At 62.6% G+C, this 57671-nt stretch carries 43 protein-coding genes and 1 pseudogene (1 of these 44 running past the window's edge); 25 read left to right on the forward strand and 19 right to left on the reverse strand.

Features of this window, described 5'->3' with window-relative positions; translation table 11 throughout:
* Window positions 1-1733: aspartate--tRNA ligase (gene aspS, locus ACOVRJ_RS12690; RefSeq protein ID WP_422044214.1), on the forward strand; the 1733-nt coding region annotated here is incomplete at its 5' end.
* A gap of 98 nt (window positions 1734-1831) precedes the next feature.
* Here the strand turns inward: aspS and ACOVRJ_RS12695 are convergent.
* A complete protein-coding gene (locus ACOVRJ_RS12695; protein WP_422044215.1) occupies window positions 1832-4531 on the reverse strand; it encodes an ATP-binding protein in 2700 nt (899 codons plus the stop codon).
* Between the two features lie 158 nt (window positions 4532-4689).
* On the opposite strand from ACOVRJ_RS12695, the gene nudB reads away from it, so the two are divergent.
* Genes nudB through clsB form a run of 3 tightly spaced genes read left to right on the forward strand, consistent with a single transcriptional unit; the run spans window position 4690 to window position 7282 of the window.
* The gene (gene nudB, locus ACOVRJ_RS12700) at window positions 4690-5148 is read left to right on the forward strand and encodes a dihydroneopterin triphosphate diphosphatase (protein ID WP_422044216.1); all 459 of its coding nucleotides are present in this window, start codon (window positions 4690-4692) and stop codon (window positions 5146-5148) included.
* Window positions 5149-5150: 2 nt separating this feature from the next.
* Window positions 5151-5963 (forward strand): endonuclease/exonuclease/phosphatase family protein, encoded by an 813-nt coding sequence (locus ACOVRJ_RS12705; RefSeq protein ID WP_422044217.1) that lies wholly within the window; start codon window positions 5151-5153, stop codon window positions 5961-5963.
* A gap of 11 nt (window positions 5964-5974) precedes the next feature.
* The gene (gene clsB / locus ACOVRJ_RS12710; RefSeq protein WP_422044218.1) at window positions 5975-7282 is read left to right on the forward strand and encodes a cardiolipin synthase ClsB; all 1308 of its coding nucleotides are present in this window, start codon (window positions 5975-5977) and stop codon (window positions 7280-7282) included.
* 88 nt (window positions 7283-7370) lie between these two features.
* On the opposite strand, the gene hutH is transcribed toward clsB, so the two are convergent.
* Window positions 7371-8915 (reverse strand): histidine ammonia-lyase, encoded by a 1545-nt coding sequence (hutH, locus tag ACOVRJ_RS12715; RefSeq protein ID WP_422044219.1) that lies wholly within the window; start codon window positions 8913-8915, stop codon window positions 7371-7373.
* A gap of 32 nt (window positions 8916-8947) precedes the next feature.
* Window positions 8948-10639, reverse strand: a complete 1692-nt coding sequence (gene hutU / locus ACOVRJ_RS12720; protein ID WP_422044220.1) for a urocanate hydratase — start codon at window positions 10637-10639, stop codon at window positions 8948-8950.
* A 121-nt stretch (window positions 10640-10760) separates the two neighbouring features.
* On the opposite strand from hutU, the gene hutC reads away from it, so the two are divergent.
* The 7 genes from hutC (at window position 10761) to ACOVRJ_RS12755 (ending at window position 18193) form a co-directional block, all read left to right on the forward strand.
* Entirely contained in the window at window positions 10761-11483 is a 723-nt protein-coding gene (gene hutC / locus ACOVRJ_RS12725; protein ID WP_339596478.1) for a histidine utilization repressor, read from the forward strand.
* A 73-nt stretch (window positions 11484-11556) separates the two neighbouring features.
* The gene (locus tag ACOVRJ_RS12730) at window positions 11557-12120 is read left to right on the forward strand and encodes a HutD family protein (RefSeq protein ID WP_422044221.1); all 564 of its coding nucleotides are present in this window, start codon (window positions 11557-11559) and stop codon (window positions 12118-12120) included.
* A 4-nt stretch (window positions 12121-12124) separates the two neighbouring features.
* On the forward strand, window positions 12125-13336 hold the full coding sequence (gene hutI / locus ACOVRJ_RS12735) for an imidazolonepropionase (protein ID WP_422044222.1): 1212 nt from the start codon (window positions 12125-12127) through the stop codon (window positions 13334-13336).
* A 40-nt stretch (window positions 13337-13376) separates the two neighbouring features.
* Entirely contained in the window at window positions 13377-14183 is an 807-nt protein-coding gene (gene hutG, locus ACOVRJ_RS12740) for an N-formylglutamate deformylase (RefSeq protein WP_422044223.1), read from the forward strand.
* On the forward strand, window positions 14180-15559 hold the full coding sequence (gene hutF, locus ACOVRJ_RS12745; protein ID WP_422044224.1) for a formimidoylglutamate deiminase: 1380 nt from the start codon (window positions 14180-14182) through the stop codon (window positions 15557-15559). The genes hutG and hutF overlap by 4 nt, the downstream gene beginning before the upstream one ends.
* 131 nt (window positions 15560-15690) lie before the next feature.
* A complete protein-coding gene (locus ACOVRJ_RS12750) occupies window positions 15691-17244 on the forward strand; it encodes a methyl-accepting chemotaxis protein (protein ID WP_422044225.1) in 1554 nt (517 codons plus the stop codon).
* A 112-nt stretch (window positions 17245-17356) separates the two neighbouring features.
* On the forward strand, window positions 17357-18193 hold the full coding sequence (locus ACOVRJ_RS12755) for a GGDEF domain-containing protein (RefSeq protein ID WP_422044226.1): 837 nt from the start codon (window positions 17357-17359) through the stop codon (window positions 18191-18193).
* 256 nt (window positions 18194-18449) lie between these two features.
* Here ACOVRJ_RS12755 and ACOVRJ_RS12760 read toward each other — a convergent pair.
* Window positions 18450-19433, reverse strand: a pseudogene (locus ACOVRJ_RS12760) (methyl-accepting chemotaxis protein); the annotation flags it as partial.
* 500 nt (window positions 19434-19933) lie between these two features.
* Between ACOVRJ_RS12760 and ACOVRJ_RS12765 the strand changes: the two are divergent.
* Together ACOVRJ_RS12765 and ACOVRJ_RS12770 are read left to right on the forward strand one after the other, a co-directional pair.
* Entirely contained in the window at window positions 19934-21475 is a 1542-nt protein-coding gene (locus tag ACOVRJ_RS12765) for a methyl-accepting chemotaxis protein (RefSeq protein ID WP_422044227.1), read from the forward strand.
* Between the two features lie 341 nt (window positions 21476-21816).
* Entirely contained in the window at window positions 21817-21972 is a 156-nt protein-coding gene (locus ACOVRJ_RS12770; RefSeq protein WP_422044228.1) for a hypothetical protein, read from the forward strand.
* Between the two features lie 233 nt (window positions 21973-22205).
* Here the strand turns inward: ACOVRJ_RS12770 and ACOVRJ_RS12775 are convergent, their stop codons facing one another.
* The 3 genes from ACOVRJ_RS12775 to ACOVRJ_RS12785 all read right to left on the reverse strand — a co-directional run bounded on the left by ACOVRJ_RS12775 (window position 22206) and on the right by ACOVRJ_RS12785 (window position 26328).
* Window positions 22206-23162, reverse strand: coding sequence for a PAS domain-containing protein (locus tag ACOVRJ_RS12775; RefSeq protein WP_422044229.1), 957 nt, complete (start codon window positions 23160-23162; stop codon window positions 22206-22208).
* Window positions 23163-23310: 148 nt separating this feature from the next.
* On the reverse strand, window positions 23311-24537 hold the full coding sequence (locus tag ACOVRJ_RS12780) for an NAD(P)/FAD-dependent oxidoreductase (RefSeq protein WP_422044230.1): 1227 nt from the start codon (window positions 24535-24537) through the stop codon (window positions 23311-23313).
* Between the two features lie 297 nt (window positions 24538-24834).
* Window positions 24835-26328 carry a S10 family peptidase gene (locus ACOVRJ_RS12785; RefSeq protein ID WP_422044231.1) on the reverse strand — a complete coding sequence of 498 codons (1494 nt, stop codon included), beginning with the start codon at window positions 26326-26328 and terminating at the stop codon, window positions 24835-24837.
* Window positions 26329-26402: 74 nt separating this feature from the next.
* Between ACOVRJ_RS12785 and ACOVRJ_RS12790 the strand changes: the two genes are divergently transcribed.
* Window positions 26403-27209 carry a DUF429 domain-containing protein gene (locus tag ACOVRJ_RS12790; RefSeq protein ID WP_422044232.1) on the forward strand — a complete coding sequence of 269 codons (807 nt, stop codon included), beginning with the start codon at window positions 26403-26405 and terminating at the stop codon, window positions 27207-27209.
* Between the two features lie 28 nt (window positions 27210-27237).
* Here the strand turns inward: ACOVRJ_RS12790 and rocF are convergent, their stop codons facing one another.
* The 5 genes from rocF to ACOVRJ_RS12815 all read right to left on the reverse strand — a co-directional run bounded on the left by rocF (window position 27238) and on the right by ACOVRJ_RS12815 (window position 32844).
* Window positions 27238-28158, reverse strand: a complete 921-nt coding sequence (gene rocF / locus ACOVRJ_RS12795) for an arginase (protein WP_422044233.1) — start codon at window positions 28156-28158, stop codon at window positions 27238-27240.
* Window positions 28159-28189: 31 nt separating this feature from the next.
* The gene (locus ACOVRJ_RS12800) at window positions 28190-29077 is read right to left on the reverse strand and encodes a TIGR00730 family Rossman fold protein (protein ID WP_422044234.1); all 888 of its coding nucleotides are present in this window, start codon (window positions 29075-29077) and stop codon (window positions 28190-28192) included.
* Between the two features lie 125 nt (window positions 29078-29202).
* Window positions 29203-29967 carry a HesA/MoeB/ThiF family protein gene (locus ACOVRJ_RS12805; protein WP_422044235.1) on the reverse strand — a complete coding sequence of 255 codons (765 nt, stop codon included), beginning with the start codon at window positions 29965-29967 and terminating at the stop codon, window positions 29203-29205.
* A gap of 92 nt (window positions 29968-30059) precedes the next feature.
* The gene (locus tag ACOVRJ_RS12810; protein WP_422044236.1) at window positions 30060-31493 is read right to left on the reverse strand and encodes a S41 family peptidase; all 1434 of its coding nucleotides are present in this window, start codon (window positions 31491-31493) and stop codon (window positions 30060-30062) included.
* Window positions 31494-31695: 202 nt separating this feature from the next.
* Window positions 31696-32844 carry an ABC transporter ATP-binding protein gene (locus ACOVRJ_RS12815; RefSeq protein ID WP_422044237.1) on the reverse strand — a complete coding sequence of 383 codons (1149 nt, stop codon included), beginning with the start codon at window positions 32842-32844 and terminating at the stop codon, window positions 31696-31698.
* A 72-nt stretch (window positions 32845-32916) separates the two neighbouring features.
* Here ACOVRJ_RS12815 and ACOVRJ_RS12820 point away from each other — a divergent pair, with 72 nt between their 5' ends.
* Entirely contained in the window at window positions 32917-34524 is a 1608-nt protein-coding gene (locus ACOVRJ_RS12820; RefSeq protein ID WP_422044238.1) for an ABC transporter permease, read from the forward strand.
* Between the two features lie 340 nt (window positions 34525-34864).
* Here ACOVRJ_RS12820 and ACOVRJ_RS12825 read toward each other — a convergent pair whose 3' ends face one another.
* Window positions 34865-35809 (reverse strand): LysR substrate-binding domain-containing protein, encoded by a 945-nt coding sequence (locus ACOVRJ_RS12825; RefSeq protein WP_422044239.1) that lies wholly within the window; start codon window positions 35807-35809, stop codon window positions 34865-34867.
* 83 nt (window positions 35810-35892) lie between these two features.
* Between ACOVRJ_RS12825 and ACOVRJ_RS12830 the strand changes: the two genes are divergently transcribed.
* The 4 genes from ACOVRJ_RS12830 to ACOVRJ_RS12845 are packed head-to-tail and all read left to right on the forward strand — an operon-like array spanning window position 35893 to window position 38506.
* Window positions 35893-36399: an ester cyclase gene (locus ACOVRJ_RS12830; RefSeq protein WP_422044240.1), complete on the forward strand. Its 507-nt coding sequence runs from the start codon at window positions 35893-35895 to the stop codon at window positions 36397-36399.
* A gap of 50 nt (window positions 36400-36449) precedes the next feature.
* Window positions 36450-37127, forward strand: a complete 678-nt coding sequence (locus ACOVRJ_RS12835) for a hypothetical protein (RefSeq protein ID WP_422044241.1) — start codon at window positions 36450-36452, stop codon at window positions 37125-37127.
* A gap of 14 nt (window positions 37128-37141) precedes the next feature.
* Window positions 37142-37483, forward strand: a complete 342-nt coding sequence (locus tag ACOVRJ_RS12840) for a DUF4405 domain-containing protein (protein ID WP_422044242.1) — start codon at window positions 37142-37144, stop codon at window positions 37481-37483.
* Between the two features lie 9 nt (window positions 37484-37492).
* Complete coding sequence (locus ACOVRJ_RS12845) at window positions 37493-38506, forward strand: NADP-dependent oxidoreductase (RefSeq protein ID WP_422044243.1); 1014 nt, start codon at window positions 37493-37495, stop codon at window positions 38504-38506.
* A 594-nt stretch (window positions 38507-39100) separates the two neighbouring features.
* Here the strand turns inward: ACOVRJ_RS12845 and ACOVRJ_RS12850 are convergent.
* Genes ACOVRJ_RS12850 through ACOVRJ_RS12860 form a run of 3 tightly spaced genes read right to left on the reverse strand, consistent with a single transcriptional unit; the run spans window position 39101 to window position 46802 of the window.
* A complete protein-coding gene (locus ACOVRJ_RS12850) occupies window positions 39101-43651 on the reverse strand; it encodes a translocation/assembly module TamB domain-containing protein (protein ID WP_422044244.1) in 4551 nt (1516 codons plus the stop codon).
* Entirely contained in the window at window positions 43651-45612 is a 1962-nt protein-coding gene (locus ACOVRJ_RS12855; RefSeq protein WP_422044245.1) for an autotransporter assembly complex protein TamA, read from the reverse strand. The genes ACOVRJ_RS12850 and ACOVRJ_RS12855 overlap by 1 nt, the downstream gene beginning before the upstream one ends.
* Window positions 45613-45620: 8 nt before the next feature.
* On the reverse strand, window positions 45621-46802 hold the full coding sequence (locus ACOVRJ_RS12860) for a vWA domain-containing protein (RefSeq protein WP_422044246.1): 1182 nt from the start codon (window positions 46800-46802) through the stop codon (window positions 45621-45623).
* Window positions 46803-47092: 290 nt separating this feature from the next.
* On the opposite strand from ACOVRJ_RS12860, the gene ACOVRJ_RS12865 reads away from it, so the two are divergent.
* A complete protein-coding gene (locus tag ACOVRJ_RS12865; protein WP_422044247.1) occupies window positions 47093-48373 on the forward strand; it encodes a sensor domain-containing phosphodiesterase in 1281 nt (426 codons plus the stop codon).
* 22 nt (window positions 48374-48395) lie between these two features.
* Here the strand turns inward: ACOVRJ_RS12865 and ACOVRJ_RS12870 are convergent, their stop codons facing one another.
* Genes ACOVRJ_RS12870 through ACOVRJ_RS12880 form a run of 3 tightly spaced genes read right to left on the reverse strand, consistent with a single transcriptional unit; the run spans window position 48396 to window position 51542 of the window.
* Entirely contained in the window at window positions 48396-50432 is a 2037-nt protein-coding gene (locus tag ACOVRJ_RS12870; RefSeq protein ID WP_422044248.1) for a S9 family peptidase, read from the reverse strand.
* Window positions 50433-50464: 32 nt separating this feature from the next.
* The gene (locus ACOVRJ_RS12875) at window positions 50465-50677 is read right to left on the reverse strand and encodes a hypothetical protein (RefSeq protein WP_422044249.1); all 213 of its coding nucleotides are present in this window, start codon (window positions 50675-50677) and stop codon (window positions 50465-50467) included.
* 10 nt (window positions 50678-50687) lie between these two features.
* Window positions 50688-51542 carry an AAA family ATPase gene (locus ACOVRJ_RS12880; protein ID WP_422044250.1) on the reverse strand — a complete coding sequence of 285 codons (855 nt, stop codon included), beginning with the start codon at window positions 51540-51542 and terminating at the stop codon, window positions 50688-50690.
* A gap of 86 nt (window positions 51543-51628) precedes the next feature.
* On the opposite strand from ACOVRJ_RS12880, the gene ACOVRJ_RS12885 reads away from it, so the two are divergent.
* The 5 genes from ACOVRJ_RS12885 to ACOVRJ_RS12905 form a co-directional block, all read left to right on the forward strand.
* Entirely contained in the window at window positions 51629-52288 is a 660-nt protein-coding gene (locus ACOVRJ_RS12885; RefSeq protein WP_422044251.1) for a c-type cytochrome, read from the forward strand.
* Between the two features lie 143 nt (window positions 52289-52431).
* A complete protein-coding gene (locus ACOVRJ_RS12890; protein WP_422044252.1) occupies window positions 52432-53691 on the forward strand; it encodes an HD-GYP domain-containing protein in 1260 nt (419 codons plus the stop codon).
* A 130-nt stretch (window positions 53692-53821) separates the two neighbouring features.
* A complete protein-coding gene (locus tag ACOVRJ_RS12895) occupies window positions 53822-55060 on the forward strand; it encodes an HD-GYP domain-containing protein (RefSeq protein ID WP_422044253.1) in 1239 nt (412 codons plus the stop codon).
* 108 nt (window positions 55061-55168) lie between these two features.
* Window positions 55169-56770, forward strand: a complete 1602-nt coding sequence (locus tag ACOVRJ_RS12900; RefSeq protein ID WP_422044254.1) for an ABC transporter substrate-binding protein — start codon at window positions 55169-55171, stop codon at window positions 56768-56770.
* Window positions 56771-57083: 313 nt separating this feature from the next.
* A protein-coding gene (locus ACOVRJ_RS12905; protein ID WP_422044255.1) for a lectin crosses the window boundary here: on the forward strand, window positions 57084-57671 show its 5' portion. It continues 249 nt past the right edge of the window; the window shows 588 of its 837 coding nt (coding positions 1-588); it begins with the start codon at window positions 57084-57086; its stop codon lies beyond the right edge, outside the window.

Here is a 57671-nt window from a genome sequence, read left to right on the forward strand (position 1 = left end):
GCTGGGCCCATCGTCGCCGCGACCACGGCGGCGTCATCTTCATCGACCTGCGCGATCGCGAAGGCCTGGTGCAAGTCGTCTGTGACCCCGATCGCGCCGATATGTTCAAGGTGGCCGAAGAGGTGCGCAACGAGTTCTGCCTCAAGGTCGTGGGCAAGGTGCGCCTGCGCCCCGCCGGCACCGAGAACAACAACCTGACCAGCGGCAAGATCGAAGTGCTGTGTCATGAGCTGGAAGTGCTGAACCCCTCGGTGACGCCGCCGTTCCAGATCGACGACGAGAACCTGTCGGAAACCACGCGCCTCACACATCGCGTGCTGGACCTGCGTCGCCCCTATATGCAGAACAACCTGATGCTGCGCTACCGCGTGGCGATGGAAGCGCGCAAGTTCCTGGACGAGCATGGCTTCATCGACATCGAAACGCCGATGCTCACCAAGAGCACGCCCGAAGGCGCGCGCGACTACCTGGTGCCCAGCCGCGTGCACGACGGCATGTTCTTCGCGCTGCCGCAATCGCCCCAGCTGTTCAAGCAGTTGCTGATGGTGGCCGGCTACGACCGCTACTACCAGATCACCAAGTGCTTCCGCGACGAAGACCTGCGTGCCGATCGCCAGCCCGAATTCACCCAGATCGATATTGAAACGAGCTTCCTGAGCGAACAGGAAATCCGTGACATGTTCGAAGGCATGATCCGCCACGTCTTCATGAAGGCGCTGAATGTGGATCTGGGCACCTACCCGGTGATGAAGTACGCCGATGCCATGCATCTCTACGGCTCGGACAAGCCCGACCTGCGCGTCAAGCTGCAGTTCACCGAGCTGACCGATGTGATGGGCGATGTGGACTTCAAGGTCTTCTCGACCCCCGCCACCACCAAGGGCGGCCGTGTCGTTGCTCTGCGCGTGCCCGGTGGCGCCTCGATCAGCCGCGGCGAGATCGATGCCTACACCGAGTTCGTCAAGATCTACGGCGCCAAAGGTCTGGCCTGGATCAAGGTCAATGAAGTGGCCAAGGGCCGCGAAGGCCTGCAAAGCCCTATCGTCAAGAACCTGCACGACAAGGCCGTGGCCGACATCCTGGCCCGCACCGGCGCGCAAGATGGCGACCTGATCTTCTTCGGCGCCGACAAGGCCAAGGTGGTGAACGACGCCATCGGCGCGCTGCGCCTGAAGGTGGGTCACAGCGAATTCGGCAAGGCCAATGGCCTGTTCGAAGACCGCTGGGCACCGCTGTGGGTGGTGGACTTCCCGATGTTCGAGCACGACGAAGAGAACGATCGCTGGGCGGCCGTGCACCACCCCTTCACCGCGCCCAAGGATGGCCATGAGGACCTGATGGTCACCGACCCCGGTGCCTGTATCGCCAAGGCCTACGACATGGTGCTGAACGGCTGGGAACTCGGCGGCGGCTCCATCCGTATCCACCGCGCCGAGGTGCAGAGCAAGGTTTTCGACGCGCTCAAGATCCGCAAGGAAGACGCCCAGGTCAAGTTCGGCTTCCTGCTGGACGCGCTGCAGTACGGCGCCCCGCCGCACGGTGGCCTGGCCTTCGGTCTGGACCGCATCGTCACCATGATGACCAAGGCCGAGTCCATCCGCGACGTGATCGCCTTCCCCAAGACCCAGCGCGCCCAGTGCCTGCTGACCGGCGCACCGAGCAATGTGGACGACAAGCAACTGCGCGAACTGCACATCCGCTTGCGTAACGCGGTGGCCACGCCATCGGCTTGATGCGGCAGTAAAAGCAAGCCTGAGTCTGGCGGCAGCCGGGCTTGGCTTGTGTAAGGACAGGGGCGGCTTCGGCTGCCCTTGTTTTTTGGGGTCGCAGCCTAGGCCTCGGGTTGATCTGGGCTGGGGTCGATCAAGGGGGCTTGGAGCGGCAGTTCGATGCTCAGCTTGGTGCCTTGTCCCGGTGAGCTGTCGATGCTGATCTGTCCGCCCAAGAGCCCGGTGACCAAGTTGTAGACGATGTGCAGCCCCAAGCCCGAGCCGCCTTGGCCCAGCTTGGTGGTGAAGAAGGGATCAAAGGCCCGCGCCAAATGTTCAGCGGGCATGCCTTGTCCGTTGTCGCTCAACTCGATCCGCACGCGTGCCTCGGGACGAGCTTCTGCCTTGATATCGATGCGTCCCGGCTTTCCTGCGGGAAACGCATGCAGAACCGCGTTGTTGATGATGTTCATCAGCACTTGGATCAAGGGGCCGGGATAGCTGTTCATGCGCAGCCCTGCGGGGACATCTTCCTGCAGGCGCACGCCGCTGCGCCGCAAACTGGGCCCGAGGCTGAGCACGGTTTCGTGCAGCACCTCCTTGAGGTCAAACTCGCGCAACTGGTAGCTGGATTGATCAACGGCCACTTGTTTGAAGCTGCTGATCAACTCGGCCGCGCGGCCCAGACTGGCCTCCAGCATGCTGCTGGCTTCGCGCAAGGCCTCCAAGAAGGCCTGCAGCGATGAGCGTCTCAGGCCCGTACTCAAGGCCGCTTCAAAGTCCTTTTGCCGGGCAGCCAAGGTGGTGGCCATCAGCATCGCGTTGCCGATGGGAGTGTTCAGCTCGTGAGCGATGCCGGCCACCAAATTCCCCAAAGAGGCGAGCTTTTCTGCGCGTACCAATTCGGTTTGCGCATGTTGCAAGGTCTGTAGCGTTTCATCCAACTCCCGGTTGCGCGCCTCCAGTTGCGCCGTGCGCTCGGTCACGCGGCCTTCGAGTTGACTGTTCAGCGCACTGAGTTGGGCCGAGACGCGCTTGCGCTCGGTGACGTCGAGATAACTGGTCAGCACCGTGCGCTCGCCATGCATATCGATGTAGCGACCTGAGACCTCGCACAGCCGGGTGCTGCCGTCTGCATGGCGAAGCAAAGCCTCGCGGCTGAGCGCCATATCGTTCTTGATCAAATCTTGAAAGAAGCGGCCCCGTGCATCCTTGTCGAGCCAGAAGTCGAACGCCTTGCCGGGACGGCCTTCGCAACTGCCGGGTGGATAGCCAAAGACCTGATACCAGGCTTGATTCCAATAGGTGGGTGAATCGCTGCCCGCGGTCATCGAGGTTCGCGCCATTGGCAGAGGGGCCGAGTCGAACAGGGCCATGAAGCTCTGTTCACTCTGGCGCAACTGCATCTCGACCTGTTTCAAGGCCGTGATGTCGGTGGAAACGGCCAGCACCAGCTGTTCCTTCTCCAAGGCAAGCAGGCGGCTGGTGTAGATCAACCAAACCGGCTGGCCGTCGGCATTTTGGCGCTGCACCTGCTGAACAGGCAGTTGGCCGCTTGCAGCCAGCTCGCGGCCCATGGCGCGCATCTTCTCTTGGCTCTCGATAATGCCGAAGTCCACCGGCGTCCGGCCAATCGCGTCGGCGCGTGAGATGCCCAGCATTGCTGTGAACGCTGGATTGACATCGACATAGACCCCGTCGCTTAAACGTGCCAGGGTGATCGGATAGGGGAAGGCTTCCACCGTGAGCCGAAACCGTTGATCCGTGGCGGCCAGGGTTTCGGCCATCCGGTTGAAGGAGCGGGCCAGTTCGCTGATCTCGTCATCGCCCATGATGGCAGCGCGGGCTTGGGGGTCGCCGTTTTGCAGCCGTCCATGGGCCTGGGCCAGCTCTCCAAGCGGGCGAAGCACGATGAAGCGGAGCAGTACCGCACCGAGCAGCGCCAACAGGGCACATGCGGCAAGGGCGAGCATGCCGCGCAGGCGCAGCCGCTCTGCGCGTGCGAACAAGCTGGCTTCGGGTAGGGCGTAGACCAGCGTCCATTCCCACTCGTTGGGCCGGCCGGCCTCGGCGTACCAGGTCTGGCCCGCCGCTGCGATCGCGATCAAGCCGCTGCGCTGGCCGCTTTCCTGCGCGCGTCGCAGCACCGACAAGACCTCGGTGGTTTGGGGCTGACTCGCTGCAGAAGGCACGCCCAGTGCCTCGCCTTCTTCGCCCAGACCGCCCGCCATCAAGCGACCCTGGCGGTCCAGCACCATGGTGCGCGCCTCCTCTTGCGTGATGTTGCCCACAGCAAAGGACAGCAAGGGAGCTAGCTTCAAATTGCCGATCAGCGCGCCCACTTGGCGGCCGCGCGGATCAAAAACAGGCTGGGCCATGCTCAGCAAGAGTTCGCCGGAGTCCGGATTGATGAAGGGCGCTGACAGGGTCTCGCGACCCTGCGCCAAGTCTTTCAGCAGGGGATCAAAGGACGCCGGCAATGCCGCTTGCCCGTTGGCATGCAGGCCCTGCTTCTCGTCCAGGAAGTAGAAGGCCTCGAAACGCTGAGACATGCCATTCCAACGCCGCAGTGCAGCCAGCCATTGGGTCTGGTTGCCGCCGGGCAAGGGTTCGCTGCTGGCTAAGACGCGCAGGGTGTCGCGCGCGTCCTCCATGCCTTGCTGCAGGTGCTCGGCGTTCTTTGCCAGCACCGCTTGAGCCCGCCCTTTGTGCTCGGCCAATAAAGACTCGCGCATCATCTGACCACTGAAGTAGAGCGTCAGCCCGGCCAGCACCAGCATCGGAGCGATCACACTGAGAGCGATGCGGGGCAGCAACTTCATGGGATGTGCTTGGGCATGGTCGGGGTGGGTGGGCTCGAGGCGCTGGTGAGTAAGCTCGCGCGCGTTGGCTCACTATAGGGCCACTGGCCGGCGTCATCATCAGTGGGTCGACTCTCCGCTATGCTTTGCGCATGAGTGTTCGAGCCCTAGCGACCCCGATGAATCGTGCTTACAAGATCCCCGAATCCGTGCTGGTTGTCATTCACACGGCCGACCTGCAGGTCTTGATGCTGGAGCGCGCCGATCGACCCGGTTTTTGGCAAAGCGTGACCGGCTCCAAGGACGCGCCCGACGAGGCCTTGCGAGAGACCGCCCGGCGCGAAGTGCTGGAGGAAACCGGCATCGTGGCGCAAGAGGGCGACTTGGTCGATTGGGGTTTGGCCAATCGATATGAAATCTATCCGGTATGGCGCCATCGCTATGCCTCCGGCGTGACGCACAACACCGAGCATGTCTTCGGCCTGCAGGTGCCAGCCGGCACTTTGGTGCGCTTGGCGCCACGTGAGCATCTGCAGTTCCGCTGGCTGCCCTGGCGTGAGGCTGCGGATTTGTGCTTCTCCCCCTCGAATGCAGAAGCCGTCTTGCATCTGCCCCAGCAACTGATCGCGCAGGCTTGACGATGAATGCTGGAAACGCCTTCAGCCATTCGGTGCTGCCCTCCAACAGTCATTTCAGCCGGCCTCATTTGCGTGTCGCCACCTACAACATCCACAAAGGTGTGCGCGGCCTGGGGCCGCAAAAACGCCTGGAGATCCATAACCTCAGCATGGGGGTGGAGGCTTTGAAGGCCGACCTGGTCTTCTTGCAAGAGGTGCGGCACTTTCATCACCGGGAGGCCAAGGAGTTTCAGCGCACCTGGTTTGGCTGGCCCGAGCAAGGGCAGGCGGAGTTTTTGGCGCCAGACGGCTACGAGGTGGCTTACCGTACCAATGCCGTCACCAAGCATGGCGAACATGGCAACGCCTTGTTGTCGCGTTTTCCGCTGGGCGACGTGGGGCACCATGATGTGTCGGACCATCGTTTCGAGCAACGCGGCCTCTTGCATGTGCCGGTGCAGTGGCAGGGCGTGGAGGTGCACACGGTGGTCGCGCATCTGGGCCTGATGCACAGCGGCCGGGTGCGCCAAGTGCAGCGCTTGGGCGAGTTCATCGCCAACCATGTGCCGGCCAATGCCTTGCTTTTGGTGGCGGGTGACTTCAACGATTGGGGCGAGCGCTTGGATGCGCCGATGCGTGAGTCGGGCTTGCAGCGCGCGGTGCCACCGATGGGTCGCGGGCGCCATGCGACCTTCCCTTCGCGGCTGCCGTTTTTCTCGCTGGACCGCATCTATACGCGGGGCTTACGCTGCGTCTCCATGCAAGTGCCCAAGGGCCCGGTCTGGGCTCGGATGTCGGACCATCTGCCGCTGCTGGCTGAGCTGGAGCTTGAATAGGTGCCGCGCACTTGAGTACCCCGGCTGAGTCTGACGCCCTGCTGTCTTGGCACAAGATGCCGCTGGCCGATTGGGTCGGCGGCAACGAGCTACAGCTCTTGCGTGGCGGTGACGAGCTATTTCCTGCCCAGGAGGAGGCCATTGGCGCGGCCACCCATGAGGTTTGGCTGGCAACCTACATCTTCCACTTCGACGCCGCGGGTGCTGCTTTGGCGGCACAGCTGGTGGCCACGGCCCGGCGCGGCGTACGGGTTCGTGTGGTCGTGGACGGCTTTGGTTCGCGTGCCAGCTTGCCCTGGCTGCAAGAGCAGTTTGCAGACAGCGGCGTGGCGCTGGCGGTGTTTCGCCCCATCGACCGTTGGTACAGCTGGCTGCAGCCTGGGCAGTTGCGTCGCCTGCATCAAAAGCTTTGTGTCGTCGATGGCGATCACGCCTTTGTTGGCGGTATCAACATCATTGGCGACCGGGTGGATCTCAACCATGGTGATACCGATCAACCCCGGCTGGACTTTGCCGTCGGTCTGCGCGGCCCGCTGGTGCAGTCGGTGGCGCAAGCGGTGCGGGCCGTCTGGACCCGTGCCTGGCTAGGTCGCGATTTTGGTGAGGAGTTGTTGGCGCTGGTTCGCAGCACGGAGCCGGGTGCCCGCCTGCGTCGCTTGGTGCAAGGTTTGCGTCTGCCTCGCCTGGGGCGCGGGGCGCTTGCGGGTCAGGGCGTGGCGGCGGTCGAGCCGTGTTTGCCGCCCGTCTGTGCCGCTTTTGTCTTGCGCGACAACCTGCGTCGTCGCCGCACCATCGAACGCGCCTATATCGAGGCGATCCGTTCAGCGCAGCAGCGTGTCGACCTCGTCACGCCTTACTTTTATCCCGGCCATGCCTTTCGCAAGGCCTTGCGCGATGCCTCGCGGCGCGGTGTGCAGGTGCGTTTGCTGCTGCAAGGCAAGCTGGACTACCGCATTGCCGGCATGGCCGCGCAAGCCTTGTATGCCGAGCTGCTGGGCCATGGTGTGGCCATCTATGAGTACACGCCGGCCTATCTGCATGCCAAGGTCTGCGTGGTCGATGAGAGTTGGGCCACGGTGGGCAGCTCCAATATCGACCCGCTCTCGCTGCTGCTCAATCTGGAGGCCAATGTGATCGTGCAGGATGCCGGCTTCTCGCGCCATTTGGCGGCCGAGTTTGAGCGGGCGGTGCAGGTTTCTCGGCGTGTCGATATGGCGTCCTTGGGCGGCGCGGGTTGGCGCGGCGTGCTGCGCCGAGCCCTGGTGGCCTGGGCCGCCTATGTCTACCTGCGCGTGGCCGGGGCCACCGGGCGCTACTGAGGGGTAGTCCCGGGAGCAGGCACAAAAAAAGGCGGGAACGGACCACTCAAGTCCATTCCCGCCCTTTCATGGCTGGTTTGCGAAAGGTTTAGCGCAGCACCACCAAGCCGCCCACGTCTTGCGTCAGCTGGGTCAGCTTGCCGCTGCTGACCAAGTCAAACGCATGCTCGATATCGGGCGCCAGATAGTGGTCGGTCGGCATCGGCGGGCATTGCTCGCGCACCAAGGCGTAAACCTTCTCCAAGGCGGAGGAGCTTTGCAGCGGACGCAGGAACTCGAAGCCTTGGGCGGCGGCCAACAACTCGATGCCGATGATGTGGCCGGTGTTGTCTAGCATCTGACCCAGACGGCGCGCGCCGAAGGTGGCCATGGAGACATGGTCTTCCTGGTTGGCGCTGGTGGGCAGGCTGTCCACGCTGGCCGGGTGGGCCAGGCTCTTGTTCTCGCTGGCCAGGGCGGCGGCGGTCACATGCGCAATCATGAAGCCCGAGTTCAGGCCCGCGTTGGCGGTCAAGAAGGGTGGCAGGCGCGAGACGCCGGCGTCGATCAACATGGCGATGCGGCGCTCGGCAATTGCGCCGACTTCGGCGATGGCGCAGGCCAGCGCGTCGGCGGCCAGGGCCACCGGCTCGGCATGGAAGTTGCCGCCGCTGACCATGGCGCTGCTGCCGTCGGCATTTGCAAATACCAGCGGGTTGTCGGTGACGGCATTGGCTTCGCGCAAGAGCACGTCGCGCACATAACGCGCTTGGTCCAGGCATGCGCCCATCACCTGCGGTTGGCAGCGCAGGCAATAGGGGTCTTGCACCCGCTCGTCGCCTTCTTGGTGCGAGGCACGGATGGCGCTGCCGGCCAGGATCTGGCGATAGGCGGCCGCAGCCTCGATCTGGCCGGGCTGGCCGCGCACCTCGTGGATGCGGGCATCGAAGGGGCCGTCGCTGCCGCGCGCCGCGTCCAGGCTGAGTGCCCCGCTGACGATGGCAGCGGCATAGACCACTTCAAAGCGCAACAGGCCTTCCAGCGCCAGGGCGGTGCTGGTCTGGGTGCCGTTGATCAGGGCCAGGCCTTCCTTGGCCTGCAGCACCAGCGGCGCAATGCCGTGCTTTTGCAGCTCGGGCAGGGCCGGCACGCGCTGGCCGTCGACCAACATCTCGCCTTCGCCCAGCAGGGCCAGGGTCATGTGCGAGAGCGGTGCCAGGTCGCCCGAGGCGCCCACCGAGCCTTGCGCGGGCACATAGGGGATCAGGCCGGCGTTGAAGACCGCCAGCAGGCTGTTCACCACTTCTTCGCGCACGCCGGAATGGCCGCGCGCCAGCGAGGCTGCCTTGGTGGCCAGCATCAGGCGCACCACCGAAGGCTGCAAGGGCGCACCGACGCCGACGCAGTGCGAGCGGATCAGGTTGAACTGCAGCGTGGCCAGGTCGGCCTTGCTGATGCGGGTGGAGGCCAGCTTGCCGAAGCCGGTGTTGACGCCGTAGACCGGAGCATCTCCCGCGGCGGCGGCCTGCACCACGGCGGCGCTGCGGCGAATGATGTCGGTGGCGCTGGTATGCAGGCTCAGGCGGGCATCGCCGTTGCGGATCTGGCGCAGCTGGTCCAGCGTGATGTGGCCGGGGGTGATTTCGATGTTCATGGGTCAGCTCTTTGTTTGAGTTATGAGGTGGCTTATTGATCCAACATGGGCATGTTCAGGCCGCGTTCGCGAGCCGTGGTCTTGGCGATTTCGTAGCCGGCATCGGCATGGCGCATCACGCCGGTGCCGGGGTCGTTGTAGAGCACGCGTGAGAGGCGCTGGGCGGCAGCATCGGTGCCGTCGGCCACGATCACCACGCCGCTGTGCTGGGAAAAGCCCATGCCCACGCCGCCGCCATGGTGCAAGCTCACCCAGGTGGCGCCGCCGGCGGTGTTCAGCAAGGCGTTCAGCAGCGGCCAGTCGGACACAGCGTCCGAGCCGTCTTGCATGCTTTCGGTTTCGCGATTCGGGCTGGCCACCGAGCCGCTGTCCAGGTGGTCACGGCCGATGACGATAGGCGCCTTCAGCTCTCCGTTCTTGACCATCTCATTGAAGGCCAGGCCGGCGATGTGGCGCTCGCCCAGGCCCAGCCAGCAGATGCGTGCCGGTAGGCCTTGGAAGGCGATGCGTTCCTTGGCCATGTCCAGCCAGCGGTGCACATGGGCGTGGTGCGGGAACAGTTCCTTGATCTTGGCGTCGGTCTTGTAGATGTCTTCCGGGTCGCCAGACAGCGCCACCCAGCGGAAGGGGCCGCGGCCTTCGCAGAACTGCGGGCGCACATAGGCGGGCACAAAGCCGGGGAAGTCAAAGGCGTTCTTCACGCCTTGCTCCAGCGCGACCTGGCGGATGTTGTTGCCGTAGTCCACGGTCGGGATGCCCATGGCCTGGAACAGCAGCATGGCCTTCACATGCTCGGCGCAGCTGGCGGCGGCGGCGGCCTTCAGCTCGGCGTGCTGGGTCGGGTCGGCGGCGGCAGCCTTCCATTGTTCGACGCTCCAGCCGGCCGGCAGATAGCCGTTGATCAGGTCATGGGCGCTGGTTTGGTCGGTCACCAGATCGGGCTTGACGCTGGGGTCGGTCTTGCAGCGTTCGGCCAGCGCGGGCAGGATGCGAGCCGCATTGCCCAGCAGCGCGATGGAGATGGCCTTGCCCTCGGCGGTGTACTTCTTGATGCGGGCCAGCGCGTCGTCCAGGTCGGTGGCTTGCTCATCGACATAGCGGGTCTTCAGGCGGAAGTCGATGCGCGATTGCTGGCACTCGATGTTCAGCGAGCAAGCGCCGGCAAAGGTGGCGGCCAGCGGCTGGGCGCCGCCCATGCCGCCCAGGCCTGCGGTTAGCACCCAGCGGCCCTTCAGCGAGCCTCCATAGTGCTGGCGGCCGGCTTCGGCAAAGGTTTCATAGGTGCCTTGCACGATGCCTTGGGTGCCGATATAGATCCAGCTGCCGGCTGTCATCTGGCCGTACATCATCAAGCCCTTGCGGTCCAACTCGTTGAAGTGCTCCCAGTTGGCCCAGTGCGGCACCAAGTTGGAGTTGGCGATCAACACGCGCGGTGCGTCGGCGTGGGTCTTGAACACGCCCACCGGCTTGCCCGACTGCACCAGCAGGGTTTCGTCGGCTTCGAGCTTCTTGAGCGACTCAAGAATGGCCTCGAAGCAGTCCCAGTTGCGCGCCGCCTTGCCGATGCCGCCATAGACCACCAAGTCGTTCGGGTTCTCGGCCACCACCGGGTCCAAGTTGTTTTGGATCATGCGGTAAGCGGCTTCGGTCAGCCAGCTCTTGCAGCTGAGTTGGGTGCCGGTGGGGGCGCGAACGACGCGAGCCTGGGCGGGAGTCTTGGACATGGGCTTCTCCAAAAACATGTGAAATGGAAGTCGCGACCGGCGTTGAAGGGACCGAGGCGATGCTTTGAAAGTGTGCGAACTCTACTTGTCTATACAAGTACAGTCAAGTACGATCCAGCCCATGGTCAGAAAATCTCCCGCCGGCCCCGAGCCGCAGTACCAGAAGGTGCAAAACCATTTGCGCGAGCGCATCGCCAGCGGCCATTGGGTGGCCGGCGACCTGCTGCCCTCGGAGGCTGAACTGGTGCAGACCTTCGGCGTCAGCCGCATGACGGTGAACCGGGCGCTGCGCGAGTTGCATCAAGAAGGCTTGATTGAGCGGGTGCAGGGCGTGGGGACTTTTGTGGCGCAGTTGCACCGCATCTCCTCCACATTGACGGTGCGCGATGTGCATGACGAGATCGCTGAGCGAGGCCATCGGCATGAGGCTCAGGTGCATGAGTTGAAGCAGGTGTCGGCGAACGCCGAGCAGGCCCGGCTGTTTGAAGTGGCTGAAGGCGCGCCGCTGTTCCACAGCTTGATCGTGCACCTGGAAAACGGTGTTGCCATTCAGTGTGAAGACCGCCTGGTCAATCCGGCCAGCGCGCCGGACTATCTGAGCCTCGATTTCACCCACACCACGCCCACCCATTACCTGCTTGAGCTTGCGCCCTTGAGCGAAGCGCGTTACACCATCGAGTCCAAATTACCCAGCGCCCAGGAAGCCAAGCTGCTGGGCATTGACCGCCGCGACCCCTGTTTGGTGCTTTTGCGCACCACCTACAGCCGGGGCCGCACGGTGACCACGGTGCGACTGACCCACCCGGGCTCGCGCTATTTGTTGCAGGGGAGTTTTCAGGCATGAGCCCAATGCATGGCCGCCCAAAATTGGGCTCACACCCGCTTGGCGGGTCGGAACGAAGTGACGGGGTGCCCCAATGAGTTGGAGTGTGATCAGTGCTGAAGATGTTGCTGCACAGGCTTGGAAGAATGGCGGCGGCCAGACCCGCGAGTTGCTGGCTTGGCCGCATCTCAGCGATTGGATTGTTCGCATCAGCGTGGCGGACATTGAACGCGACGGCCCGTTCTCGGCCTTTGACGGTATCGAGCGCTGGTTCGCGGTGCTGCAAGGCGAGGGCGTGCGGCTTGGTGATCAGGACTTGCGTGCGGGCGACGGTCTGCATCAATTTGACGGCGCGCTGGCGCCGGACTGCAGCCTGCTTGGCGGCCTGACCCGCGACTTCAATCTGATGCACCGGCGCAGCCGCGGCCAGATGCAGGTGAAAGCCGCCACGCAAGACCTGACCCCAGTTGCCGGCCAAGCGCAGTGGGTGGGACTGTTTAGCGCCGAAGGTGGTCGCCTGATTCACGGCGGTCGGGCGATGGCGCTCAAGCCGCTGAGCTTGGCCTGGTGTGAGAGCCCGGTTGCGCAGGTCTGCCATTTCGATGGCTCAGGCGCGGCTTGGTGGATGGTCTGGAGCGAATCCTCTTCAGGAGCTTGAAGCGATGAGACGTACCAAACTCTGGCGTAATGCCAAACTGGTGACCCTGGCTGGCGATCAGCCCTGGGGCATGTTGGAGCAGGGCGCTTTTGCCTCGCAGGGCGAGCATCTGCAATGGGTCGGGCCCTTGGCGGAGTTGCCCGAGGACTTGCGCGCCTCGGTCGTCAGCGAGGTGGACTTGGGCGGTGCGGTGGTCACGCCGGGTCTGATCGACTGCCACACCCATCTGGTCTATGGCGGCCAGCGCGCCCATGAGTTCGAGATGCGCTTGAACGGCGCCAGCTACGAAGAGATTGCGCGCGCCGGCGGTGGCATTCGCTCCACCGTGGCCGCCACCCGCAATGCCACCGAACACCAGCTTTATGCGCAAGCGGCGCACCGGGTTTTGAAGCTGCTGGCTGAGGGCGTGACCACGCTGGAGGTGAAGTCTGGCTACGGCCTGAGTCAGGCGGCCGAGACCAAGATGCTGCGCGTGGCGCGGCGCCTTTCGGGTCTGGGCGTTGATGTGCGCACCACCTATTTGGGCGCCCATGCTGTGCCGGCCGAGTTCGAGGGCAGGCAAGACGAGTATGTGCAGGCGGTGTGCGACTGGCTGCCGGCGCTGCGCCGCGACGGCCTGGTCGACGCAGTGGATGCGTTTTGCGAAGGCATCGGCTTCAGCCCGGCGCAAACGCGCAAGGTCTTTGAGGCGGCCCGCGCCTTAGGCTTGCCGGTCAAGCTGCATGCCGAGCAGTTGAGCGATCAGGGCGGCACGCAGTTGGCGGCCGAATTCAAGGCCCTGTCTTGCGATCACTTGGAATACCTGAGCGACGCTGGTGTTCAAGCCATGGCCGCCAGCGGAATGGTGGCAACGCTGCTGCCCGGCGCCTACTACTTCCTGCGCGAAACCAAGCTGCCGCCGGTGCAGGCGCTGCGCGATGCCGGCGTGCCGATTGCGATTTCCACCGACCACAACCCCGGCACCTCGCCGACGCTGTCCTTGCTGTTGATGCTGAACATGGCCTGCACCCTGTTCCGCTTGACGCCGGAAGAAGCGCTGCGCGGCGTGACCATCCATGCCGCCAAGGCCTTGGGTCTGGCCGACCGGGGCCAACTGGTGGCGGGCCAGCGCGCCGACTTCTGCGTCTGGGACATCGAGCACCCGAACGAGCTGTCCTACTACTTTGGCCGCAATCCGCTGCGCCAGGTGGCGCGCGGCGGGGCCGAGCGAAAGTAAGTTTGTCTGTCCGTCTGTCTGTAGCGATAAGCCAAGAACCATGAGCGACCATCCCGTCTTTCAACTCAGCCAGGGCCGTACGCCCTTGCTGATCAGCATGCCCCATGTGGGCACCGCCATTCCCGCCGATCAGGTCTCGCGTTATCAGCCGCGCGCCTTGGCCTCCGAAGACACCGACTGGCATTTGGAGCGGCTCTACCGCCCGATCGCTGAGAGCTTGGGCGCCAGCCTGATCGTCCCGCATTACTCGCGCTTCTTGATCGACCTGAATCGCCCGCCCGAAGACACGCCGATGTATCCGGGCGCCAGCAATACCGAGCTGTGCCCCACGCGCTTCTTCAGCGGCGAGCCGCTCTACCTGCCGGGCCAGGAGCCCGACGAGGCCGAGAAGCTGCGCCGCCGCCAGCTCTACTGGCTGCCCTACCACCGGGCCTTGAACGCCGAGCTGCAGCGCCTGAAAAACCTGTTTGGCTATGCGCTGCTGTTTGATGCACACAGCATCCGCTCCGAGCTGCCCTGGTTGTTTGAGGGCCGTCTGCCCGATCTGAACCTGGGCACGGTGGAGGGGCGCTCCTGTGACCCTGCCATCACGCAAGCTTTGGGCGCGGTGCTGGCCGGTCAGGGTGACTACACGCAGGTGGTGAACGGCCGTTTCAAGGGTGGCTACATCACCCGACATTACGGCCAACCCGAGCAGCAGCAACACGCGGTGCAGCTGGAAATGTGCTGGCGCTGCTATATGGAAGAAGCTTCGCCATACGCTTATGAAGAAGCCCATGCGGCCCAGGTGCGCCCCTTGCTGAACACGCTGCTGACCGAGTATTTGAAGTGGAAGCCCCAGGCATGAGTGAGCGTTTCTTTTGGGCCGAGCAGGCCTGGGTCGAGGGCCGTTGGCAGCGCGATGTGGCGCTCACGATCGGTGCTAACGGTCACTGGCAGCAGATCGAAGCCGGCCGGCCTTTCGCCGAGGGCATGCAGCGCTTGTCCGGGCCGGTGATTCCCAGCTTGGTCGACACCCACAGCCACGCTTTTCAACGCGCTTTCGCCGGCCTGGCCGAGCGCCGCGAAGCCGGGGATGATGATTTCTGGTCCTGGCGCGACCGCATGTATGGGTTGGCGCTGAAGCTCAGCCCCGAGCAGCTGCGCGATGTGGCGGCGCAGCTTTACCAGGAGTTGCTGACCGGTGGCTACACCCAGGTCTGTGAGTTCCACTACCTGCAGCACGCGCCGGACGGCCAAGCCTATGCCGATGAGCTGGCCATGAGCTGGGCCTTGGCCGATGCGGCCGCCGAGGTCGGCATTGGCTTGACGATGCTGCCGGTGCTGTATGCCCGCTCGGGCTTTGGCCAGCCGGGCTTGCGCGAGGATCAGCGCCGCTTCAAGACCGATGCAGCCTGGGTCTGGGCCGCCAGCCAGCGCATCAATGCGGCCCAGCGGCCCTTGTTGAATGCTGGCGTGGCCCTGCATTCCTTGCGCGCAGCCAATAGCGACGATATCGAGGCCTTGCAGGCCTTGGTCGGCGAGGCCGACATTCCCATCCACATCCACATCAGCGAGCAGCAGCAAGAAGTGCGCGACTGCTTGGCCGCCACCGGCCAGCGGCCGATGCAATGGCTGTGCAATCAGTTCAAGCCCGACGCGCGCTGGCATTTGGTGCATGCCACCCACAGCACCCGAGACGAGATCGCTCAAGTGGCCGCCTCGGGTGCCAGCGTGGTGATCTGCCCCGGCACCGAGGGCAATTTGGGTGACGGTCTGATCGACCTGCCGGGCTGGTTGGCGGCTGGGGTGCCGATCAGCATCGGTTCGGACAGCCATGTCACCCGCAACTGGGTGGAAGAGCTGCGTTGGCTGGAGTACGGCCAGCGCCTTGGCCTGCAGCAGCGCAATGTGGCCGCCGCGCCAGGGCGCCAGCCCAGCACCGCGGCGCGTCTGTTTGAAGCGACGCGCCAGGGCAGCGCGGCTCCGGCCGGGTTCAAGCAATGGGGCCTGGAGCAGGGGGGGCGGGCTGATTTTCTGGTCCTGGACCCGCTGGCCAGCGGCGTGGCCGGCCTGCCGGCCGAGTCGGCGCTGGATGGCCTGGTCTTTGCCTCCCAGGGTCAGGTCTTGCGTGAAGTCTATGTGGCGGGCTGCCTGCGCTGGCAACCGGCGCAGGCCTTGGCTCACACTGCCCAGAACGCCGTGACCGAACGATTCATCCGCACCATGCAGGCGCTCGTCTAGGCCTGCACAACCCCCCGGGCTCCTGAGTCTGTTGCAATTTGGCAGGCATCGCCGCGCTTTATCTCTTTTGTGCGAACAGCGTATCGCATATATTGAGCAACCATGAGGGCTTGTCGCCCCAGGAGCCGACGATGTTGAATCTGCAGGATTTCACGGTACGCGCCCGCTTGTATGCCTTGGCCGCGGTTTCCATACTGATGTTGCTGCTTGTCGGGGGCATGGGCTTGTTGAGCCTGAATCAGTCGGCGCGGTCTTTTGGGCATTTTGTCGAAAACGACAACCAGTCTCTGATCTACGTGTCGGTGTTGCGCGCCGAGTCTGGCAATTTGCGCCGTTACGAAAAAGACATGGTGATCAATCTCGAGGACAGCGCGGCCATCGAGAAATACCGGGTCGATTGGGCCAAGTCGTACGACAAGTTTCTCAAGGCGGAGCAAGATCTCTCTAGGCTCGATGTTGCGCCCGAAGCGAAGCAACTGATCGCGGCGATTGAAGACGGCCTGAAGAAGTACAAGGCCGAGATGGAACCCTTCATGGGCCAGGTCGCCGCCAAGGCCTTTGCCGACCCCGCTGCTGCCAATAAAGCGCTTGCCGAGGCCAAGAAGGCCGTCCGGCCCCTGGAACAGAAGCTGGCCGAATTGGTCGTCGTCATCGACAAAGATGCCGATCTGGGGGTGGCGGAGATTGCGGTGCAGGAAAAGCGTATTCGCATGAGCTTGGTGCTGATTCTGGTGGGTTCGCTGTCGCTGATCGCCATCTACACGGTCTTCAATATCCGCTCGATATTGCAGCCCTTGGCGGCGGTCCAGCAGTCGACGGAACGTATCGCTGGCCAGGATTTGAGTGAGGCTATCGTGCCGCATGGCAAAAGCGAGACCGGCGACTTGATGCGCGGCGTCAAGGCCATGCAAGATTCTTTGCGTGAGGTGGTCAGCAATGTACGCAGCGCCACCGACAGCATTGCAATCGCTTCAGCCGAGGTGGCGGCTGGCGGCCATGATTTGAGCCATCGCACCGAGCAGGCGGCATCCAATCTGGAGCAAACCGCTTCGGCGATGGAGGAACTGACGGCGAGCGTCAAACATAACGCCGATTCGGCCCGGCAGGCGAATCAGCTCGCCACCGAGGCCGCCGGTGTGGCCCAGCGGGGCGGTGAAGTGGTGGGCGAGGTGGTCAGCACCATGAGCCGCATCAGCGCCTCGTCCAACAAGATCAGCGACATCATTTCCACCATCGACGGCATCGCTTTCCAGACCAATATCTTGGCGCTGAATGCCGCCGTGGAAGCGGCCCGCGCCGGCGAACAAGGGCGCGGTTTTGCGGTGGTGGCCAGCGAGGTGCGCTCCTTGGCGCAACGTTCGGCCGAGGCCGCCAAAGAGATCAAGGGCTTGATCACCGCCAGCAGCGAGAGCGTGGAGGCCGGGGCGGCCCTGGTCGAGCGTGCCGGCGGCACCATGCAGGAGGTGATTGCCTCGATCGGACGGGTGGGCAATATCGTGGCTGAAATCAGCCATGCCACCGCCGAGCAAAGCACCGGCATCGGGCAGATCGGCCAAGCCATCAGCCAACTCGACACCATGACACAGCAAAACGCCGCCCTGGTGGAAGAATCGGCCGCTGCCGCGCAAAGCCTGCAGACTCAGGCGGATGAGTTGGCCAAGTCGGTGGCGGTGTTCAAGCTTTGAGCGTGCCTTGGCGAGCCAGGGATGCACTGACCCTCGATCAGGGGTGATCCGTCGCCCCCCGCTCGTCCGCCGTGACTTTCTCTGTCTGCGCTGTTGCGGGAGTTGATCTCAGATGACGCATTGGTCGATTGGCTTTTGGCTCTTCCTGTTGATCGGTGTGCGGGCCTTGTTGCATCTTCTGCAGGTGCCTGGAGCCCATGACGCATATGGCTTGATCGTCATCGGGGCGGTGCTTGTATTCACTTGGGCCCGCTTGGGAATGCGCAAGCAGCTGAGGCCTTTCTTTTTGGGTGTGACCCTGTTTCTGCTTGGCAGCGTCTTGGATTGGGTAGACGAGTTGCTGGCCCAAAGCAATCAATGGCGCCCATGGCTGGAAGCGACCGATGACGTCTTGTTCGCCAGTGGTTTTTTCCTGATGGCGCTGGCCTTTATTCGCTTGATGCTGGAGCGAGACCGTCTGGAAGCCAAGCTTTACAGCCAAGCCTACCGGGACGAGTTGACTGGCCTGGGCAATCGGCGTGCCTTGTTCGAGCAGTTGGAGGGCTTGCTACAAAGTGCCTCGGGCACACTGCTCTATGTCGACGTTGACCATTTCAAGAGTGTCAACGACAGGTTTGGCCATGATGTGGGCGACCAAGTACTGAAGGGATGCGGGCAAGTCTTGAGTGCCGTCGCTGGGGCGCAAGGCTTTCGTCTGGGGGGCGATGAGTTTGTCTTGCTGCTGGGCAGTGAGGATTCGGTAGAGATCGACGCACATATTGTGGCCCTGCATGCCGGTACCCGGGGTTTGAGCGAGCAATACGGCATCGCCCTCAGCATTGGTGTGACTCGCTTCAGCCCCGGCTCGGTGCCTGACCCCGACACCGCACTCAAACTGGCCGATCAGCAGATGTATGAGGCCAAGCGCAAGAGCCGCACGGGCCGGCAGAACCGCCAAACAACGCGTTGATCGAGCCAGACGCTGGCTACTCGGGCGCGGCTTCGCTCGGGTTCACGAGAGGCACGGAGCTTGGCCTTCTTTCTTGCCGCAAGGGCAGCCAGTGGCTTGAGAAAACGAAACCCTGATGTTGGGTTCGGTGGCTGCGCTCCGGTTGAGGCTCCCTGCTCGAGGGGTTGAGGCGCGACCGGGCGCTATTTGCACGGGTTATTGATCGACTATTCACGCGAGTGCCGCACCGGGTTCTTGCCCGTGGAAGGCCGTGACGCTATCTTTCAGCGGCGGTTTCAAAGACGGACACGGACTCCACGAGTCCCTGCGCTTGTGTCTTGAGGCTGCTTGCCGCGGCGGCCATTTCCTCGACCAAGGCCGCGTTTTGCTGCGTGAAACGGTCCATCTCGGTGATGGCGGCGCCAATTTGAGCCACGCCGGTGCTTTGCTCGGTACTGGCGGCGCTGATCTCGCCCATGATGTTGGTGACACGCCGGATGGCGCTGACCACTTCAATCATCGTGGCGCCTGCCTTGTCCACCAAGGCGCTGCCTTGTTCGACCCGATCCACGCTGACGCTGATCAGGCTCTTGATTTCCTTGGCCGCGTCGGCGCTGCGCCCGGCAAGGCTGCGCACTTCGCTGGCGACCACCGCAAAACCGCGACCCTGTTCGCCGGCGCGAGCGGCCTCAACGGCGGCATTGAGCGCCAGGATATTGGTCTGAAACGCAATGCCGTCGATCACGCTGATGATGTCGGCAATCTTGCGGGAGGATTCGTTGATGCCCTGCATGGTGCTGACGACTTGGCTCACGACATCGCCGCCTTCGGTCGCGATGCTGGAGGCGCGCATGGCGAGTTGATTGGCTTCACGTGCGCTTTCGGCGTTCTTCACCATGGCCGAGCTCAGGTCTTCCATCGATGAGGAGGTTTCTTCCAAGGCGCTGGCCTGGTGTTCGGTCCGTGAGGAAAGATCGTGGTTCCCGAGGGCAATTTCGGAGCATGCGGTCGCAACGCCTTCAGAGCCTTGTCGCACCGTGGCCACCACCTTGACCAGGCCCTTCTGCATCGCACCGAGCGCGCGCATCAGTTCCGAGAGCTCGTCCGTTCCTGTGCTGGGGATGGACTGATTCAGATTTCCGGCCGCCACAGCATTGGCAATCTTGACCGCACGGCCCAGCGGTACGGTGATGCCGCGCATCAAGTTGAAGCCTAGAAAAGCGGCCGCAGCCAGCCCGATCACGATCGAGGCCATGGAGACGCGGCTGATGATTCGATTGCGTGCCAGCGAGGACTGTGCTCATAGTTCGGGTCGATGGCTACCTTCAGGTCTTTGCTTTGCGCGCCGGCCACGGCGCAAAGAGAGGTCATCGCAATCGCTAAGAAAAGCTACTTCATGGATTGATCCTTGGTGTGACCACGGGTGACCCCGTGCGTTGATGAAAGGGCCGTTTTTGATGCTACGCAGTTCAGGGCGGCTTGGGGCGACAAAGGAATAGGCAAGACATGACTCTGAATACAGCAAGAAGCTATGCCCATGTTTAGAGCATGCTGCCGACATGGCGCTTAAGCCGGCCGGTCAGCGGACCTATGGATAGCAGCGGCAGAAGCTGCAAACAGCGAGGTGATTCAGCGCCTGCTCCGAAGTTGAGCACCTTGCATGGCCTTGAGAATCAGCGGCTTGTCCGGCGAGACTTTCCCCGGGCTGGCTCGCCGCAAGGCGATTTGAGTTTTTGTGAATTGCTTCGGGGGAATCGGAACGTGTCCATTCAAAACATGAAGCTGCGCTCACGCGTGCTGGCCGGCTTTGCCGTGGTGATGGTCTTGCTCTTGGCAGGCTCGGTGGTGGGCATGCTGCGGGTGCAGCAACTCAATGCCAGCATTGAGCAATTGGTCGATGTGGACTCACAGGGCTTGGCGCTGGCGCGGCAGTGGGCGGGTATGTCGGAGGCGAATATTCAACGACGCATCGTCACGTTTGTGATTGACGATGAAGACTTCGCCAAGGCCTTCACCCGGAAGTCCAAGGAAACCTCGGCCCGAATCGACAAGACCCAAGCGGCCTTGGACAAGCTCAGCAAGACCCCCGAGAGCGATCGTTTGAGCGACAAGATTGCTCAGACCCGCAAGCAATACCAGGCGATACGGGATGAATTGGTCAAGTCCAAAAAAGAAGGCGTTGATATTCGTGCCCGCGTGGCAGCGGAGTTGATTCCTTCGATGGATACCTATATCGATGCCATCGAGGACTATGCGGAGCACAAGAGCCAGCGCCTGCAAGCCGCCCGCCAAGAGGCAAGCGAAAAAGCCAGCGCCACCGTGACCTTGGCGCTGGTCTTGGCGGGCGCGGCCACTGTGATCGGCATCGGCATTGCGCTGGCCATCACGCGTTCGGTGACCGAGCCGGTTGAGCGGGCGCAGGCCTTGACCGAGCGCATTGCCGACGGTGATTTGACGCAAGAGGTCGAGGTGGTCGGCCGCGACGAGATGGCCGACTTGACGCAGTCTTTGCAGCAGATGCAGCGGCAGCTGTCGGGCACCATCTCCGGCGTGCGCAGCGCGGCCGAACAGGTGCGTATCGCCTCGGCCGAAATTGCCACCGGCAATATGGATCTGTCCAACCGCACCGAGCAGGCCGCCAGCAGTCTGGAGCAAACGGGCGCGGCGATGCAGCAGCTCAGCGAGGGCGTACGTAGCAATGCAGAAGCGGCGCGGCAAGCCGATGGCTTGGCGCAAACGGCCTCGGCCGTGGCCGACCGGGGTGGCGCGATGGTCAGCCGGGTGGTGGAGACGATGAGTGAGATTCAGGCTTCGTCCAACAAGATCTCCGACATCATCGGCGTGATCGATGGCATTGCGTTTCAGACGAATATCCTGGCGCTGAACGCGGCGGTGGAAGCGGCACGAGCCGGCGAGCAAGGGCGTGGCTTCGCGGTCGTGGCCAGCGAGGTGCGCTCCCTGGCGCAGCGCAGCGCGCAGGCGGCGCGTGAAATCAAGACCCTGATCTCCACCTCGGTGGACAAGGTTGAGAGCGGTGCCAAGCTGGTGCAAGACACCGGCGACACGATTGGCGAAGTGGTGCAAAGCGTGCAGCGGGTAACTCAAATCGTGGCCGAAATCTCCAGCTCCACGTCGGCGCAGGCCCTGACCCTGGGGGAAATCGGGCAGGCGGTCAATGAGCTGGACAAGATGACGCAGCAGAACGCGGCGCTGGTGGAAGAATCCGCGGCGGCTGCACAAAGCCTGCGTGAGCAGGCCTCGCAGATGGTGGACTCGGTGGCGGCATTCAAGTTGGCGCGTTGAACCGGACACCCCTCGCCGTCGCCCTCGTTTCGTAAGCCGCCAAACTGATGGCGACCCGCCCCAGGAGTTTGCAAGCGGCCACTGCGCTGCCGACAAAGCAGTCGGCGCGCTGACTTTGGCGACCGCTTTCTACGGGGTCAGCGCCGGTCATTCAGTCGCCCAGCGTGACAGGCGGCAAGGTGCCCGGAGCGGAAGTCCCTCTTGCGGGATTGCTGGATGCGAAGCAGTCTTGGTCGCTGCAGTGTCGGCGGAATGCGTGCCTGCCCTACTTGCAGCAGGTGAGCGCTGATGGCCAAGGCCAAAGTCGTACGGGGCAACCTCGAATGAAAGGTCTTGCCCGCATGGGCCCAAACAGCGCCGACCTCGGCAGCGCCACCCACCGCGTTCTGCTCAAGGCCACGCCCAACTTGCTACTTTGGGCCCTGTCTGGCGGGCTCGGCGCCGTGGCGAAAATCGCGACCGCGCAAGCACTGCAGACCGGAGTGGTGCGCAATTGAGTTCTGAGCGGGACCCAAGCTGCTACAAACAAGCTCCTCTCCTTCATGCTTTTCGGACGCTAAGTCCAACTGCTTCACGAGTGACTTGGCACCAATGAATCGACCTCGCCGGCGGCAGTTTGCAGTCCATTTCTGCGGCAGTTACTGTCGTGCAGTTGCTGCGCACTGCTGGCCGCATGCGTCCGGCGCCTTGCCTCCACTCTTTGTGCCGGAGCTGGGCGGCGGCGCCTCAGTCAGCGCCGACCATCGCCAAGTTGGAGGCGCAGGCGATCAATCTCGGCGCTGGCACCCACTTGAGTCGTGACGTCGTACTGAACGCCCAAGTAGTAGATGAGCAGGCCGTTGCGATCAAGCAGTGGCCGAATGGACAGCCTGTTGAGGAACATCTGCCCCGATTTACGATAGTTGCGCAGCGTGACCTCGATGCCTTGATGATCTTTTAGCGCCGCGCGGATCTCATCAAGCTCGGGCTGATCGCGGTCGCTGCCTTGCAAAAAACGGCAATTGCGTCCGATGATTTCGGACCTCGGATAGCCCGATATCCGCTCGAAGGCAGAGTTAGCATAGATGATGGGCGAGTCGGGCTGATCCGGGTCCGACAAGGTGACGCCATTGACGCAGGTATCGAGAATTTGCGAGAGCACAAAGGGGATCAGTCCATCGTCTTTGGATGCCAGAAAGTCCATGGTCTGCCTCGGTAGGGGTGGTGTCTGCACAGGCGCAAGCAAGGGCTGTGGCGGCGCCGGGAGCTGAACCTGCGCTTCGAGCAGCCGCGCGAGATTGGTGACCACGCCGCGTGCTCCGTCCTCGACCGCCACCCGAATCAGCTTTTCGAACGGCCGCATGAAGAAATCGACCTTCAACAACTCGAAGGCAAAGCTGATCTTCGTGCTTGACCCGTCGGCCTCCAACTCGAAGCTCAGCTGGAAGGGCTGGGAGATGCCGGCGATATGCAAACGGCAGTCGCGGTCACAGGCCGTGACACGAAAAGTTGAGGTTGATCGCCGACCTTGATCGACCCGCGTTTGCTCGGCCACAAAGCCGACCCGCAAGCCGCCCTCACTCAGTGGCCGCAGCGATTGCACCTCCGGTGACCAGCGCGGGTAGTTCGTCAGGAAATCGTCAACGATGAAGCTGTACACCGTTGCCGCCGGCTGCCGGATCGTCGCACTCGCTTTGCCTCGAATCATGCATTCACCCTGCGTCGGCCAAGTCCTGCAGCGGGCTCGCTGGCACCCGCCATGACGCCAAGTCTACACGGCCCGCCGCGCCAACTGCGCCAGTAAAGGCCCATGCAAGGGGCCGTCAAAACGACAGGCATAGACGCCACGCTAGCCGCTAGAGCACCCTGAGCAATCGCCGCTCGGCCAAGGTGCTGAGGTCGGCCAGTGAGCGCAGTTGCGGCCATGCAAGCTCGCGCAAGCTTTGCAACAGGCGATCGCCTGCGGCCGGCAGATTGTGCAAGACGCAGCGCGGAGACATCTGCGACATGAAGAGCTGAAACACGCCCTCTTTGGCCCCGGCCAGCGCCTGGCTGGCGAGCACGGTTTCACCGCTAACCAAGTAGGTGTCGAGGTCGCCAAAGGCGATCAGCAACGGCTTGCTGGAGGCTTGGTAGGGCTTGAGTGCTGCGCCTGCCAACCAGCGAGTGACGTTGATGGCAGCCAGCTCACCCATATCAATCGCGTTGAAGGCCTGCTTGGCAACCGCCTGCGGCAGCTGCGCGCAATCGCCGACCACAAAGATGTTGCTGGCATGTTGACTCTGCAGGGTCGGATGCACGTCGGCCCAGACTTGCTCAGCCTGGGTCAGGCCCGCTTGGGCGAGCAGCGCAGGCGCCGCCAACCCCGCGGTCCACAAGGTGAGCTCAGAAGGCAGGCGCGTGCCGTCGCTCAAGTGAACCCCATTGGTGGACACACTGGCGATGGCGGTACCGGTGTGAAAACGCACGGCGTGAGGCTGACACAAGCGCCGCAGATCGGCGTCGAGTACAGCGGGCAGGCCGGGCAGCAGTCGCTCGCCGGCCTCGACCACGTTGATCGACAGTCCAGGCGCGGCACGGTAGCGGCGCAGGATCTCACCGAGCGCCTCAATGCCTGAAATGCCGCCACCGACGATCACGATGTGCAGAGGCTTTCCCTGCTGCACCACTGTGCTCAGCCTTTGTTCGATCGCCAAAGCGTCGGCGATGCTGCGACACGGCAGCGCGTGGCGCGCCGCGCCGGGAACGCCGTGGTTGTTCCAAAGTGCGCCTGCGGCGACGATGCAGGCGTCGAAGCTGAGTTCCTGGCCGTCGGCGGTGAGCAGCCGGCTCTGGTCCGGATGGAGTTCGGTCACCCGGTCCTGCAAGAAGCGATGCCCCGCTTGTTCGACGATGGCCGCTCGGTCCAAGCGCAGGCTTTGAGCGGTCTTCACGTTCGACAGCAGTTCGTGAATATTGGGCATCCACTCGAAGTGCGCCGACGGGTCGATCACCGTGACGGCGTGCCGGCTCGACAGCCTGACGGCGGCGGTCAAACCGGCGAAGTTGCCGCCGATGATGGCGATGTGTTGGCGCGGATGCATCATGAGTTCCTCGGGCAATCGGCCGGTGCCGCTCATTATGTTCGACGCGCTCATCTTGGAGCTGTACCCGCACCTCTTGCGGCCGAAGCGGTGATCGGTTCGCCAGACTCACGATCGACGCCCGAGTAGCATCGGCAAGGCAAACTGCGGTCGGCCAGCGATGGTTCGCAGCGGTCTGCTCGGTGTGATGGTGTTCTTGCCCCAAGCCTGAGCAGCTACTTTGGCACCTTGCCCGGTTGAAAAGGCCTTGCTCGCGCTTTCGTCTCAGGGTGAGACCTTGAGACTACTCTCGCTTGGTCAAGCCACTTGCCCAACAAAGGCTCTCAGCTCCGCCGCCATGCGGGCCAGCGAAGGCGGGTGGATGTACATCATGTGGCCCGCTTCAAAGTAGCTCACGCTGATCTTGCTTTGCAAGCTGTCGCGCAGGCCCAAGTGGCTGAGGGTGTAGTCACCCGCCGCATGCGGTGTGGCCAGGTCGAAATAGCCGCTGGCCACATAGATGCGCATGCTGGGGTTGGCATGCATGGCGCGGCGCAGGCTGTCGCCGACGTTCACATACTTGTTCTCAAAGCCCTTCCAACTCCAGGTATTCCACAGCGGTGCCATCACCAAATAGGGCGCATCGCTGTCGAACTTCAAGGTCTCGTGCAGCAGGCGGTTGATGCCGACCGCATAGGCCCCCACCAGATTGTTCATGCCAGCGTCTTCTTCCGGGTGCTCGCCAGCGTCATCGCGGTCCAGGCCGAGGAAGCGGCTGTCCAGGCGACCGACGGTTTGGCCGCGCTCGCGCAGCAACTCCTTGAAGAAGCGGAACTCGGTCGGTCGCAAATCACAACGCAGCAGATACGCAGTGCTCAGCCCGCTGTACAGCGAGAGCTTCTCGGCAATCTCTTGGCGCTGCTCGGCGCTCAGGCGTGATCCCTGCATCAGCGCGACCCAGTAGTCGCCATTGGCAAAAGCCTCGGCCTCGGCCACCACCTCGGCGACAGGCTTCTTCTGCAGCGCTGGCTTCAAGGCCTTGTGGTACCAGGCGGTGGCGGCATAAGTGGGCAGGTAGAGCGGGTAGGGCAGCTCATTGCCGTGATCAAAGCTCAGCGTCTGGAAGTCCACCGCCATCGACACCAGCATCAGGCCGTTCAGATGGATGTTGTGCTTCTCTTGCAGATGGCGCGACAGGCCGGCGGCGCGGGTGGTGCCGTAGCTCTCGCCGATCAAGTATTTGGGCGAGGACCAGCGGCCATTGCGGCTCAGGTAAAGGCGGATGAACTCGCCGACCGCATCCAGATCACGCTGGTACTCGTGGTACTCGGCTACTTTTTCACCTTCGGCCACACGCGAGTGTCCGGTGCCCACCGGGTCGATGAAGACCAGGTCAGACTCGGTCAGTAGCGTGAACTCGTTAGTGCACAAGTCGTAAGGCGGCTGGCCGCATTGGCCCATCTCATCGGTGGGCACCCGTTGCGGCCCGAGCAGCCCCAGATGCAGCCAGACGCTGCTGGAGCCCGGCCCACCGTTGAAGCTGAAGGTCAGCGGGCGGCGCTCGGTTTTCTGCTTGCTCTTCAAGGTGTAGGCGATGAAGAACACCGAAGCACGCGTTTTCTTGCCTTTGTGTTCGCCATCCTTGGCGTCCACCTCACGCAGCAGCAAAGTGCCGCAGGTGGCTGTGTATTCGAAGGTCTTTTTGCCGATTTGAATCTTGTGATCGGTACTGACCAAGCGCTCCACCGTGGGGTCGGTGCTCTCGCTGCGGCTGTTCTTGTCGGCGTCGGGCTTGGATTCGGCTTCTGCCATGGTCGGTCTCCGGTTTGTTCAAGGCTACATTGGCGAGCATGCACTCTAGCCCGACAAAACACAGCCCACCGCTTATGGGGGTGGACTTCAGCAGCGCGCCGAGCCAGCGCAAGCCCATTGTGGCTGCATTGGGCGAATTTCAGGGCACGCAGGGTCAGGTCTTGCGTTTGGATCAAATCAAGAACTTTGCGAGCCTGGATGAGTTCGCGGTGTTTCTGGTCGAACCGGGAGCCTGGATCGGCGGTTTCGATCTCCCCTTCGGTCTGCCCAGAGAGTTGGTGGAGCATCTGGGCTGGCCGCAGCAGTGGGAGTCCCTGATGCAGCATTACACCCAACTGCCTCGCGATGAGATTCGTCGCTTGTTCGCCGCCTTTTGCGCCGGCCGGCCGGTCGGTGCCAAGTTCGCGCATCGCGCCTGTGATGGGCCGGCAGGTTCATCCCCGAGCATGAAGTGGGTCAATCCGCCGGTGGCCTTTATGCTGCACGCCGGTGTGCCGCTCTTGTTGCAGGCGGGCGCCACATTGCCCGGTCTGCATCAGGGCAAAGAGCCAAACAAACTCGCCTTGGAAGCCTACCCGGGTCTCTTGGCTCGAGAGATCTTGGGACGACGCAGCTACAAGAGCGATGACAAGGCCAAGCAAACGCCAGAGCGCTTGATCGCCCGCAAAGACCTGATCGATGCGCTAGAGCAGGGCCGCAGCCGCCTGGGCCTGCGCCTGAAGCTCAGTCATGCCCAGCGTGAGCTCTTGATTGATGATGCGCGTGGAGACCGCTTGGATGCAGTCTTGTGCCTGATGCAGGCCGCCTGGGCCAGCAGGCAGCCGAACTTCGGCTTGCCTGCGGCCATCGATCCTTTGGAGGGATGGATCGTGAGTGCTTGAGTTGCCCTCTGCCGCAGGCAGGGCAAGCTTACTTTCTCATCAAGGTGCTCTTGCCAAACAAAGACTCAATCAAATCCACCGCCACCTTGGCCGTCTTGTTTTGCAAGTCGAGCGCCGGGTTCAGTTCCATCACGTCGAGCGACGCCAGATAGCCGGTGTCGGCGATCATTTCCATGCAGAGCTGAGCTTCGCGGTAGGTAGGGCCGCCGGGCACGGTGGTGCCCACGCCGGGGGCGATATCGGGGTCCAGGAAGTCCACGTCAAAGCTGACATGCAGATGGGTGTTGGCATCCAGCGTGGCCAGGGCTAACTCCATCGTGTGACGCATGCCCATCTCGTCGATGTAGCGCATGTCAAAGACTTCCAGCTCCTGCTCGTTGACGAAGCGCTTTTCGCCCGCGTCAACGCTGCGGATGCCAATCTGGCGCACCCATTTGGGGCTGATGGCGGGTACCTTGCCGCCGATTTCAATCAACTGCTGCGGGCCAAAGCCGCACAGGCAGGCCACCGGCATGCCGTGGATATTGCCGCTGGGGGTGAGGGCGCTGGTGTTGAAGTCGGCATGGGCGTCCAGCCACAGCACGCGCAGCTTTTTGCCAGTGTCACGGCAATGTCGGGCCACGGCGCTGATCGAGCCCAGGCCCAGGCAATGGTCGCCACCCAACAAGATGGGCATGCGGCCGGTCTTCAGTTCGGCGTAAACCGCGTCGTGCACCGACTGGTTCCAAGCGGTGACTTCGTTCAGATGACGGTAGCCATCGACCGGCGGCAGCCAGGGGTTGGCGGGGCCGCTCAGATTGCCGCGGTCCAGCACATCCACGCCATGGCCTTGCAGGGCGGCCGCCAAGTCGGCCACGCGTAGCGCTTCGGGGCCCATGCTGGCGCCGCGCGCGCCGGCGCCAATGTCGGTGGGGGCGCCGATCAGGGAAACTTGTCTCAATGCGGTCATGGCCGTCGTCCTTTGTTGTTGCTTTGATTCGTTATTCAGCGCTGTTCGCGCCGGGGTTCATGTCGTATTCGGATTCGAGCAGGGCCCAAGCCTCTTCGGACGTGTCGACGAAATGGAACAGCTTCTCATCGCCGGGGCTGATCATGCCGGTCTCGACCAGCAGCTCGAAATTGACCAGACGGCTCCAGAAGTCGCGTCCGAACATCAGGATCGGCCGACGCCGGCATTTGCCGGTCTGAATCAGCGTCATGGTTTCAAACAGTTCATCCAGGGTGCCGAAGCCGCCCGGGAAGCAGACCAGTGCCACCGAGCGCATCAGGAAATGCATCTTGCGCAGCGCAAAGTAGTGGAAGCGGAAGCACAGCTCCGGCGTGATGTAGGGGTTGGGATGCTGCTCAAACGGCAGCACGATGTTCAGGCCAATGCTCTTGCCGCCGACTTCATAGGCGCCGCGATTGCCGGCCTCCATGATGCCGGGGCCGCCGCCGGTGACCACATAGATCGGATTCTCTCGCTCGCTGGAGACGCGGGTGACGATGGCGGCGAAGCGACGCGCCTCTTCGTAATAGTGGCTCATCGCCAGTTGCATCTCGGCGCGCTTCAAGGCTTCGGCATCGCTGCCGAGGCGGGCTTGTTCGAGCACTTGCTGCGCTTGCTCGTGGGAAAGAATGCGGGCGCTGCCGAACATCACGATGGTGGCGTTGATGCCTTGCTCTTGTTGCATCAACTCGGGCTTCAGCAGTTCCAGCTGCATGCGTACCGGCCGCAACTCCTCGCGCAGCAAGAATTCGTTGTCGTCAAAAGCCAGGCGGTAGGCGCTGCCGGGCTGGTCGTAGTTGGGCTGCGGCGCCAAAGCCTTGGATTCCTCTTTGGCACTTGGGAAATTGCGTGCGGTCAGCTGTTTGCGCTTTTGGCTCATGGTGTGTCGTCAGTGCCCGGGGCCATTCGGTCGGGAGACTGTGCAGAAAAGAAAAGGTCGACGGGGCGCAGCTTACGGGAGCCTGCGGAGAATTCTGTGCGTCATTTTCGCCCTCGGACGAGATTTCATTCGGGCAAGCTGGGCCGTGCTTGGCAAACGCTGCAGTGAGGGTCGCGCTGCGCGCCAATTTCGCGCCATTCCATGCTTTTGGCATCGAGCATTTGCAGGCGCCCGGCCAAGCTGGTGGGCAGGCCGATCAAGAGCTTCAGCGCCTCGGCGGCCTGCATGCTGCCAATGATGCCCACCAAGGGGGCGAACACGCCCATGGTGGCGCAGCGCACCTCATCCATCTGGCTATCCGGCGGGAACAGGCAGGCGTAGCAGGGGGCCGTGGTTTGGCGGCTGTCGTAGACACTGATTTGCCCATCGAAGCCGATCGCCGCGCCGGCCACCAAGGGCTTGGCATGCTGCACGCAGGCGCGGTTGATAGCCTGCCGGGTGTCGAAGTTGTCGCTGCAATCCAGCACCACATCGGCCAGAGCCACCAATTGGTCGAGCAAGGCCGCGTCGGCTCGGGCCTGCACACAAGTCAGGCTCAGTTCGGGGTTGATGGCGCGCATGGCTTGCGCGGCTGATTCGACCTTGGGCTGATCGATGCGAGCTTCGGTGTGGGCAATCTGGCGTTGCAGATTACTCAGATCAACGTGGTCGTTATCGACCAAGGTGATGTGGCCCACCCCGGCGGTGCCGAGGAAGAGGGCCGCCGGTGAGCCGAGGCCGCCTGCGCCGATGATCAGCGCCCGTGATTGCAGCAAACGCTGCTGGCCTTCGATGCCGATGTCGTCCAACAAAATATGGCGCGAGTAGCGCAACAACTGCATGTCATTCATGGTCGGCAGCATAGCGCGCCGCCCAAGAAAAACAGCCCGCCGGGAGGGACGGGCTGCTTCTGAAGCTTGATTAACTCAAGCTCTTTGCGGTCTTACTCGGTCTTGGCTTCGGCCTTGCGTTCGGTCACTGTTTTGGAGACCAGCACCGGCTTGCCCTTCAATTGGTTGAGGGCTTGGGTCAGTGGGAAGTCCTCGCTGCTGCCGAACTCCGGCAAGGGCTTGGGCGGCTCATTGCGTTTGGCAAACTCGGCCTCAAGCTTTTGGCGCGCTTCCTCACGGGCCTTCTCGCGGGCTTCGTCCTTGACCTCGTCCTTGCCGCCCAGGTGTTTTTCCAGATCGGCCTCGCGCATGCGCAGGGCAGCAAAGACATTGCCTTCGGCCGTTTCGTCCAACATGATGTCGGGCACGATGCCGGTGGCCTGGATGGAGCGGCCGCTCGGTGTGTAGTAACGCGCGGTGGTGATCTTCAGCGCGGTGTCAGGGCCGAGTTGGCGCACGGTTTGCACCGAGCCCTTGCCAAAGGTCTGGGCGCCCATGATGGTGGCGCGCTTGTGGTCTTGCAGAGCGCCGGCGACGATCTCGCTGGCCGAGGCCGAGCCTTCGTTCACCAACACGATCAGCGGCACCTTCTTCACGGCAGCCGGCAGCTTCTTCAAGGGGTCGTTGCCGCCGCGGCGCAGATAGTAGTCAGGGCTGGCCTTGAAGCTGGCCTTGGAGTCGGCGATCTGGCCATTGGTGCTGACCACTTCGAGGTCTTTGGGCAAGAAGGCGGCCGAGATGGCCACCGAGGCCTCCAGCAAGCCACCCGGGTCATTGCGCAGGTCCAGCACCAAGCCCTTCAGATTGGGCTCTTGCTTGTAGATTTCTTCCAGCTTCTTGGCGAAGTCTTCCACCGTGCTGTCTTGGAACTGGCTGACGCGCAACCAGGCATAGCCGGGCTCCAGCACCTTGCCGCGCACGCTGCGGTTGTGGATTTCCTCGCGCACGATGGTCACGGGGAAGGTGCGGTTCTCGCTCTTGCGGTAGATGGTCAGCTGAACCTTGGTGTTCAACTCACCGCGCATGCGCTTGACGGCTTGGTCCAGGCCGAGGCCGCGCACCAGGGTGTCGTCGATTTTGCTGATCAGGTCGCCGCTCTTGAGGCCAGCGCGGAAGGCAGGCGAGCCCTCAATCGGCGACACGATCTTGACCAGACCGTCTTCCATGCCGATTTCGATGCCCACGCCGACAAACTTGCCGGTCGTGCCTTCACGGAATTCTTTGAAGTTCTTCTTGTCGAAGAACTGTGAGTGCGGATCCAGCCCCGAGACCATGCCAGCGATGGCATCGTTGATCAGCTTCTTTTCGTCCACCGGCTCGACATAGTCGGACTTGACCATGCCGAAGACCGCGGCGAGTTGCTGCAGCTCTTCAAGCGGCAGGGGTGACAAGCTGCTGCGGGCGTTCGCTTGCAATTGCATCGTGGTCAGCGCGCCGGCCACGGCACCCAGGGCCAACCAGCCTGCAACTTTCAATTTGGCACTCATGATGCTTGCCTGTCCTATCGGTCGGAAAAAATCAGCTGTCTCCAGCATTTGCGCGGCTTTCAGCCCGTTTGCGGGACGGAAAATCGCGGGTCCAGTATAAGCGCGCCCATGGCACGCAAAGTGAGTAGACACCCCCATTTGGCGCCCCAAATCCTTGGATTCAAGTGCACAAAGAGACGAAAGCGCCGTCTTTACCCTGGCTTTACTTTGGGCTGACCGACATCGCGGGCTCGGCAGGTTTTTGCGGAAAGGTCACCACATGGTCCACATGGGCCCGTATGCCTATCCATTCGCCGACATGGTGGTCGTGGTGTGAGGGGACATGGGCCATCAGCCGCTCGCCCGTTCCTAAGCGCAAGGTGTAGAGAAAGTCCGCGCCGCGAAACACCTTGCGTTCGATCTGCGCCTTCACCGGCGCGAGGTCGTCGTGAATGATGTCATCGGCCCGCAAGAGCACATCGCAGCGTCCCTCGGGGTAGGCGCTGGCCAGTGCGCAAGCCTCGGCGTCGATCAGACTGCCCACGGGTGTTTGCACCTCAGGCCCCTCACTGCCCTGCACGATGCGAGCCGGCGCAAACACGCCGTGGCCGATGAAGTCCGCCACGAATCGCGTCGCGGGGCGGTGGTAGACGGTGTAAGCCGCGTCCCATTGCTCCAGCCGGCCCTGGTGCATCACGCCCACCACATCGCCAATGGCAAAGGCCTCGGCCTGGTCGTGGGTGACGAACAAGGCGGTGGTGCCGCTGTCTTTCAAAATGGCGCGCAACTCTTGCGACAGGTGCTCGCGCAGGTCCACATCGAGGCTGGAGAAGGGCTCGTCCAACAAGAGCAGACGCGGTGTCGGCGCCAAGGCGCGCGCCAGGGCGACACGCTGCTGCTGCCCGCCCGAGAGTTGATGCGGTGCGCGCTTGGCGGCATGGGCCAAGCCAACCAGGTCCAAGACCTCGGTGATGCGCGCCTCGCGTGCCTGCCGGTTCAGGTGGCGCAGGCCGAAGCCAACGTTGTCTGCCACCGAGAGGTGCGGAAACAGGGCGTAGTCTTGGAACACCATGCCGATGCGGCGTGCCTCCGGGCTCAGATGCAAGCCATGGGCGGCGTCGGCCAGGGATTCACCAGCGATTTGAATGCGACCGCTGTGCAGGCGCTCCAGCCCGGCGATACAGCGCAGCAAAGAGGTTTTGCCGCAGCCAGACGGGCCAATCAAGACGCCAATCTGGCCACGCGAGAGGCTCAGGCTGACATGGTCTACCGCGCCGCTGCGCTTATTGGGCACCGAGCCCGCGGTGCCCGCCGCGCTTGCAACAGGGCTGCCGGGGTAGCGCAGCCCGATCTGGTCGAGTGCAAGAAACATGGCCCGTATGATAGCGAGTTAGCCTTGGCGGCCCGCTGCAGGCGTCTTGAATTCCTCACCCCTTTCTCTCGCATGCTGCGTCTGATCACCGTTGTTTGCCTGCTTTTGGCCGTGCCGGTGGCCGGCGTGCTCGGTTCCTGGTTGGCCCTGGATGCACAGGCGCTGGCCATCTTGCAGCATCAGTGGGCGACGGTTTTGCCCGAGTACGCCTGGAGTTCCTTGCTGCTGGCGCTGAGTGTGGCCATCGGTGTTGCCTTGCTGGGCGGCGCCACCGCGGCGGCCGTCAGTCTGTTTGACTTCCCGGGGCGGTCTTGGTTTGAGTGGGCCTTGCTCTTGCCCATGGCCATGCCGGCCTATGTGGCTGCCTATGCCTACACCGATGCCTTGCAATACAGCGGCGCGCTGCAGACCTGGCTACGTGCCGTTACCGGGGCGAGTGGGCCGCTGTGGTCCGATGTGCGCAGCCTGCCGGGCGCGGTGCTGCTCTTTGTGCTCTGCTTGTACCCCTACGTCTATTTGCTCACTCGCACGGCTTTGCTGGAGCGCGGCGTCACCCTGATGGAGACCGCACGCATTCTCGGCGCAGGCACGCTACGTCGGGTGCGCGAGGTGGCGCTGCCCTTGGCGCGCCCTGCGCTGGCGGCGGGCGTGGCCTTGGCGCTGATGGAGACACTGGCCGACTACGGCGTGGGCTCTTACTTCGGCTTGGCGACCCTGACCACCGGGATCTACAAGGCCTGGTTGGTGATGAACGACCGCCTCGCCGCCGCACAACTGGCCTCCGTTTTGCTGCTGGCCGTGGCGGGCTTGCTTTGGCTGGAGCGGCGCGCCCAGGCCAAGCTGCGCTTCACCAGCAGCCGCGCTGGCGCGGTGCACGCAGCCGAAGCCCGACCGTTGCGCTTGCAGGGTTGGGCCGCCGCTGCAGCCATCGTGCTTTGCGCTTTGCCGGTCTTGTTGGGCTTTGTGCTGCCCCTGGTGGCACTGGTCAAGCTGATGATTTTGGAAGCCCGCTATGGCGAGTTCGGCCTGCCTCTGGCGCGCTTTGCCCAATGGGCTTGGACCAGTCTGCAACTGGCCGGTATTTCAGCCCTGCTGGCGGTGGCGCTGGCGATGGCGCTGGCCTATGCGGCACGCATGGGCAGTGGCGGGCCGCTCTTGAAGTCGGCGCTGCGCATCGTGTCCTTGGGCTATGCGGTGCCCGGCGCGGTCATTGCCGTGGGCATCTTGATGCCGCTGGGTTGGCTGCAGCAGCATGCGCCTCAGCTGGGCCTGACGTCCATCGTCACCGGCACCATTGCCGGCCTGATTTATGCCTATCTGGTGCGCTTCTCGGGCGTGGCCCTGCAGTCGGTGGAAGCTGGCTATGCCCGCATCTCGCCCACCGTGGACGAAACCGCACGCCTGCTCGGCGCTTCGCGCGGCCGCTTGTTCCGAGTCTTGCATGCGCCGCTGCTGGCGCGATCGGCCATCGCGGCAGCGCTGCTGGTGTTCGTGGATGTGATGAAGGAGTTGCCCGCGACCCTGGTGCTGCGCCCCTTCAACAGCGACACGCTGGCGGTGGTGGCCTACCAGCTGGCGCGCGACGAGCGGCTCGGCGAAGCGGCCTTGCCGTCGCTGGCCATTGTCTTGGTGGGTTTGGTGCCGGTGCTGATGCTCTCAAGGGCGATGCGGCAGCGCTGAAATTCGCCAATGATGGGCCTGGAGCCCACTGGGCCACAGGCCCATCATTGGTCCCTCCGACAGGAATCGAACCTGTATTTGCCGCTTAGGAGGCACACGTCAATCGTTGGTAAGTTATTGATGCAAAAAAGGAAAGTAGAACGCCCGGTGTAGATGGGACAAAAATGGGACACCGTCAGAAATGGCCCTCAGATCAAGCATTTGCATGAACGTGAAGTGATTCCTCGGGTGTCTCGGTGCAATCAGCTGCGTGTTGAGTAGCCCCGCCAACTGCCGACGCAACAGCTTTCGTCAATGAACGGGATGACCAAGACCAAGATGCCCATGGCGCTCTTTGCATTCATGTCAGATGGTCAAGCAATTTGGCGGCTCCTCCCATTTGCCCCACAACGACCTCGCCAAGACAGTCCCTGAGCCAAAGGCACGCTGGGTCGTTGGTGAGGCGCGCGCTCCAAGCGAGCACATGCCGCATGGCAGGTACTTTGAACGGCACTCTGCGGGCAGTAAGGCCGAAACTCTGCATCGCGTCGGCCAGCACTAGGGTCGGCAGCGTCGCGATCATGTCGCTGTGCGCCAGCAAGGGTGCGACCGCGCCGAAGGTGGGCACGGTCAGGCCGATCCGGCGCTTCAAGCCCGCTTCTTGCGCCGCCGAACCCACCGGACTGCGCATTTGATCGCCGGTGCCCACCACCACATGCGGCCAAGCAGCCCAAGACGCTGCGCCCCACGCGCTCAAGGAGGGGTGATCCTCGCGCATGAAGCACGCCCATTCGAACTGGCCGATCACCTCGGCAGCAACGCCTTCCGGGCGCTTAACGGACTCGGGCAGTAATGCCGCATCCACCTGCCCTTCGGCCACATCCAGCAGGGTTTGTGATCTAGGGGTCTCCCACTGCAGCACGACTTGCGGGGCGTCCCGCTGAATTCGCGAGATCAGCCGTGGAAACAAGCCCATGGCCAGGTCGGGCACCGCCAGACGAAACTCCCTGTCAGAGGTGTGCGGCTCGAACGCTTCGCGTGGGCTGAGCACACGCTCGATGCTGCGCAAGATGGGACGCACCTCTTGCACCAGGTCCAGCGCGTAGGGACTGGGCTGCATGCGCCCTCCCACCTTGACCAACAGCGGGTCGCCCAACTGCTGGCGCAAGCGCCCCAGCGCGTGACTGACCGCTGACTGCGTGCGGCCCAGTTGCTCAGCGGTCTTGGAGACGCTGCCCTGCTGCATCAGCACCTCGAACAGCAGCAATAGGTTCAGGTCAATCCGACGTAAATCAATCTTGTGCATGAGGCATGAAGATTATCTGTTTGCGTCACATCTAAATTCATCATAAATTCTATCCAACATCAACAACGTTCATGAGGATTCCGATGCTTATCCGACTCGGATGGTGGGCTCCAGGCGCTGCGGCACTTCTGTTCAGCGCTGGCGGACTGTCGCCCGCTCAGGCGCAAAACTTGACCCTTGATCAGGCCCGCGCTGCCATCGCACCGTTTTATGACGCGCTCAATGCCGCCCCTGGCAAAGATGCCGCGGCTCTGGTGATGCAAGCCACCGGGCCGACCTGGGTGTCTTGCAGCGGGCAGGACGAGTGCAAGCCACGCGACAAGGTCGCTCCGATGATCGCGGGCTTTGGCAAAGCCATCCCTGATCTGAAGTGGGAGATCAAGGAAGTGCTGGTCAGCGGCGATCGCGTGGTGGTGCGTGGCGAGGCTTCAGGCACCCCCGCCGGCGCCTTCATGGGCGTGCCCCACGGCGGCAAGAGCTTCCGCATCATGTCCATCGACATTCACACCGTCGAAGGCGGCAAGCTCACCCGCGCGTATCACATCGAGGACTGGATGAGTGCGGTTCGACAACTCGCAGCCAAGCAATAGTCCTTCAACCTCCGCTGCCGCCCACTGACCCTCATCCAAGGATACACATCATGAAGTCAACCACTCGCCACATCCTGACCGCTACAGCCGTCGCCCTGACCGGTATCTCAGCTGCCTACGGGCAAGGCGCCTCCGATAAAGATGCGCTGCGACTACAAGGTGAAATGAAGGGCCGCTGGAAGAGCATTGCCTGTGAGCTTCGTCCCCAATCGGGGAAGCCTGGCGAACCCGTTCAAGCTTCCTGGGTGACCCGAGACTTCACGTTCGATGGCACTGGAAAATTCAAGGCCACCATCGTGACTTTTGCTGATCAATTCTGCGAAGCGCCGATGAACGAATTCAACTTCAGTGGACATGCGGAAATTGGCGGAACCAGTCGGGCAGCGCCGGGCGCCCGCGAAATCACCTATGTTCTGGATGAGTCGCTCAGCATCACACCGCGCGCACAAATGGTCGTGGACATGATGGCGCAAGTACCCCCGAAAGCCTGCGGCGACGAGCCCTACAAGCTGAACACTCCGCAGAGCATTCTCAGAAAGTCGTGCGTCTTGCTGAACAACATCGACTCGGGCCAAGTGGTGAAGGACCATGACCTGATCTATCTGTATGGCCAAGGCCGGTACCAGATGCTGTTTATGGGTGCGAAACATGTGGATGGCTCTGGCTTCTACAAGCCCGAGAACCGCCCCAAGAGCGGACTGCAAGTTCCCATGGCGCGTGCCCGATAAGCCGGACTTCCACCATGTGGCGTCGCCTCACCGCCATGGGATTGCTGATTTCCTTTGTGGCCATGGCCACATCGGGAATGATGATGTTTGTCGTGGAGAAACCCTCGTTCACCATAGCCATGCATCCCGTGCACAAACTGTTCGGCCTGCTGATGGTGGTGTGCGCGTGCAGCCACATATGGCTGAACCGCCGAGCCATTGGTCAACACATCCGCCAGCGCAGCGGGGCCATGGTCGTCGTGATGCTCACGGTGTTGCTGACCGTGCTGTATGGCGTGGTTATCAACACGGACCGCAACGGTGACACAGCGCGGGAATTGGACAGGCTAGGCCAGAAATTTGAACACCAGCGATAAATCGAACCAATGAAAGCCCTCACCCTCACCCAATATCAAAAGGTTGGCTTTGATGCCGTCCGACTGCAAGACCTTCCTTCACCCAAGCCGTTGCCCTCCCAAGTCCGCGTGCGCATGAGGGCGGCAGCGCTCAACCCGGCGGACCTGCACATCATCAGCGGCGAGATGAAGGGCATGTCGCCTGTGAAACCGCCCTTCGCGGTCGGCGTCGATGGCGCGGGCGTGGTGGAGGCCGTGGGTCGCGAGGTGCACAACGTCAAGGTGGGCGACGAAGTGTTCTTCTACACCGGCCTGGTGCATTGCGGCACCGTGGCCGAATACGCCGTGGTAGAAGCAGCATGGGTTGCCAAAAAGCCCGCAGCCTGGAGCTTTGAACAAGCCGCCGCCGCAGCGCTGGCGCTGCTGTGCGCCAATCTTTCCTTGCAGCGCGCTCGCGTCAAGAGCGGTCAGCGTGTGCTCATTCACGGTGGTGGCGGCGCCGTTGGCGCGGCAGCCATCGTTCTGGCGCGTGCCATGGGCGCACAGGTTGACACTACCGCCAACAGTGCCGATGCCCATTATCTGAAGGCGCTGGGCGCACAGGACGTGTTTGACTACAGAACCCAGCCCCTCAGCACCCTGAGTCCGGCGTGCTATGACATGGTGCTCGACGGCATGGGCGGCGAGACGTTCTTGAACTCCATTCCGTTGATAAAAACGGGCGGGGTCATTGCATCGCTCAAGGTCATGACCGGGGTGGACGACATGCTGCGCCAGGGCATGAAGCCGCCCTTCATCGTGAAATGGGTGCTGCCGCTCATCTTTGGCAAATACATCAAGGCCGCCAAGAATGCGGGCGTGCGCCTAGAAGGCGTAGCCACCTTTGGTGATGGCGCAACGCTCACCGCCATGGGCGAGCGCGCTGTGCTGCTGGGCTACCAGCCGCGCATTGCGCAGACCTTTGCCCTGAGCCAAGCCAAGCAAGCGCTCGACTCTTTCGCCCAAAGCAAGCCACGCGGCAAGGTCGTCGTGCTTATGGACTGATCTGCGCTGATCCGGCCGGATCGGTTCAACGCAGCCGCACGACCATACGTGGTCCCCCCGACAGGAATCGAACCTGTATCTAGCGCTTCGTACCACTTCGGCTTTCGCCGCCGCATGACGCGTTCGTGGTCTGGACTATGCCTTTGCCGTGGGCGTTGTGCGCCGGTAGGCAGGAGCCGTCTAGTCTCTACACCTTCCCGATGCTTCGGGCTTGGCTCGGCGTTGCCACGGCGCGGGGCGCGCCAGAGGGTTCACCGACTTTGACTCCATTCAGCCGGTGCTTTCGCGTCCGACTGCCCATTGAAAGGAGGCGCTCGTTCTATCCATTGAACTACGGGGAGCTGATCTGATGCGTCGCGTCGCCTTGGTCAGTCACTTTCGCCGGGACAAATTTGGGACAGTGACGTGAACGGATGGGACAGGACGCGAGGGGAGTGTAGGGGCGTTGATCCTTTGAAAATCAATGACTTGCAGTCTTATGTTGGCCGCCAGAAACGCTTAGGAGGCGGCCGTTCTATCCATTGAACTACGGAGAGATGCCCGGGTTCAGGGCGGGCCGAATTCTCGCACGACTTCGCCACGCCCGGCCCCAGCTCACTCCCACTTCCACTGCCAGATCAGGTCCAGCGCATTGTCGTCACCCGACTGGGCGCGCAGCGTGAAGCGCTGGGCCAGGCGGTAGACCAATTGCCAGCTGCCGGTGGTGGCATTCAAACCACGCTCGTAGCCAACATACCAGCGCTTGGATAACTGTTTACCCAGACGCACCACGGTGCCTTGCGCTTCCACACCGCTGTCGCTGAAGGACAACTCGTCCAGCCCGACCGACTTGATCAGCTTGGAGGTCTTGCTTTCTCCTTGTCCGTTCAGCAAGGCCAGGGCCGCGCTGCTCAAGAGCGCGCTGTCCTGTGTTCCCAGTTCCGAAGGTGCGCGGCCCAGCAGCAACCAGGACAAGGTGCTGCGCTCATCCAAGGCCGGCTCGGAGTAGAGCTTCACGCGCGGTTTTTGCGCGGTGCCGGTGATGGTGACACCGACGCGTTGGTCTTCTTGGCTGGGGCGCAGGGCCAGCACATCCAGCCTCGGGTTGTCCATCACACCGCTGAAGCTGATATTGCCTTTCTCGATCACCAGCTTCTGACCGTAGGCGTCAAAGGTGCCGCTTTCGGTGCTGATGCGCCCATGCAGGGCCGGGCCGTTGGCGGCCTGCGTCAGTTGCAGATTGCCGGCCAACAAGGTGTCCAAGCCATAGCCCTTGACCCGCAGCTTCTTGCCCAGATCAATATCGACCTTGACCTTGACCTTGGCGCGGCGCTTGCCTGCGGCGGCAGCTTTGTGATCGGCCTCGGCCGAGGCGGCTTCCGGTCGGCGCACCGTGACGTCGTCGCCGAGTTCGGGTGCGTTGCCGCGCGAGAAGTCAAACAAACCTTCGTGCACATCCAGCTGCCCCTGCACATCCACCAGATCGGCATCCAGCGCAATATCCACCCGACCATTGACCGCCAGGCGTTGGTCCACTCGGCGCAACACGCCAAACTTGTCGGCTTGCAAATGCAGGTCCACGCGCGGCTTGGCGCCGAACTGGATCTCGCCCCGGGCGCTCAAATCCCCATCGCCGGCATAGGCCTTGAACTGCTCCAGCTTGGCCTGCCCGCCATCCAAGCTGAGCGCGAATTCGCCGCGTTGCAGGTCCACGCCCAGCAGGGGGTTGCGCAGCACTAAGCCGGAGCCGCCGGCGCGTCCCTTGATTTCAGGGGCCTTCACTTGGCCCGAGAAGCTGGCGCTGGCGAACACACTGCCGCCGGTTCGCCAGCCGGCTGGAACCCAGGCGCCCCAGGTGCTTAGATTGGCCACGCGAGCCTCTAGAACGCCTTCAAGCTTGGACTCTTTGTTGGGCCAAATCTGGTGGGGGTTCTCATTGCGCGCGGTGACCGCCCCGCCCAAGACACCGACATTGCGGCCGGCCAAGGCCTGCGTCAAATGCCAAAGCCCTGGGCTGCCGACCAATCCGAATCGCAGCTCACTCAAATCGAGCTTTTGCACGCCGTTGTCGTCGCTGACGATCAGATCGCCGCTGCTGCGTTCCACCGCGATATCCACATGCAGGCCCGGCGCGCTGCGGACCCGGGCGTGCCCCGCCAGGACCAAGTCGCCACTCCAGCCGAACTCGGGTTGCCAGCGCGCCAACAAGGGCGCGACGGCCAAGGGCTCCAAGCGCAGGTCCAGATTGAAACGACCCACCGAATTCGGCGCCGGGCCGACACTTGGGTTGGCCTCGGCGGCCTGCCATTGCAGTTCCTGCCAACTCAGACCCGCGCCAAGCAATTCCAGTCGGCCGGGCGCCACTTGCAATTGCTTGAGTTGCAGTTCCGGCGACCAAGCCAGATCCATCCGCAGGTTTTGAGCCTTCAGCCAGGCGCTGCTGGGCGCTGCGGCCTTGCCCGCCGTTGGCTTGGCGGATGCGAGCAAGGGCGGCGCGGGCGCTGGTGCAGCGGCTTGCCCTTGCGGCTGCGCCAAGAACATGAGCTCGCGGGCCTGCCATTCGGCGCCCTCCAGCCAGGCTTGCGTGGGAGGCTTGCTCAGGCCGGCGTTCAGACTCAGGGTCACAGGCCCGCGCAGGCGTTGATCGCTCGCTTCGCCGGGGGCAATCAGCGCGGCCGGCATCTTGCCATCGGCCATGGCTTGCAGCTCGACGCGGTGTTGCGCCCAAGTGCCCTGCACCGTGGCGCTGGCGCTAGGCAGGTTGATGCCGTCGAGACTCAGTTGTTCCAGCTTGGCGCGCAGGTCCAGCGGCGCTTGATGGGAGCTGTCGATCGCCCACTGCAAGTCAGCCGCCGCTAAACGCAGGGTAGCGAAATCAGGCAGCCCCGTCACTTGAAGGGCGCGAGCCTGCAACTCGGATTTGCTGCGCCAAGTCCAGCGGTTCGCGGTCGACCCCGGCTTGTCGGGCCGGCCCGAGCTCATCGGGCCCACAGCGGCGATCAACTGAAGCTTCCCTTGCAAACTGCCTTGCAAATCGGCTCGCAGGGGGAGGGGGCTCGTGCCGGTCTTGGCGGTCGCTTTTGCGGCTGGCGCGCGGAAGGCGGTCAGCAGCGGCTGCAAGCTGCTCAACTCGGCGAACTGCAGCGTGGCATCGCTGTGCAGCTCACCCGAGGCCTTCAATTCCCCTTGCACTTGCAAGCGGTTGTTGGCGCCGGCATTCAAAAACGCCGTGAACTGCGGTGTCTGTGCGAGATCGAGGTGGCTGTATTGAAGGTCGGCGCTCAAGGGCACGCCCGCCAACACCGTGGGCTGCAGTTGCATGCGCGCGGTGCCGGTCGGGGCATAGGCCTTCAGAGTCGCTGCTTGTCCCCTGTTGCCAGAAGGCAGGGGCCCGGCTTGCAGCTTGGCGTCGAACTGGGCGAGCATGGGCTGGGCGCTTTGTCGCCAGCGACTGCCTTCCTCGCCGCGCCACAGGCGGCGCAGGTCCGGCACCTGGGCCTGCGCCTGTGCCGTGGCTTGCCAGCCCTTGGCCAAACTGGCCGCTGCTTGTAAGGCCATATGGCCGCTGGCGTCCAGCGAGGCTTCATCAAAACGCAGCTTGAAGGACTGCAGCGTCAGCGCAGTCGCCGAGACTTGGGCCTGGGTTTGCAGGCTGATCGGCGTGACGCCCAGCGCGCTCGTGACCGCGTTGGGCGCGGGGGGCGGCTTGCGGCCGCGTGTGTCGGGACTCAGCAGTCGTCCCTCGAGTTTGGCCTCAATGCTCAGTTGCGGCAGCGAATCGCCGGCCTGGGCCAACGCGTTGACCGGCTGCGCGGTGCGAAGCTCGATCTCGCCGGCCACTTGCATTGCCGCCGCGCGCGCATCCAGGGCCTGACTGTTGAGCTCGCTGATGGCAATCGTCAAGGCGCTGCCCTTGTCCTTGCTGCTTTGGCCGCTTGCGTGAACTTGCCCGGCCGGCTGTTGCGAGCTGCCCAGCAACAACTCCAGTTGCTTGATGCTCAGCGCCGCAGGATCGCCGGGGGCAAAGCTCAGATCCAGGTTCAAAGCGCGAGCCGGCAGGCGTTGCTCGTTCCAGCGCCCCGCCAGGCTGTTGCTCAACTGGCTTTTCAGGACCAGGCTGGGTAGGGCTGCGCTCCCCGTGGTTCCTGCGGGCTGTGTCTGCCACTCGGCCTGCCCGCTCAGGCGGGTGTGCGGCAGACCGGATACCAAGGCCGCCAGATCCAGACCCTGGGTGTTGACCTTCAGTTGTGGAAGGGGCCAGGCGGCGAAAGGGTGCACCTGGGCTTGCGCCTGCAAGTCCTGAGACTCGGCTTGCAGATGGGCGCTCATCGCCAAGCTGTGCAGCGGCCCCTTGGCTTGCAACTGCGCTTGCCAAGCGGGCAGCTGCTCTTGCGCATTGGCCTTCGATCGCAAAGCCAGCTCGGCCTGCAAGCCCAGAGCCCCTTCGGTTTGAACACGGGCGCTTCCGCTCAGCTGCAAGAGATCCCACCGCAAGTGGTCCAGCTTGAGTTGGTGCTCGGCGCCGCCTTGGGCGCTCAGGCTCAGGCTGCCCTGCACATCGTTGAAGGGCTTGTCACTGCTGTCGGGCAGCAGCAGTGTGCTGACTTGCAGGCGTGCGACTTCAATGCCGATGGGCAGGCTCAAGGAGCTGGGGGCGGTGCTGGGCTCGGCGCTTGGCTTGAGGTGCAGTTGCACCTGCTTGGCCTGCAAGCTGTCGATGTGCAGATCGCCCCACAGATGGGGTGACCGGTTCCAGTGCAGCGACAAGCCGCGCCAACGCAGCTCATCGATTTCCACGCGGTCTTCGGTGCCGGGAATCGCGTAGCTCAGGCGCTGAGCCGAGAAGTCGCCAAGCAGGCTGCCTTCCGGCTGCGTCACCTGAAGGCCCGGCACCTGGTTCAACAGCCATGCACTGCCGGACTGGGTGGCCAGGCCCCAGCCCAGCAGGCAGCCAAGAGCACCGGCGGTCACCGGCAACACCAGCAAGCTCGGCAGCAGCCCCCGGCCGCGGCGCCACAGCGAGGGCTTGGGCTTCGGATCGGCAGGGCTGGCGGGGCCGGCCGGCTGGGGCAGTGAATCAGGCGCTGCAACTGCGCCTGGCACTGCGCCTGACACTGCGCTTGTGGCCGCGCTTTCGTCCTTGATGGGTTCGGGCGGATGGTTCATCAGAGGGCGATGCCGATGCTGAAGTGCAGCCGCCAGCGCTGCAGGTCCGTGGCGCGCGCATAGTCCAAGCGCAGCGTGCCCAGCGGGCTGCGGTAGCGCAGGCCCAGGCCCAGGCTGGTGGTGGGCTTGAGGGTGTCCCAGTTGCGCGCCGCTTGACCGGCATCCGCAAACACCGCGCCCAGCAAGTCAGGCAGGTTGTTGCTCAAGGCATGGGCGAGTTCGAGGCTGCCGTTCCAGACCACGCGGCCGCCGGTCGGGTTGCCAAAAGCGTCGGTAGGCCCCAGGTCTTCAAAGCCATAGCCCCGCACCGATTCATCACCTCCGGTGCGAAAGCGCAGCTTCTCCGGCAGGCCCACACGCTCGCCGGCGAAAATCTGGCCCCACTCGGTGCGTGCCGAGCCGAACCAGCCGCCGGGCAGCGGGTAGTAGCCGTAGAGCTTGACCTGGCTGCGGCCGAAGTAGCCGTTTTCATAGGTGGAACTGTCGGCGCAGCCAGCGCCCAGCAGCACCGAAGCGGTGTATCCCTTGGTCGGGCGCAAGGTGTTGTCGACGCGGCGCCATGTCCATTGCACATTGGCCGAGACCGCGCCGGCATGGGTGTCGTTGCTGGGCTTGTCCTCAAAGGCGCGCAGCGCTTCCAGGTAGTAGGTGCGGTCTTCGCGCTCGGTCTCGCGAATGCGGCCGAGGCGAGCCCGGACGTTTGTGGTGACCGTATCGTCATGGCTCAGGCGTTCGACAAAAAAGGCGCCCAAATTGCGTTGCATATTGCTGAGTGGATGCGAACTCAGCTCCAGGTCGGCAGAGCTCTCCTTGCTGCCCAACTTGAGTTTGGTGCGTGAGCGCATATCCAGGCCGAAGGGATGACGGTTGGTGTAGTCCGCGCCGATGCGTGGGCCGGTGGCGGTGTCAAATCCCAAGCTCAGCGTCACTTGCTGTCGCGGGGCTTCCTTCACCTGCACATAGACCGTGCTGCTGGCCGCGCTGCCCGGGTTCTCCGCGTCGGGGCGGATGTCGACATTGGCGGTATCGAACAAGGTGGTCTTCAGCAGGCGCTCCTGAAAATCCAGCATCAGCCGTTCGGTGTAGGGTTCGCCAGGCTCAAAGCCCGCCAAACGCTCCACCACGCTGGCCGGTTGGTGGTTCAGCCCGGTGATCTGAATTTCACCGAGACGAAACAGTGGCCCGCTGTCCAAGGTGAGGCTCAGCGCCACGCTATTGGCTTCGGCGTCAACCAAGGCAGCGGTCTCCTCCCAGCGCGCCAAGGGATAGCCTTGGGTGCGCAAGCGACCGAGCAGATTGGACTTGGCACTGGCCCAGGCTTCTTGGCTGAATGCGGCGCCCGGGGCCAAATCCCAGGCTTCTCGCAAGCGATTGCGTTGCCTGGACTTGCGCGCCACAAAAGCCTCGCTGGCGCTGGCCTCGGTGGCTTTTTCGGGCGCTGGTTCCTGCAACTCGCCGACGAAGTTCAGCTCTAGCGCGCTGACCTTGGCCTGCTCGCCAGGTTCAACCTTGACCGTGATGGTGGGGCGCTGGGTGCTGCGGCTGGTGCTGGGCTCTTGCCGGTCGCTGCGCTCCACCGTGACCTGTGCATTGAAATAACCCTCGGTCTCGAGCAGGCTGCGGGCTTGCTGCGGCGCGGTGGCGGCCAAGCGGCCCAGTTCTTGGGGGCTCAAGCGTTGATCCTCGGGCGCACGCCGAAAGCGCGCCAGGTCCAGATGCTCCTCCAACAGATCTTTCAGTTTGGTGGGGGCCTGGACTTCCAGCGTGTACTCGGCCACCAAGCGGCCGCTGGCCGGGTTCGCTGCGGTGGGTGATGCGTTCGGGGTGTCGGGGGTGAGCTTTTGCCCGAGATCTTGTAGGGTGCTGCAGCCTGCCAAGCCGATGCTGGCCGCACAGAGCAATAGCCCGGCGTGGCGCCAAAGCCGATGACTGGGCTCCGCCTCGCGCTGTTGAATCGCCAAAACCTGCCTCATTTGCTCAACAAACGCATGGCACCTTCCAGGCCGGCGAGCGACAGCGGGAACATGCGCTGGTGCATCAGTTGCTGAATCAGGGCCACGCTTTGGCGGTACTGCCAGACGCCCTGCGGTTCGGGGTTGATCCATGCGTACTTCGGAAATGCGTTGGTCAGCCGCTGCAGCCATTCGGCACCGGCTTCTTCATTGTTGTATTCGACGCTGCCGCCGGGCTGAAGGATCTCATAGGGGCTCATGGTCGCATCGCCGACGAAGATCAGCTTGTAGTCACGGTTGTACTTGCGAATGATGTCCCAGGTGGCGGTCTTCTCGGCAAAGCGGCGGCGGTTGTTCTTCCACACAAAGTCATAGACGCAGTTGTGGAAGTAATAGAACTCCAGGTGTTTGAACTCGCTTTTGGCCGCCGAGAATAACTCTTCAACTCGGTGGATATGCTCGTCCATGGTGCCGCCCACATCCATCAGCAGCAGCACCTTGACCTTGTTGTGCCGCTCCGGTTGCATGCGAATGTCCAAGAGGCCGGCGTTGGCGGCGGTCTTGTGGATGGTGTCGTCCAGATTCAGCTCCAACTCAGAGCCTTCGCGCGCAAAGCGGCGCAGGCGGCGCAGCGCGACCTTGATATTTCGGGTGCCCAGCTCCAGTTGGTCGTCATAGTCCTTGTAAGCGCGCTGCTCCCAGACCTTGACGGCGCTTTTGTTGCGGCTGGCGCCGCCAATGCGTATGCCCTGCGGGTTGTAGCCGCTATTGCCAAAGGGGCTGGTGCCGCCCGTGCCAATCCACTTGTTGCCGCCTTCGTGGCGCTCTTTTTGTTCCTCGAAACGCTTCTTCAGCGTTTCCATCAACTCATCCCAGCCCATCTTTTCGACGGCGACCTTCTGCTCTGGCGTGAGCTCCAGCTCCAAATGGCTGCGTAGCCATTCCAACGGCACGTCCTGGCTGAAGTCGGTCAGCAACTCGACGCCCTTGAAATAGGCGCCAAAAGCGCGGTCGAACTTGTCGAAATGGGCTTCGTCCTTGACCAGGCTGGTGCGGGCCAGGAAATAGAAGTCATCGATGGACGGCGGCCCATCGGCCCCAATCACCCCAGCCTTCAGCCCCTCCAGCAGCGTCAAAAACTCCCGGACGGAAACCGGGAGTTTGGCGGCGCGCAGGGTGTAGAAGAACTTGATCAGCATGACAGCCCGGTCGGGGAGAAGGAGGCCTCGCGGGGCCAGTGGAGGGATTATCCACGGGGCTTCTGTTTTCTCCGGAGAGGGTTTCAGTATTGGCGGAGTTGATTGCAGGCGTCTGAGCGCCGGTTCTCGCCAGCAGGAGGTTCTGTGCACCAGCCTCATCGCGCTTGATGCTCTGTCGCTGGAAAGCTGGTCTGGACTTCTGAATCAAGTCTTTGTTGCGTGCACTTTGCGAATGCTCTCACGGCAGCCGGCTTGTGCCAGACTTCACGTACCGCAAGAAAGGGCGATGCATGAATCCAGAAGTCGAGCAGATGTTGACGGCGCTGTATGGGGCGATGGCCGAGGAGCCCGATCAGCCCGGGCGCTGGCAGGCCCGCCATGCGGACCAAGTTTTGCGCAGCCATTTCCAGCCGATCTACAGCTTCCCGCACCGCCGCCCGGTGGGCTATGAGGCCTTGATTCGGGTCAGCGATGCACAGGGGCAGGTTTTGTCACCGCTGCATGCCTTTGAGCGTGTGGGTAGTTTTGAAGAGCAGGTGCATTTGGATCGGCTTTGCCGCTTGCTGCATGTGCATAACTTCGTTGAACAGCGCATGCCGGACTGCTGGTTGTTTTTGAATGTGCATCCGGCGGTTTTTGTGCATGCGGCGCGTCATGCCGAGATGCTGACGCAAGCGGTCGATGTGGTGCAGCAGCTGGGCCTGCCGATGAACCGCCTCGTCTTCGAGGTGACCGAAGACGTGATGGCGCAGGACGAGAAGTTCGAGCACGCAGTGGAGGCAGCGCGGCGCACCGGCTGCCTGCTGGCGCTGGATGACTTTGGCGCGGGGCACTCCAACTTCGATCGCATTTGGCGTATCAAGCCCGAGATCGTCAAGCTCGACCGCAGCCTGCTGCAGCAAGCGATGCGCTCGCCCCGCATGGCGCGGGTGATGACACAGATGGTGTCCCTGCTGCATGAGTGTGGCGCCCTGGTGCTGCTGGAGGGGGTCGAGACTCGCGAGGAAGCGCAGCTGGCGCTGGATGCCGATATCGACCTGGTGCAGGGCTATGCCTTTGGAATGCCTCAGGCGGATCTGCGCGCCGCGGGTGAAATCTCGCCCTTGATTGAAGATGTATGGGCCTTGTTTGACGCCTCGCATCTGCAGGGGCGGCAACGCTATGAAGAGCGGGTGGCGCCTTACCGAACGGCGATGGCTTTGGCACTCTTGCCTTTGCAACAGGGGCGCGATTTGCGCGCCGCCTGCGAGGCGTTCCTGCGTTTGCAAGGCGCGCAGCTTTGCTATCTGCTGGATGAGCAGGGTCGGGAGTTAGGGGCGCGCGAGTTGCCAGCCGGCGTTGTGCAGTCGACCGACGAGCGCTTTGCCCCGCTGGAGCGTGCCGGAGATGCCCGCTGGGCACGTCGGCCTTACTTTCGCCGTGCGCTGGCCAGCATTGGCGAGGTGCAGGTGACGCGGCCCTATCTCAGCCTGCATGGCGCCCGCCTTTGCATCACCGTCTCGGTGGCCTTTTGGCAGGATGGGCGTTTGCGGGTGCTGTGCGGGGATGCCGACTGGGGCCAGGCGGAGTAGCGCCGCGACTTGCCCCTTGCACTCAGTTCTTTTTGCGCTTGCGGCCCTGGCTCGGGTTGTCGTTCGCTGGATCGTACTTTTTCAGCCAATCAAAGAACTCGCCGTACCAGAGCCGGCTGTTTTGTGGCTTGAGGATCCAGTGGTTTTCGTCCGGGAACCAGAGCAATCGTGCGTCGACGCCGCGCGCTTTCAAGGTGTTGTAGTAGGCCAGGCCTTGCGCATCGGGCACCCGGTAGTCCAGGGCGCCGTGCATCACCAGCGTCGGGGTGTGAATATGCTGGGCGAAGCTGTGAGGACTTTGGGCCGCGATCTTGGCCGGATCCTCCCAGTAATAGGCGCCCAGCTCCTTGACATGCCAGCTGTAGCAGTCGTCGGCGAACATCGCTTGCCAGTCGAAGCAGCCGGCGTGGCAGACATAGGCCTGGTAGCGGCCGGGCTTGATGTGACCATTCATCCAGGCCACCATGAAGCCGCCATAGCTGCCGCCGGTGGCGAAGATGCGGCGCTTGTCGGCCCAGGGCTTTTTCAGCAGCCAGTCGGTGCCGGCTTCGATGTCTTGCAACTCCAACTCGCCCCAACGGTGCGTGATCGAGTCAAGGAAAGCGTAGCCAAAGCTGGAGGAGCCGTGGTAGTTGACGCTCGCGACCACATAGCCCTCGGCAGCGAATAACTGCGTATTCCAACGCCAGTGCCAGATGTCGCCGGCACAGGTGTGAGGGCCGCCATGGATCATATGCATGACCGGATACTTCTTTTGGGGGTCAAAGCCGGGCGGGTAGCTCAGCCACATCTGCACCTGCTCGCCTTGGGCACCGCGGTAGAACACCTCTTCTGGATCCGGGAAGCTGTGGAGGTCCAGCATCGCTTGGTTGAAGGACTCGATGCGGTGCGGCACGCGGTGCTCGTCCAGCACCGACAGGCGTGAGGGGAAGCTGGCACTGTCGTGGTTGACGACCAGAGTATTGCCAGCGACGCTGAAGCTCGCCGCATGCCCGCCCTTGAATTCAATGCTGGCACTCGCTTTCGGCAAATCGAAGCGCCATACATGGCGGCGTCCCGTTTGTTCGGCGCAGAACAGCAGCGACAAATCATCCTCGGCCCAGACCAGCGGAGCGGCCACTTCATGATCCCAGTCGGCCGACACCACCGCCCAATGGCCGTGGGTGTCGAGCACCGCCAACTGCGCAGGCATGGTGTGCTTGAGGCCTTGATGGCTGGCCAGAAAAGCCAGGTGTTGGCCTGCATGGCTGTAGCAGGGGGCGCCAAAGTCCCAGGCTTCATCTTGGAGCAGGGTGCGCACCTGCCGCGTCTTCAGTTCCATCTCGGCCAGCGCAAAACGGTTGCCGACTTTCTTCTCCTGCGCGGGATCGAAAGCGAACACGATGCGTCGGCCATCGGGCGAGATATCAAAGGCCGTGGCGTCGGGCGCGCTGCGGCTGAGCTCAAATCCTGTACCCTCAAAAACATCCTGCACCTTGCCGCTTTGCACATCAACGATCAGCAGATGCGCGACACGACCCATTGGGATGTGATGATCCCAGTAGCGGTAAAGGCTCTCACTGGTGACGTAACCGGTCGCCTTGCGAGCCTTGAAGTCCTGGTAGGCCTTGGTCTGCGCTTTCTGGCCCTTCAACTCGGGCCAAACCCAGGAGATGCAGGCGATCCGGCGGCCATCAGGAAACCATTTGAAGGCCTCAACGCCGCTTGCAATCGTGCATAGGCGCCGTGCCTCGCCACCGTCGGGTGCGATCACATAGAGCTGGGCTTCCTCGTCCTTTTTACCTTCTTGTTCGCGCTTGGCGATGAAGGCAATGTGTTCGCCACTCGGGCTCCACTGCGGGATGCCATCTTTCTCCCCGGCGCTGGTCAGGCGGCGCGGCTCTCCGCCCAGGGTGGACAGGAGGTACAGGCTGGAACTGCTCTTGTTGCTCTCCATATCGAACTGCGTGAGGCTGGCCGCCACCTGTGCGCCGTCCGGCGAGAGGCTCGGAGCCCCAAGGCGCCCCATGTTCCAGAGAGATTCGAGCTTGAATTTCTTGTTCGCCTTGATACGGCTCATGGGATTGCTTTCGCGAGTGGTGTGGAGGTCAATCAGGCCAGCAGGCGGCGGAACAACCAGCGGCCTGCGCCGCAGCCCGCCATGATCATCAACAGGCCGATGATCTGGGGCATGCCCCAGCCCGGTGTGTTGATGAAGTCATAGCCCAGCGCCGCGCCGAGTTTCCAACCGGCCAGGGCACCGAGGACAAAACCGGCTGCGTCGGCCAGACCTTCGAGTCCGGCTTTCTTCAAATCAGGTTTCATTGCGTGTCGATCAACGGTTGTGGCGCTGCATCTGCACCAGCTTCTCAAAAAGGGTCAGGTCTTGCTCGTTTTTCAGCAAGGCGCCGACCAGGGGCGGCACCGTGACCTTGTCATCCTTGAGCAAGAGCGTCTCGGTGGGAATGTCTTCGGCCACCAGCAGCTTCAGCCAGTCCAGCAACTCCGAGGTGGAGGGCTTTTTCTTCAAGCCGGGCAAGCCCCGCACCTCAAAAAAGGTCCGCAGTGCAGCGCTCAGCAGTTCTTGCTTGAGGCCGGGGAAGTGCACATCGACGATGGCCTTCATCGTCTGAGCTTCCGGGAACTTGATGTAGTGGAAGAAGCAGCGACGCAAGAACGCGTCGGGCAGTTCTTTCTCGTTGTTCGAGGTGATGAACACCAGCGGGCGGTGGCGCGCCTTGACCATTTGGCGCGTTTCGTAGACATAGAACTCCATGCGATCGATCTCGCGCAGCAGATCGTTCGGGAATTCGATGTCGGCTTTGTCGATCTCGTCGATCAGCAGCACAACCGGCCGATCGGCCTCAAAGGCCTGCCAGAGCACTCCTTTGACGATGTAGTTCTCGATATTGCGGACCTTCTCGGCCCCTTCAATGCCGGACAACTGGCTGTCGCGCAAACGACTCACCGCGTCATATTCATACAGGCCTTGTTGGGCTTTGGTGGTCGATTTGATATGCCACTGCAGCAAAGGCATGCCCAATGCCTGGGCCACTTCTTCCGCCAACATCGTCTTGCCGGTGCCCGGCTCGCCCTTGATCAGCAACGGTCTTTGCAGGGTGGCTGCGGCGTTGACGGCCAGCATCAGATCCGGTGTGGCAACGTATTGTTCCGAGCCTTCAAATTTCATGGTTTAGATCAAACTGCAAAAGGTGGAGTTTCAGTATAAGTGGGCCCCTATAATGCGCCCCGGTACAAGATCAAGAACTCGGGACTATGAAAAAACTGTTGCAGATCTCGCTCGCCTTGGCCTCGCTTTTCGGCGCAGCCTCTTTCGTTCAAGCCAAAGAGGCACCGACGGTCGCGTCGGCCATGCAAGCCAAGGTGGCCATGTGTATCGGCTGCCACGGCATTCCGGGTTACCAAGCCAGTTTTCCTGAGGTGCACAAGGTTCCGATGATCTCGGGCCAGAACGCCAAGTACATTGCCGCTTCGCTGACGGCCTATGCCAAGGGCGAGCGCAAGCATCCGACCATGCGCGGTATTGCTCTGAGCTTGACCGAACAAGATATCACCGACATTTCGGCGTTCTACGAGGCTCAGGCCGCTGTGCCTGCGGTGGCGGACGCGGTGCCGGCGCCTTCGGCGCAGGTGGCGGAGTTGCTGACCAAGGGCGCTTGTGTGTCTTGCCATGGCGCCAATTTCAGCAAGCCCATTGACGGCTCGTACCCCAAGATTGCCGGCCAGCATGCCGACTACCTGACCGTGGCCTTGAAGTCCTACCAAGTCGAAGGCAATGCGGTGGTTGGCCGCAGCAATGCCATCATGGCCGCTCAGGTCAAGCAGTTCAGCTCTGCCGAGTTGAAGGCGATGGCCAAATACCTGGCCTCCTTGCCGAGCGAGTTGCGCACCGTGCCGCAAAGCAAGTTCCGTTGATGTCTGCTGGGGCTTGAGCCCCGGCTTGAATCCGGAGATAAGGCCGCCCTTGAGGCGGTTTTTTTGTGCAAAGCGCTGCCAAGGAGTTGTCGCACTCGGGTGATACTTGCCCGGTGTCCTGATGCTTTGATTTTTGGCGACCGATGCTCAAGAGAATTCCCACCGAACAGGTTGAGTTGGGCATGTATCTCCAGTCCATGGAGGGCTCTTGGCTTTCTCATCCGTTTTGGAAGACCAAGTTTGTTCTGCGTGAACCTGCTGATTTGGCGGCGCTGAAAAAGAGCGGCGTGCCTGCGGTTTGGATCGACGTCAGCAAGGGTCATGATGTTGCGGGCGCCGTTGCGCCTGCAGCAGTGGCGGCAGCCCAGCCTGCCGAGGCAGCGCCGGTGGTCGTGCCGGAACCCACGAGTCCCCCTCTGCCTCCCCCTTCGTCCCCGGTGTCTTCGCCGCCAGCTCAGGCGCGAGTCAGCTTGAGTGCGGAAATCGAGCAGGCCACGCAGTTGATGAACCGCTCGCGCGAACAGGTCATGGCCTTGTTTGGCGAGGCGCGCATGGGCAAGTCGGTCAGCGCCGAACAGTGTTTGCCCTTGGTGGAGGAGATTGCCAATTCGGTGTCGCGCAACCCCTCGGCGCTGATCAGCTTGGCGCGTCTGAAAACCAAGGACGACTACACCTATATGCATTCGGTGGCCGTGTGTGCCTTGATGGTGTCGCTCGGGCGTCAGCTGGGCATGAACGAAGATCAGATGCGCGAGGCGGGCATGGCGGGCTTGTTGCACGACATCGGCAAGATGGCGATGCCCTTGGATATCTTGAACAAAGCTGGACAGTTGACCGATGCTGAGTTCAACGTCATCCGTTCCCATCCGGTACGCGGCTATCAGATCCTGAGGGACAGCGAGGGCGTGAGCGATGCGGCGCTCGATGTGTGTCTGCACCATCATGAAAAAATGGATGGAACCGGCTACCCCAAGCGGCTCAAGGGCGAGCAGATCAGCCTGCTGGCGCGGATGGGGGCGGTCTGTGACGTCTATGACGCGATCACCTCCACCCGCCCCTACAAAACCGCCTGGGATCCGGCGGGCTCGATCCAGCGCATGGCCCAATGGACAGGGCAGTTTGACCCGGTGGTGTTCAAGGCTTTCGTGATGTGCGTGGGCATCTATCCGGTCGGCAGTTTGGTCAAACTGGAATCGGGCCGCTTGGCGGTGGTGGTGGATTTGAATCAACAAAATCTCGCCGCTCCGGTGGTGCGGGTGTTTTATTCCACCCGCTCGAAATTGCCGGTGTCGGTGCTGACGCTGGACCTGTCGGATCCCGGTGCGGGCGACCGGATTGTTTCGCGAGAGTCCCCCCAAGACTGGGGCTTTACCCATCTGGACGAAATCTGGCGCAAGAGCTGAAGTTTGGGTGTGCGCTGATGCAGGAATGAGCCGCCGATAAGCGCGCTTGATTCGCGCTTGCCGGTGTGCGGGGCCGGGCGATACTGAGTTGCCCATGTTCCACGCGCTCGACCTGCCTTTCCTTTGATTCATGCTCAAGAAGATTGCCACTCAACAGGTTCAGCTGGGCATGTTCATCCAGTCACTGGAAGGCTCGTGGCTGTCGCATCCCTTTTGGAAGACCCAGTTTTTGCTGCGCGATCCCGCCGATTTGGAGGCCTTGCTGACCAGCGGTGTGGCGATGGTCTGGATCGATTGCAGCAAGGGCGACGATGTGCGCCCCAACAGCGTGGCCCCGTTGCCGTTTGAAGTGCCAGCGAAGGAACCTCAAACGCCTCCTGAAGCGCCGCCACCTTCAACGCCTGCGCCTGCCGTGCCCCCGGCGCGCGTCAGCCTGGGCGCTGAGATCGAGCGCGCTTCCCAGGTGGTGAACCGGTCTCGGCAGGCGGTGCTGTCGCTGTTCGGTGAGGCACGCATGGGTCGCGCGGTGGATACCGAGCAGTGCTTGCCGATTGTGGAGGATGTGGCCGATTCGGTCGCCCGCAACCCCTCGGCGCTGATCAGTCTGGCGCGACTCAAGACCAAGGACAACTACACCTATATGCATTCGGTGGCGGTCTGTGCACTGATGGTGTCTTTGGCGCGCCGCCTCGGCATGGATGAGGCCCAGTCTCGCGAGGCGGGTCTGGCCGGGCTCTTGCACGATGTGGGCAAGATGGCCATGCCGCAAGAGGTGCTGAACAAGCCGGGGCAGTTGAGCGAGGCTGAGTTCAAGGTCATTCGTACCCATCCCGAACGAGGGTTCGAGATGCTCAAGCAAGGGGCTTCCGTGCCCGAGGCGGCGATGGAGGTCTGCTTGCACCATCATGAGAAGATGGACGGCAGCGGCTACCCGCACCAATTGCAGGGTGAGCAGATCAGCCTGCTGGCCCGCATGGGTGCCGTCTGTGATGTGTACGACGCCATCACCTCCACCCGCCCCTACAAAGCCGCCTGGGATCCGGCCGGCTCGATACAGCGCATGGCAGGCTGGCGCGGGCACTTTGACCCGGTGATCTTCAAAGCCTTTGTGACCAGCGTGGGCATTTACCCGGTGGGCAGTCTGGTCAAACTGGAGTCCGGCCGGCTGGCGGTGGTCACCGATATGAATGCCCAGAATCTGGCTGCGCCGGTGGTGCGGGTTTTTTACTCCACCAAGTCCAAGCTACCGATCCCGGTGCAGACCTTGGATCTCTCCCGCAGCGACGCCAAAGACCGTGTGATCGGCCGCGAGTCACCGCTGGAGTGGGGATTCCCTCATCTCGAGGACATCTGGCAACAGGCGAGCTGAGTCCGGCTGCACTCTGCATCGGCTTTGAATTGGCTGAGGTTTACCCCAGGGCTGGGCGCGAGAGGGCATGCCTAAACTCGGCGCAGATCGAAACTTGGGAGCGTGGTGATGATGAAACGACAGGGTGTTTGGGCTTGTGTGTCGGCTTTGCTGCTGGCGGGCGCAGTGATCCCCCAAGCCTGCGCGCAAACGCTGCGCTGGGCCAGCCAGGGCGACCCTCAGACTATGGATCCGCACTCGCAGAACGAGAGCATGACCAATATGGTCAACGGTCAGGTCTATGAACGCCTGACCCGGCGTGACCGCCAGCTGAACATCGTGCCGGGCTTGGCCAGCGAGTGGACGCAGGTGTCGCCCTTGGTGTGGCGTTTCAAGCTGCGGCCCGGCGTCAAGTTCCATGATGGTCAGCCCTTTACTGCCGATGATGTGGTGTTCTCCATCCAGCGTGCGGCTTCACCCACCTCACAGATTGCGGTCTATGCCAATGCGGTGGGGACGCCGCACAAGATCGATGACTTGACGGTTGAATTTCGACTCGGCACGTTCAATCCAATTTTTTTGCAGCATCTGGACACGCTCTGGATCATGAGCAAGTCCTGGGCCGAGAAGCACCGGGTCACCCGTCCCTTGGATTACAAAAACAAGGAAGAGAGCTTCACCAGCATGAACGCTAATGGCACCGGCCCCTATATCTTGGTGAATCGCCAGCCAGGCGTGAAAACCAGCTTCAAGCGCAACCCGGCGTGGTGGAATAAGTTTGAGGGCAATGTGCAGGAGGTGGTGTTCACCCCAATCGGCAATGACGCCACCCGGCTGGCGGCCCTGGTGTCGGGTGAGATCGACTTCGTATTGGACCCGGCGCCACGCGATGTGCCGCGCTTGCGCAAGACCTCGGGGGTCAAGATCATTGACGGCCCCGAGAATCGCGTCATTTTCATCGGTATGGATCAGGCACGCGACAAGCTGCTTTACGGCCAGGTGCCTGGCCCTCTTGCGGACAAGAATCCCTTCAAGGATGTGCGTGTACGGCGAGCCTTGTACCAGGCCGTGGACGTCGAGGCCATGCGCGTCAAGCTGATGAATGGACTCAGCCTGCCGACCGGCAGCCCGACCCCGTCGGCCATTGCCAGCTACAACGATGCCGCTCTGGAAGCCCGTTATCCCTTTGATATCGCCGCAGCGCGCAAGCTGATGCAGGAGGCGGGTTATGCCGATGGCTTTGAGGTGACGATGGATTGCCCCAACAACCGCTACATCAATGACGAAGAGATCTGTCAGGCTTTGGCCGCCATGTGGGCGCAACTGAAGATCAAAGTGCGTGTCTCGGCGATGCCACGGGTCACGTTCTTCCCCAAGCTTGAGAAATACGACACCAGCCTGTTTCTTTATGGCTGGGGCGGCGCCATCACCGATGCCGAGTCCATCATGACGCCGGTGTTCCGCAACCGTGGGGAGAAGGGCGTCGGTGCCTACAACTACAGCGGCGTGCGCAATGACAAGTTCGATGCCCTGGCCGCTCAGTCCTCGGTGGAGCCCGATCCCAAAAAGCGCGAGCAATTGATCAAGGCGGCGCTGACCGAGTACAAGGAGCAGTTTCATATCTTGCCCCTGCACCGTCAGATGATTCCCTGGGCAGCTCGCAACTCGGTGAGCGCCGTCAATCGGGCCGACAACTGGCTTGAGTTCTCTTGGGTCAACGTGAGCAAATAGTCGAAAGCGGTGGAGTCGTCGCGACTGGGTTGCATTGGATGCATCCGCAGCATCAGCGACGCTTGCTGGGTGCTTAGCCCATGTCACTTCGCGCTCAGCAAGCCCGTCTGTGTTTTTCCTGGCGCGTCGACCCGCTTGGGGCCTGGGCTGAGCTGCTTTGCAGCCTTGATTGAAGGCTAGCAAGGGCTTCGCCCTCAAGCTCCGGCCGGCCCGCCAGTCGCTGGAAGCCTGAGAGGCGCTTGTTCGGTTGTCAGCTTTCGGCCTTGAAAAGCTGCTAATCTATGCCGGCCTAACGTTCAATCAAGGGTGAGCAGTGAAAGTCTTTTCTACACCAAGCAACTGGGTCTGCGGCTTGACGGCAGTGGCAATGACCTTGGGCGCTGCGCCGGCGCGTGCGGCCGAGCAAACCATGGAGTTGCGCTCGGGCGGTGGCTATGAGTCCACACGTTTGCCTAAGGGAACGACCGAAGTGGAGCTGGAGCAGCAGTTGTCCGGCGCCTGTCGCTTCAATCGCAGCTGGGGCTACGACTTGAGCAAGATGGAGCTTTGGGTCAATAGCGGCTGCGCCGCACGGTTCAAGGTCATGACCAGTGGCGAGTCGAGCGAGTCCTCCAGTGGCTCCAACACAGGTGCGGCGGTGGCCGCGGTGGCCGCGATTGCTGGCTTGGCCTTGATCGCCAGTCACGCCAGCAAAGACCGTGATCAGTCGAACAACAATTACTACCCTGACGACAACTACCCACAGCGGCCCTACCCAGATCGCCCAGGTGGCGGTGGCTGGGGCAATCAGATCCGTGGCATGAACAATCTCTGCCTGGACATTGAAGGCGGCTTGCGGCAGGGCAATCAGCTGATTGTGTTCCGCTGCGCCGGGGGCAACAACCAGCGCTTCTCCTTCACG

The organism is Roseateles sp. (assembly GCF_049240545.1).
Classification (GTDB): Bacteria; Pseudomonadota; Gammaproteobacteria; order Burkholderiales; family Burkholderiaceae_C; genus Paucibacter_A.

What these genes read in the sequence shown, in the direction of transcription:
- ACOVRJ_RS12695 (WP_422044215.1), bottom strand. Translation starts at nt 4,531, where the DNA reads ATGAAGTTGCTGCCCCGCATCGCTCTCAGTGTGATCGCTCCGATGCTG.
- nudB (WP_422044216.1), top strand. Translation starts at nt 4,690, where the DNA reads ATGAATCGTGCTTACAAGATCCCCGAATCCGTGCTGGTTGTCATTCAC.
- ACOVRJ_RS12705 (WP_422044217.1), top strand. Translation starts at nt 5,151, where the DNA reads ATGAATGCTGGAAACGCCTTCAGCCATTCGGTGCTGCCCTCCAACAGT.
- hutH (WP_422044219.1), bottom strand. Translation starts at nt 8,915, where the DNA reads ATGAACATCGAAATCACCCCCGGCCACATCACGCTGGACCAGCTGCGC.
- hutU (WP_422044220.1), bottom strand. Translation starts at nt 10,639, where the DNA reads ATGTCCAAGACTCCCGCCCAGGCTCGCGTCGTTCGCGCCCCCACCGGC.
- hutC (WP_339596478.1), top strand. Translation starts at nt 10,761, where the DNA reads ATGGTCAGAAAATCTCCCGCCGGCCCCGAGCCGCAGTACCAGAAGGTG.
- ACOVRJ_RS12730 (WP_422044221.1), top strand. Translation starts at nt 11,557, where the DNA reads ATGAGTTGGAGTGTGATCAGTGCTGAAGATGTTGCTGCACAGGCTTGG.
- hutI (WP_422044222.1), top strand. Translation starts at nt 12,125, where the DNA reads ATGAGACGTACCAAACTCTGGCGTAATGCCAAACTGGTGACCCTGGCT.
- hutG (WP_422044223.1), top strand. Translation starts at nt 13,377, where the DNA reads ATGAGCGACCATCCCGTCTTTCAACTCAGCCAGGGCCGTACGCCCTTG.
- hutF (WP_422044224.1), top strand. Translation starts at nt 14,180, where the DNA reads ATGAGTGAGCGTTTCTTTTGGGCCGAGCAGGCCTGGGTCGAGGGCCGT.
- ACOVRJ_RS12750 (WP_422044225.1), top strand. Translation starts at nt 15,691, where the DNA reads ATGTTGAATCTGCAGGATTTCACGGTACGCGCCCGCTTGTATGCCTTG.
- ACOVRJ_RS12755 (WP_422044226.1), top strand. Translation starts at nt 17,357, where the DNA reads ATGACGCATTGGTCGATTGGCTTTTGGCTCTTCCTGTTGATCGGTGTG.
- ACOVRJ_RS12770 (WP_422044228.1), top strand. Translation starts at nt 21,817, where the DNA reads ATGGGCCCAAACAGCGCCGACCTCGGCAGCGCCACCCACCGCGTTCTG.
- ACOVRJ_RS12775 (WP_422044229.1), bottom strand. Translation starts at nt 23,162, where the DNA reads ATGATTCGAGGCAAAGCGAGTGCGACGATCCGGCAGCCGGCGGCAACG.
- ACOVRJ_RS12780 (WP_422044230.1), bottom strand. Translation starts at nt 24,537, where the DNA reads ATGCATCCGCGCCAACACATCGCCATCATCGGCGGCAACTTCGCCGGT.
- ACOVRJ_RS12785 (WP_422044231.1), bottom strand. Translation starts at nt 26,328, where the DNA reads ATGGCAGAAGCCGAATCCAAGCCCGACGCCGACAAGAACAGCCGCAGC.
- ACOVRJ_RS12790 (WP_422044232.1), top strand. Translation starts at nt 26,403, where the DNA reads ATGGGGGTGGACTTCAGCAGCGCGCCGAGCCAGCGCAAGCCCATTGTG.
- rocF (WP_422044233.1), bottom strand. Translation starts at nt 28,158, where the DNA reads ATGACCGCATTGAGACAAGTTTCCCTGATCGGCGCCCCCACCGACATT.
- ACOVRJ_RS12800 (WP_422044234.1), bottom strand. Translation starts at nt 29,077, where the DNA reads ATGAGCCAAAAGCGCAAACAGCTGACCGCACGCAATTTCCCAAGTGCC.
- ACOVRJ_RS12805 (WP_422044235.1), bottom strand. Translation starts at nt 29,967, where the DNA reads ATGAATGACATGCAGTTGTTGCGCTACTCGCGCCATATTTTGTTGGAC.
- ACOVRJ_RS12810 (WP_422044236.1), bottom strand. Translation starts at nt 31,493, where the DNA reads ATGAGTGCCAAATTGAAAGTTGCAGGCTGGTTGGCCCTGGGTGCCGTG.
- ACOVRJ_RS12815 (WP_422044237.1), bottom strand. Translation starts at nt 32,844, where the DNA reads ATGTTTCTTGCACTCGACCAGATCGGGCTGCGCTACCCCGGCAGCCCT.
- ACOVRJ_RS12820 (WP_422044238.1), top strand. Translation starts at nt 32,917, where the DNA reads ATGCTGCGTCTGATCACCGTTGTTTGCCTGCTTTTGGCCGTGCCGGTG.
- ACOVRJ_RS12825 (WP_422044239.1), bottom strand. Translation starts at nt 35,809, where the DNA reads ATGCACAAGATTGATTTACGTCGGATTGACCTGAACCTATTGCTGCTG.
- ACOVRJ_RS12830 (WP_422044240.1), top strand. Translation starts at nt 35,893, where the DNA reads ATGCTTATCCGACTCGGATGGTGGGCTCCAGGCGCTGCGGCACTTCTG.
- ACOVRJ_RS12835 (WP_422044241.1), top strand. Translation starts at nt 36,450, where the DNA reads ATGAAGTCAACCACTCGCCACATCCTGACCGCTACAGCCGTCGCCCTG.
- ACOVRJ_RS12840 (WP_422044242.1), top strand. Translation starts at nt 37,142, where the DNA reads ATGTGGCGTCGCCTCACCGCCATGGGATTGCTGATTTCCTTTGTGGCC.
- ACOVRJ_RS12845 (WP_422044243.1), top strand. Translation starts at nt 37,493, where the DNA reads ATGAAAGCCCTCACCCTCACCCAATATCAAAAGGTTGGCTTTGATGCC.
- ACOVRJ_RS12850 (WP_422044244.1), bottom strand. Translation starts at nt 43,651, where the DNA reads ATGAACCATCCGCCCGAACCCATCAAGGACGAAAGCGCGGCCACAAGC.
- ACOVRJ_RS12860 (WP_422044246.1), bottom strand. Translation starts at nt 46,802, where the DNA reads ATGCTGATCAAGTTCTTCTACACCCTGCGCGCCGCCAAACTCCCGGTT.
- ACOVRJ_RS12865 (WP_422044247.1), top strand. Translation starts at nt 47,093, where the DNA reads ATGAATCCAGAAGTCGAGCAGATGTTGACGGCGCTGTATGGGGCGATG.
- ACOVRJ_RS12870 (WP_422044248.1), bottom strand. Translation starts at nt 50,432, where the DNA reads ATGAGCCGTATCAAGGCGAACAAGAAATTCAAGCTCGAATCTCTCTGG.
- ACOVRJ_RS12875 (WP_422044249.1), bottom strand. Translation starts at nt 50,677, where the DNA reads ATGAAACCTGATTTGAAGAAAGCCGGACTCGAAGGTCTGGCCGACGCA.
- ACOVRJ_RS12880 (WP_422044250.1), bottom strand. Translation starts at nt 51,542, where the DNA reads ATGAAATTTGAAGGCTCGGAACAATACGTTGCCACACCGGATCTGATG.
- ACOVRJ_RS12885 (WP_422044251.1), top strand. Translation starts at nt 51,629, where the DNA reads ATGAAAAAACTGTTGCAGATCTCGCTCGCCTTGGCCTCGCTTTTCGGC.
- ACOVRJ_RS12890 (WP_422044252.1), top strand. Translation starts at nt 52,432, where the DNA reads ATGCTCAAGAGAATTCCCACCGAACAGGTTGAGTTGGGCATGTATCTC.
- ACOVRJ_RS12895 (WP_422044253.1), top strand. Translation starts at nt 53,822, where the DNA reads ATGCTCAAGAAGATTGCCACTCAACAGGTTCAGCTGGGCATGTTCATC.
- ACOVRJ_RS12900 (WP_422044254.1), top strand. Translation starts at nt 55,169, where the DNA reads ATGATGAAACGACAGGGTGTTTGGGCTTGTGTGTCGGCTTTGCTGCTG.